This is a genomic window from Streptomyces sp. NPDC038200 (assembly GCF_055600785.1).
The window spans coordinates 57,672-113,310 of record NZ_JBVJYH010000003.1; the positions used below are offsets into that span (position 1 = coordinate 57,672).

The following is a 55,639-nucleotide window of genomic DNA, read 5'->3' on the forward strand; positions in this document are numbered from 1 at the left end:
GACGAAGGCGCCGGTGAGGCGGTGGACCAGCCAGGCGTCGGAGGTGGTGACGACGCCTTCGCGGGTGAGGTGGCGGCGGATCCAGGCCATCTTGGGCGCGGCGAAGTACGGATCGAGGGGCAGGCCGGTCAGCTGCCGCAACTCCTCGGCGTGGTCGGCGAGTCCGGCGCAGACGGTCTCGGCCCGCCGGTCCTGCCACACCAGGGCGTCGGTGAGCGGGCGGCCGGTGGCGGGGTCCCAGGCGAGGACCGTCTCGCCCTGGTTGGCGAGGCCGAGCGCGACGACGTCCTCGCCGGCCTCGGCGAGCGCGCGCCGGCCGGCGTCGACCACGGAGTCGTACAGCTCGGCCGGGTCCACCTCGACCAGTCCGCCGGCCGGATACCGGGGGCGCACCTCGGCGAATCCGGTGCCCAGGACGCCGCGTTCGGGGCAGACGACGAGCGCCTTGGTGCCGGACGTGCCCTGGTCGACGGCGAGCACCGGCCCCGTCATCGCGCGTCCTCCGCTCCGGACCTGAAGATCACCGCGCCAGCCTGCCGTCGCGCGGGGTCCGGCGTCAAGGTCTGCCCGCCGTCGGGCAACTGCCCGACAGGGTGGTTGACTTGGCAACAATGGTACGGCGCAACTCCCGCCTCTATAGTGACCGCCGACCACACGAGACATCTCCATCATCGCCCAGGGGAGGGCTGTTGCAACGTCACCCCGCCACCTCGCCCGTGCGCCAGTGGCCGGGAGCCGACGGCTGATGGCCAGAGACGTCGCCCGCCCCTCCTACGACCCCGCCGGCCCCGACCACGCGCTGCGCGCCGCGCTGCAGGACCTGCGGACCGGCCGGTGGATGGCCATGCGCACCCTGCTCGCGGAGACCGCCGAGTGGGGGCTGTGGACCCAGCGCACCCAGGTACTGGCCGCCGCAGCGGCCGGCACCGACGTGGTGCGTGCCTGGCTCGCCGAGGAGCCGGGCAGCACCCATGCGGCCGTGATGCACGCCCGGATCGGCGTGGAGCGGGCGCTGCGGGCCCGCCGGGAACAGCACCGTCGCACCCACGAGTTGTGGATCGAGGCGTGGGACGCCGCCCAGTCGGCCACCACGGCCGCCCCGCACGACCCGGTGCCCTGGGTGTGTCTGCTGGCACTGGCCCAGCTCGATCCGGAGCAGCGCTGGGAGGAGCACCGGGCCGGCGCGCCGGAGCCGATGCTGCCGCCCGGCCCCTGGGGGCTGCTGGCCGAGGCCGGCAAGCGCGATCCGTTCAACCGCGAGGCCCACCACCGGATGCTGCAGTTCCTCTACGTGCGCGGGGGTTCGGGCCGGCTCGCGGAGGCCGCCGGGTACGCGCAGTGGGCCGCCGGTCAGGCCCCGCCCGGTTCCGCGCTGCACCTGCTGCCGCTGTACGTGCGGGTCGAGCGGTACCGCCGGGACAGCGGGCACGACGCGGCGCTGGACCTGCACTGGGTGGCGGAGGAGGCGGCCCGGGAGGCGCGGCGCGCGCTGCACTCCTGGTTCGAGGCGACGCGGGCCGCCGAGCGCGCGCTGCCGGACCTCAACCACCTGGCCCACGCGCTGTGGGGCTCCCTCCAGTTCCCGGACGCCGCCCGGGTGTTCGAGGCGATCGGCCCGTACTTCACGCCCCCGCCCTGGATGTACCGCACCCCGGACCGGGACCGTGCCGTGGAGATCTTCGTGCAGGCCCGGGACCGCTGCCGGGCCGCGGCGGACGGCCCCCGCCCCTGAACCACCGGACACCGGCTCGGCGGGCCCCGCTCCCGCTCCTGAACGCTCCCGCGTACCGCTCCTGCACACGCACCACCCGTGAACGCTCCTCCGCACCACCCGTGAACGTCCCGTTCGACAACTGTTGATCTCCGGAGGTCTCCGCGTGTCCCCCACCCCCGATCCCTCGTCCGCGCCCTCCCCCGGGCTGCCGCAGCAGGACGAGGAGCAGCGTCTGCGCGAACTCGGCTACCGACCGGTGCTGGCCCGCCGCATGGGCGGCTTCGGCAACTTCGCGATCAGCTTCTCGGTGATCTCGATCCTGTCCGGCTGCATGACCCTGTACGGCTTCGGTCTGAACACCGGTGGTCCGGCCGTGATGCTGTGGGGCTGGGCGGGCGTCGGCCTGTTCGTGCTGTGCGTCGGGCTCGCGCTCGCCGAGGTCACCAGCGCCTACCCGACCTCCGGCGCCCTGTACTACATGGCCGACCGGCTCGGCGGCCGGCGCTGGGGCTGGTACACGGGCTGGCTGAACCTGCTGGGGCTGCTCGGGGCGATCGCCGGCATCGACTACGGCGCCGCCCTGTTCGCCGGCGCGTTCGCGAACCTCCAGTGGGGCTTCGAGCCGACGCCCGGCAAGACCATGCTGATCTTCTGCGTCATCCTGCTGCTGCACGCGGTGCTGAACCTGTTCGGCGTCCGCCTGGTGAGCCTGCTCAACTCGATCAGTGTGTGGTGGCATCTGGCGGGCGTCGCGCTGATCGTGGGCGCGCTGGCGATCGTCCCCGACCACCACCAGTCGCCGTCCTTCGTGTTCACGAAGTTCGTCAACGAGACCGGCTGGGACAACCCGCTGTACGTGGCCGCGATCGGTCTGCTCCTCGCGCAGTACACGTTCTCCGGCTACGACGCCTCCGCGCACCTGTCGGAGGAGACCTCGCACGCCTCGGTGGCCGCCTCCCGCGGTATCGTCCGCGCCATCTGGGTGTCCTGGCTGGCCGGTTTCGTGCTGCTGGCCGGTCTGACCTTCGCCATCCAGGACTACGACGCCACGCGCACCACGGACACCGGTGTGCCGCCCGCCCAGATCCTGCTCGACGGCCTCGGCACCGACGGCGCCAGCGCGCTGCTCCTCGTGGTCATCATCGCCCAGCTGTTCTGCGGCAACGCCGAGGTCGCCGCGGCCAGCCGGATGGTGTTCGCGTTCAGCCGGGACGGGGCGCTGCCCGGCTCGCACCTGTGGCGCAAGGTGAGCGGCCGCACCCAGACCCCGGTCGCCGCGGTCTGGCTGTCCGTGGTCGTCGCCTGCGTCCTCGCGCTGCCCTCGCTGTACTCGGCGACGGCGTACAACGCGGTGACCGCCATCAACGTCATCGGCATCACCCCGGCCTACGCCATCCCCGTGTTCCTGCGGCTGCGGGCGGGCGACCGCTTCGAGCCGGGCCCGTGGCATCTGGGGCGCTGGAGCAGGCCGATCGGCTGGATCGCGGTCGGCTGGGTGGCGTGTGTGACGGTCCTGTTCTGCCTGCCGCAGGCGTCTCCGGTCACGGTCGACACGATGAACTACGCCTCGGTCGCCCTCGCCGTGGTCCTGATCCTCGCCAGCGTCTGGTGGTACGTCGCCCGCCGGTCGTACGGCACGCCCACCACCGCCGCGTACGGCACCGACCGCGACCAGGCGGAACTCGCCGAGGGCATCGTCTGAGCCCCCTGTCCGCACAGCGCCGCTCCCGGTACGAACTGGTGCTCCGGATACGGCAGGATGAACGAGCGCGCCGGTCACCGGAGTTCCGGGGCCGGCGCGGTCGCACATCCCGGACATCGAGCAGGTGACAACGTGACGAGACTTCACAACCGGCCCTCCGCCGCGGCTTCGCGCCCCGGAGGTGACCGGTGAACCGCGCGCTGACCGTGGACGACCTCGTCCTCGCCGGTATCGCCCTGGCGGCCGGTCTGGTGCTCGCCTTCATGTCGCGCACCCTGCTGCGCTGGCTCGCGGGGCACGCCAAGCGGACCCGCTGGAGCGGTGACGACGTCATCGTGGACGCACTGCGCTCGGTGGTCCCGTGGGCGGCGATCGCGGGCGGCGCGTCGGCGGCAGCGGCCGTGCTGCCGCTCACCAGAAGCGTCCAGCACCATGTCAACCAGGTGCTGGAGGTCTGGCTGATCGTCGTGGTGACGTTCTCCGCGGCCCGGGTGATCGCCGGACTGGTCCGTTCGGTCACGCAGTCCCGCTCGGGCGTGGCGGGTTCGGCGACCATCTTCGTCAACATCACCCGTGTGCTGGTCCTGGCGATCGGCTTCCTGGTCGTCCTGCAGACCCTCGGCATCTCGATAGCGCCTCTGCTGACCGCCCTGGGCGTGGGCGGTCTGGCGGTCGCCCTGGCCCTGCAGGACACGCTCGCCAACCTCTTCGCGGGCATCCACATCCTCGCCTCCAAGACCGTCCAGCCGGGCGACTACATCCGGCTGAGCAGCGGCGAGGAGGGCTATGTCGTGGACATCAACTGGCGTCAGACGACGGTCCGCCAGCTCTCCAACAACCTGGTGGTCATCCCCAACGGCCAGCTCGCCAAGGCCAACATGACCAACTACACGCGCCCCGAGCAGGAGCTGACCGTCCTGGTGCAGGTGGGCGTGAGCTACGACTCCGACCTGGAGCACGTCGAGCGGGTGACCGCGGAGGTGGTCACGGAGGTCATGCGGGACGTCACGGGTGCCGTCTCCGACCACGAGCCCGCCATCCGGTTCCACACCTTCGGCGACTCCCGGATCGGTTTCACGGTGATCCTCGGGGTGGGCGAGTTCAGCGACCAGTACCGGATCAAGCACGAGTTCATCAAGCGCCTGCACCGCCGCTACCGCGCGGAGGGCATCCGCATCCCCGCCCCCACCCGTACCGTGGCTCTTCAGCAGGGGTCGCTGGTGATCCCGCAGCAGCGCAGCGGGGAGGGCGTCGTCACCGGCGACTCGGCCGTCGCCGACTAGGGCCCGGATCGGCGCGGGCCGCCGGGGGACGGCCCGCCCGACGGCGGTCACCGCGGCGGCGCCTGCGTCCCCGCCGGGAGAACTCCCGCCGTCTGCCGGGCGGAAGGCCGGGAGAACTCCCGCCGTTTGCGGGGCGGAAGGGGGAGAGCGATCGGCGATCTTGGGCATGCGTAGACGGAAAGATCTTCGTCGTCGCCGTCCAGGAGGTGGCCGCATGACCATACCCGTGCGCCGGGAGCTGCGGGGGGAGCGCGGCCGGCGCTTCGATCTGCGCACCACCGCGATGTTCTTCCTCCTGCTCGCGATCATCTGGTGCGTCCTGGCGTTCCTGGCGCGCACGGCGCTGGGGATCGTCGAACGCCGCCCGCTGTGGGCCGGTGTGCTGGCGATGCTCGGCCTGGCCGCCGCACTGCGCTGCCGGTCGAGGTGGCGCCGCTGGTCGGCCGGAAGGTCCGCGCGCCGGGCCGCGCGGGCGCTGGAGGAGGCGGCCGAGCAGGCGTCCGCCGGTCTCGGCACCCCGGCCGCGGACGGAACGGCCGCCCGCACCGCACGGCTCGGCGCGCCGGGCCGTCCGTCCGGCGAGGCCCTGCCGACGGGCCCCGGCTCCGGCTCCGGTGAGGACCTCCTCGCGCCGGAGTCGGCACGCCCCGCCCTCGTGCCGCCGGGACCGGGCGCGGAGGACACCCTGCCGCTGGGACCGAGCGGCGCCGAGGACACCGTGCTGCCGGAACCGAGCGACACGGAGGACACCCTGCCGACCGACGGCTGGGGCGGCTACGCCGAGCTGGACCCCGACGGTTTCGAGCAGGCCGTGGCGGAGCTGTGCGTCCGTGACGACTGCCGGGACGTGGAGGTGGTGGGCGGCGCCGGCGACCTGGGGGCGGACGTCGTCGCGGTCGCCCCGGACGGACGGCGCGTGGTGATCCAGTGCAAGCAGTACGGCGAGGCCAACAAGGTCGGCTCCCAGGACATGCAGCGCTTCGGGGGCACCTGCTTCACCATCCACGAGGCCGAGGTCGCCGCGGTCGTCACCACGAGCGACTTCACGGCGCCCGCTCTCGAGTACGCCCGTCAGTGCGGGATCGTCTGTGTGAACGGCGACGAACTGCGCGCCTGGCACCGGGGGACGGGGCCGAGCCCCTGGCAGCGGACGGACACCGAACCCTGCCCGGCGGAGGCCCCGTCCTGATCACGCGCCGTCCGTCCGAGGCGCCGTCGCGGCGGGGCAGTCGGCGAGGGCAGCGGCCAGGAGGGCAGCGATGTGGTCGGCCTCGGGGACCAGGGTGGCGGTGATCTCGTCGTCGGTGCGGCCGGCCAGGGTCAGTTCCTGGATCCGCCGGAAGAGCAGGCGGTCCGCGCCGGCGATCAGGGCGGCGGCGGCACGGGGCGCGACGGTCCGGGCGGAGTCGGGGGCGGCGGCCGCCAGGGCCGCGGCGAGTTCGTCCTCGCGCCGGTCGTGCAGTTCACGCAGTCGGGCGGTGAGCGTGGGGCTGTCGGCGACCATACGGGCGAACGCGGTGCCGGTGAAGCCGATGACCGGACTGTGCTCCAGCAGGGCCAGCCGGCAGGCACGCGTCAGTGCGGCGAGGGGCGTCTCGCCGGTCTCGCGGTCGGCGACCGTCCGGGCGAGGCCCCGGGTGAACGCCTCGTGGTGGTCCAGAGCCAGGTCTTCCTTGCGCGGGAAGTAGTTGGTGACGGTCTTCTTGGCGACGCGGGCGGCGGCGGCGATCTCGGCGATGGTGGTCCGCTCGAAGCCCTGCTCGATGAAGAGGGCCGTGGCGCGGTCGGAGATCAGCTGCCTGGTCTCCCGCTTCTTGGACTCGCGGAGCCCCGGTTCAGTGGTCACCCGAAAATCTTATACCGAACGTAAATTTCACCTTGACCGCGATCTCTGCCTAACCTAAAGTTACGTCGGTTATAAAATTAGCCTCATGGAATGCCGTCGGGAGCCCGCTTGAACGTCACCGCCACCACCCTGTCCCTCACCGTCGCCGACGTGGACGCCTCCCGTGACTTCCTCTGCACCCATCTCGGCTACCGGCAGGCCATGGCCGCCGACGGATTCGCGTCCCTGACCCGCGACGACGCGGCCTCGGACATCGTGCTGCTGCGCCGGGGCACGGAGGTGCTCCCGCCCGAGCAGCGCGACCGCCAGGCCACCGGCCTGATCCTCGCCCTCACGGTCACCGGCATCGAGGCCGAGGAGCGGCGCCTGCGGGAAGCCGGCGCGCCCATCACCATGCCCCTGCGCGAGGAACCCTGGGGCGAGCGGCTGTTCCAGCTGACCGACCCGAACGGTGTCGTCGTCCAGCTCGTCGAGTGGGCCGCCACCGACCACTCGCCCACGGACTAGGCTCGAAGGAGTATGACCACCTCCCCCGCCGGCCCGCCCGAGCAGCCGTCCACCGACCCGCGCACGCTCGACCGACGGCTCGACGCCCTCGCGCGGCAGCCGTTCCGGGCGAAGTTCCACCTGCGCGGGCGGGACCGGGCGACCGCCGGGCTGAAGGGTCCGGCGACGATCCGGTGGCACGCGTACGACCTGATCGCCAAGCGGCTGCTGCCGGCCCGGCCGCACAAGGACGGCAGACAGACCCCGTACCGCGGTCACCCGGTGTTCGTGGCCCAGCACGCGACCGCCACCTGCTGCCGGGGCTGTCTGCGGCGCTGGCACGGGATCCCCGAGGGGCGCGAGCTGACCCGCGCCGAACACGTGTACGTGGTGGACGTCATCTGCCGCTGGATCGCGCGCGAGATGACGGACGGCACGTTTTCCGGCCAGGACCCCTGTCGAGCCGACCCCCATCACGAGATATCTTGATGTCGAGCAATGTTGCAGACGTGGAGCGGAGCACCCGGTGACTGACTCGACCATCATCTACACCTACACAGACGAGGCCCCGGCCCTGGCCACGCACTCGTTCCTGCCGGTGATCCAGGCGTACGCCTCGCAGGCCGGTGTGTCCGTGGAGACCCGTGACATCTCGCTGGCCGGGCGCATCATCGCCGTCTTCCCGGAGTACCTGAGCGAGGACCAGCGCATCCCCGACGCGCTGACCGAGCTGGGCGAGCTGGCCAAGACCCCCGCGGCCAACATCATCAAGCTGCCGAACATCTCGGCGTCCATCCCGCAGCTCAAGGCCGCCGTGGCCGAGCTGCAGGGCAAGGGCTACGCGCTGCCGGACTACCCGGACGACCCGAAGACCGACGAGGAGCGCGAGATCCGCGCCCGCTACGACAAGATCAAGGGTTCCGCCGTGAACCCGGTGCTGCGCGAGGGCAACTCCGACCGCCGTGCCCCGGCCTCGGTGAAGAACTACGCCAAGACCCACCCCCACCGCATGGGCGCCTGGACCTCCGAGTCCAAGACCGACGTGGCCACGATGGGCGAGAACGACTTCCGCTCCACCGAGAAGTCCGTCATCATCGCCGAGGACGGCGCGCTGAAGATCGAGCTGGTCGGCGAGGACGGCACCACCACCGTTCTCAAGGAGTCCGTGCCGGTCCTGAAGGACGAGGTCGTGGACGCGTCCGTCCTGCGCGTCGCCGAGCTGAACACCTTCCTCGCCGCGCAGGTCGCCCGCGCCAAGGCGGAGGGCGTCCTGTTCTCCGTGCACCTGAAGGCCACGATGATGAAGGTCTCCGACCCGATCATCTTCGGTCACGTGGTGCGCGCCTTCTTCCCGAAGACGTTCGCGAAGTACGGCGAGACCCTCAAGACGGCCGGCCTCACCCCGAACGACGGCCTCGGCGGCATCCTCAAGGGCCTGGAGAACCTGCCCGAGGGCGCGGAGATCAAGGCCTCCTTCGACGCCGAGATCGCCGAGGGCCCGGCCCTCGCCATGGTCGACTCCGACAAGGGCATCACCAACCTGCACGTGCCCTCGGACGTCATCATCGACGCCTCCATGCCGGCGATGATCCGCACCTCCGGCCACATGTGGGGCCCGGACGGCCAGGAGGCCGACGCCCTCGCCGTCATCCCGGACTCCTCCTACGCCGGTGTCTACCAGGCCGTCATCGACGACTGCCGGGCCAACGGCGCCTACGACCCGTCCACCATGGGCTCGGTCCCGAACGTCGGCCTGATGGCGCAGAAGGCCGAGGAGTACGGCTCCCACGACAAGACCTTCGAGATCCCGGCCGCCGGCACCGTCCGCCTGGTCGACCAGGCCGGCAACGTCCTGATCGAGCAGCCGGTCGCGCAGGGCGACATCTTCCGCGCCTGCCAGACCAAGGACGCGCCGATCCGCGACTGGGTCAAGCTGGCCGTCACCCGCGCCCGCGCCACCGGCGACCCGGCCGTGTTCTGGCTGGACGAGGGCCGCGCCCACGACGCCAACCTGATCGCCAAGGTCCGGCAGTACCTGCCGGAGCACGACACCGAGGGCCTGGACATCAAGGTCCTGTCCCCGGTCGAGGCCACCAAGCTGTCGGTGGAGCGCATCCGCCGCGGCGAGAACACCATCTCCGTCACCGGCAACGTCCTGCGTGACTACCTGACCGACCTCTTCCCCATCCTGGAGCTGGGCACCAGCGCCAAGATGCTGTCGGTCGTCCCGCTGATGGCGGGCGGCGGCCTGTTCGAGACGGGCGCCGGCGGTTCCGCGCCCAAGCACGTCCAGCAGCTGGTCAAGGAGGACTACCTGCGCTGGGACTCGCTCGGCGAGTTCTTCGCCCTGGTGCCGTCCTTCGAGCAGTACGCGGCGGCCACCGGCAACACCCGCGCCAAGGTCCTCGCCGACACCCTGGACCGCGCCACGGCGACCTTCCTCAACGAGGACAAGTCCCCGACCCGTCGCGTCGGCGGCATCGACAACCGCGGCAGCCACTTCTTCCTCTCCCTGTACTGGGCGCAGGAGCTGGCCCGGCAGACCGACGACGCCGACCTGGCGAAGGCGTTCGCGCCGCTCGCCGAGACGCTCGCCGCGAACGAGCAGAAGATCGTGGACGAGCTGATCGCCGTCCAGGGCAAGCCGGCCGACATCGGCGGCTACTACCAGGTCGACACCGCCAAGGCGGACGCGGTCATGCGCCCGTCGGCCACCTGGAACGAGATCCTGGCGTCCCTGAGCTGACACCCGCGGTCCAGGCCCCCGCGGCCTGACGGTCCCTGACGGCTCCGCCCCGGTCGGCACTGCCCGGCCGGGGCGGAGCCGTACCCGGATCATTGCGGCGACATGTCGTATGTGACGTCCTCATGTCACCTTTCGTGCGGGCCTGTTGGCGGTGTCCGCCGCGTGCTTACCTCGTCGCACGTCAGCGCCCTCCCCCGCACGAGGAGCACCATGAGCACGCAGCCCGACACCGCCGACACCGCCGCCTGGTCCTTCGAGACGAAGCAGATCCACGCCGGGGCCGCCCCCGACCCCACGACCGGCGCCCGGGCCACGCCGGTCTACCAGACGACGTCGTTCGTCTTCCGGGACACCCGGCACGCTGCCGACCTGTTCTCGCTCGCCGAGCCCGGCAACATCTACACCCGCATCCACAACCCCACGACCGACGTGTTCGAGCAGCGCATCGCCGCGCTGGAAGGGGGTGTCGGGGCGGTCGCGGTGGCCTCCGGGCAGGCCGCGGAGACACTGGCGATCCTGACGCTGGCCGGGGCCGGCGACCACATCGTCTCCAGCACCTCCCTGTACGGCGGGACGTACAACCTGTTCCGGCACACGCTGCCCAGGCTGGGCATCGAGGTGTCCTTCGTGGACGACCCGGACGACGCGGCGGCCTGGCGGGCGGCGATCCGGCCGAACACCAAGGCGCTGTTCGCCGAGTCGCTCGGCAACCCCCGGGGCGACGTCCTCGACGTGCGGGCGGTGGCCGACGTGGCGCACGCGGCCGGAGTGCCGCTGATCGTGGACAACACCGTCCCGACGCCGTACCTGCTGCGGCCGATCGAGCACGGCGCGGACATCGTGGTGCACTCGGCGACCAAGTTCCTCGGCGGGCACGGCACCGCGATCGCCGGTGTCGTGGTGGACGGCGGCACCTTCGACTTCGGCGCGCACGCCGACCGCTTCCCCGACTTCACCGAGCCGGACCCCAGCTATCACGGACTGCGGTACTGGCCGGCGCTGGGCCCCGGCGCGTTCGGGGTGAAGCTGCGGGTGCAGCTGCTGCGCGACCTCGGCCCGGCGCTCGCGCCGCACTCGGCGTTCCTGCTGCTGCAGGGCGTGGAGACGCTGAGCCTGCGGCTGGAGCGGCACTCCGCGAACGCGCAGGCGCTCGCGGAGTGGCTGGAGCGGCGCGACGAGGTCGCCGCCGTCCACTACCCCGGCCTCGCCTCCAGCCCCTGGTACGAGGCGGGACAGCGGTACCTGCCGCGCGGTGCCGGTGCGATCGTCTCCTTCGAGCTGCGCGGCGGCGTGGAGGCGGGGAAGCGGTTCGTGGACGCCGTCGAACTGTTCAGCCATCTCGCCAACATCGGTGACGTACGCAGCCTGATCATCCATCCGGCGTCCACCACGCACAGCCAGCTCACCGAGGAGCAGGCCGCGGCGACCGGCACCACGCCGGGCCTGGTGCGGCTGTCGGTCGGCATCGAGAACCTGGCCGACCTCAAGGCGGACCTGGAGGCCGGATTCCGCGCGGCCAAAGGCGCGTAGGTGAGCGCGGCCGCCGGGGAACCACCGGTCAGCGGTGCCTGGCGGGAGGGGGACCCGCCGGGGCGGCGGCGGTGGTACGTCGCCGAGAAGCCGCTGCCCCTGGAGACGGGCGGTGAACTGCCCGGGGTGCGCCTGGCGTTCGAGTCCTGGGGACGGCTCGCGCCGGACGCCTCGAACGCCGTGCTGGTGCTGCACGCGCTCACCGGGGACAGCCACGCGGCCGGACCCGCCGGGCCCGGCCATCCGGCCCCCGGCTGGTGGGACGGCCTGATCGGTCCGGGCCGGGCGCTGGACACGGACCGCTGGTTCGTCGTCGCGCCGAACGTCCTCGGCGGCTGCCAGGGCAGCACCGGGCCGTCCTCCGCCCGGGTGGCCGGTGGACGGCCCTGGGGCGGTGCCTTCCCCTTCCTCACCCAGCGCGACCAGGTCACGGCGGAGGCCGGGCTCGCGGACGCGCTCGGGATCGAACGGTGGGCGCTGGTCGCCGGCGGCTCGATGGGCGGGATGCGGGCCGTGGAGTGGGCGGTGTCGCAGCCGCAGCGGACCGGTGCGCTGCTGCTGCTCGCGACGGCCGCGGCGGCGAGCGCGGAGCAGATCGCCTGGGCCACCATCCAGCTGCACGCCATCCGCAGTGATCCGCACTGGCAGGGCGGCGACTACCACGGCACCGGCCGCGGACCGCACACCGGTCTCGGCCTGGCCCGCCGCCTGGCACACGTGACCTACCGGAGCGAGCCGGAACTGCGGACCCGGTTCGGCCGGTCCGTCCAGGGCACCGAGGAGCCGTGGCGCGGTGGCCGCTACCAGGTGGAGTCCTATCTCGACCATCACGCCGCGAAGCTGGTGCGCCGGTTCGACGCGGGCAGCTACGTCGTGCTGACCGAGGCGATGAACGCCCACGACGTCGGCCGTGACCGGGGCGGCATCCGTGGCGCGCTGGCCCGGGTCGGCGCACCCACTGTGGTGGCCGGCGTCGACTCCGACCGTCTCTACCCGCTCGCCCAGCAGGCCGAACTGGCCGCGCACATCCCGGGCGCCGACCGGCTGCGCGTGGTGGAGTCGCCGTACGGGCACGACGGGTTCCTGATCGAGACGGAGCAGGTGGGTGCGCTGGTACGGGAGTTGCTCGGCTGACACTCCGGCATCACCGATGCCGCGGGGCGGCCGGTTCCCCTGTCCACCACCTCGCCGGGGAAGCAGCCGCTCCGTACAGCGCTTCCGGGAACGCGTGCCCGGCCGCCCCTGCGCCGGGCGATCGGCATGCCCCGCCCGCCCCTCCTCCGCTGTCGATGTGACACCTTGACCGTGCACCATGCCACTGACCACGCCTTCCGGAGCAGCCCGTGACCGAGCCCGCCGCCTCTTTCGAGCTTCTTCCCGGTGACCCCGAGTCGCCGGTGCTGTTGCACGTGCCGCACTCCTCGCGGGCCGTACCGCAGGACGTGCGCGCCGGCATCGTGCTGGGCGACGCGGAGCTGGAGCGGGAACTGGACCACATCACGGACGCGCACACCGCCGAGATCGCCGAACGGGCCGCCCTGCTCGCCGGGGTGACGCCCTGGCGGTTCGTGAACCGGCTGTCGCGGCTGGTCGTGGACCCCGAGCGGTTCCCGGACGAGCGGGAGGAGATGCTCGCGGCGGGCATGGGCGCCGTGTACACGCGGACCACGCACCGGGGCGAGCTGCGGCCCGCGGACACCGACCCGGAGCCGCTGCTCGCCCGTTACTTCCGGCCCTACGCCGCGGCCATGGCGGAGGCGGTGGCCGGACGGCTGGCCGCGACCGGGCGCGCCGTCGTCGTCGACGTGCACTCGTATCCGTCCCGGCCGCTCCCCTACGAGCTGCACGGGACCGGGCCGCGCCCGCCGGTGTGCCTGGGCACGGACGCCTTCCACACCGCGCCGGAGCTGACGAAGGCCGCCCGCGAGGCGTTCGCGGGGTGCGGGGAGACGGGGCTGGACAGCCCGTTCGCCGGGACGTACGTGCCGCTGGAGTTCTACGGCACGGACGCCCGGGTCGGCGCGCTGATGGTGGAGATCCGGCGGGACACCTACATGACCGAGCCGGGCGGTCCCGCCGGGCCGGGGCTGGAGCGGCTCGCCGCCGCGCTGGCCGCGCTCGTGGACGCCGTGTAGCGCACCGGCCCGGCGTCCGCGCCGGCCGCGCTCGTGGACGGCGTGCAACGCACCGGCCCGGCGTCACCCGAACGCGGCCTCGCGTGCGGGCTTCAGGCCCGCAGCCACTCGGTGACGATCACCTCCGCGCCGGTCCGCAGCCGCAGGGCGAACGGGCCGGCCGGTGGGGTCTCGCCGGTGAACCGGCCGAGGGTGTCGGCGGTGAGCGGGGAGGCCGTCTGCGGGCCGCCGAGGACCTCGATCCGCACCGACTGCGGCGGCAGCACCTGGCCGATCAGCCCGTCCGCGGTCACCTCCACGTCGACGGTCACCTCACCCGCGCGGAACGTCAGCATGCGCGGCGGATCCATGACGCCCCTGACCGGCAGCGCGTCCACCAGCGAGTCGAAGGTCAGCTCGGCGAGCCGGGCGTCCAGGTCGTGCAGCGCGAAGGCGTCCAGGGCGGTCTGGAGCAGCTCGGCCGGGACGGGGTCCAGGACGGCGGCGGCCTGGCGCAGCTCCTCCTCCAGCAGGGCGTCCGCGAACGCCTCCTCGTCCGGGCCCGTTCCCCCGGTCGTCCGGTTGTCGTCGTCGCCGTTCACACCGCACCCCGTGCGTCCATCCGGGCCCGCAGCCGGCGCAGGCAGCGCTGGCGCAGTGGGCCGATACTGCCGACCGCGATGCCGAGCGCGGCCGAGATCTCCCCGTAGCTGGGCGGCGGCGAGGCCATCAGCACGCGCAGCAACTGCCGGCAGCGCTCGCCCAGTCCGTCCAGCTCCTGCCACAGGCGGCGGACCCGCTCGGCACGGTCCGCCGCCTCCTCCGAATCGATCAGCGACTCCTCCGGCGTGCGGTCCTCGCTGGCCCGGTCCAGCACACGCGGATCGTCGGTCAGGGTCAGCCGCGCCATGCCTCTGAGCACCTTGAGGCACTCGTGGCGGGCCGTACTGGCCAGCCAGGCACCGGTCTTCTCGGGCTCCCGGATACCGCCCAGATGCTGGGCGAAGCGGAACCACACGGTCTGGAAGACCTCGTGCCCGTCGGCGTCCGACAGCCGGTGGGCGCGCACCACCGACCAGACCAGGGGACTCATCCCTTCCACCAGCGCCTTCCAGGCCGCGGCGTCCCCGTCGACGGCGGACTGGACCAACGCGCCGACCTCTGTTCGGTCCACGGCTCCACCCCTTGTGTACGGCACGTCATCGTACGCCGTGGAGCGGAGCGTTCCGGACCTCATGCGGGCAGAGCCGGGATCGCGGCCGGGACGGGGCGCCAGGTGGGCGGGCGGAGCGCCGGGACGCGCGCCCCTCGCACCTCGGCCTGTTCCGTGGTGGCCGCCAGCAGCCCGGCCCCGGCCGCGCGCGGGTCGCGCTCGCGGTACGCCGACATCCGGGCGGCCACGAGGCCCGCGACCAGCGGGGTGGCGAAGGAGGTGCCGCTCCACTGCGCGAGACCGTCGAACATCACCTGGTCCGGCTTGGCGCCGGTGCTCTCCCGGCCCTCGCTCAGCACGCCGGTGTGGCGCGGGAACTGGCAGGTGCAGGCGTAGTCGGCGTCGCCGAACCGGCAGGTGTCGAAGGTGGAGTGCTGGTAGATGTACGGCACGGGGGTGGTGAAGCCGGTGAGGGCGCTGGTGAGGCGCTCACCGGGGGCGTGCACACGCACCCAGGGGCCGTGATTGGTGAAGCAGGCCCCGGACTCGCCGTCCGCGCGCAGGGCGCCGACCGACAGCACGCTGTCGGCGTACTCGGGCAGGGCGGCGTAGGCGGCGGGCCAGAACGGGGTGTCGCTGCCGTTGTTGCCGGCGGCGGCCACCAGCAGGGTGCGCTGGTCGCGCAGTTCGCGCATGAACGCGTGCAGCCCGATCAGGCCGTCGGTGTCCTCGCTGGGCGTGCCTGCGGAGAGGCTGATGATGTCCGGCCAGCCGTCCCGGTCGACCGCTTCGAAGAGCAGGGCGCCGAACTCGGACTCCAGGACGGCGCCGGCGTCGTTGAGGGTGCCCCGGACGCTGATGTCGGTGTTGGGCGCGACGGCCGCGAGGATCCCGGCGATGAAGGTGCCGTGGCCGACGTACTGGCGGAGCACTCCGTCGCCGTCGGTCTCGGTGAGCTGGGCGTCGCCCGTGGTGTGGGCGAGCAGCGGGTAGGAGCGGTGGTCGTGCATCAGACCGGTGTCGATCACGAGGACCCCGACCGCCGTCGCCGGGTCGTACCGCTCCTCGGCGGCACCGGGGTTGACGCTCTCGGTGCGCGGGACGGGCACCGGCTCGTCACCGGGGCAGGCGTTGACCGGCGCGATGTGCACCACGTGGTTGCGGCCGGCCAGCCGGCGCCCCTGACGGGCCTCGGCCGCCCGCACGGCGCGCAGGGCGTGCGGCACGCTGTCCTCGCCCTCCGCCGGGTCGCCCACCCGGATGCGGGTCACCCCGGTGCGGCCGGCCTGCGGGCCGACGCGGCGCACATGGTCGGGGACGAGACCGGCGGTCTCGGTGAAGTGGGTGCGCACGGCGTCCTCGACGAACCCGGCCTCCGCGCCGTCCCGGACGAGGACGACACCCTTCTCGTAGAGCAGTCCGGCGGAGTCGTCCGGTCCCATGGTCAGCGGGACGTCCGGCAAGGAGCGCTGGATGTGGTGGAACTGCTCGTGGAATCGCTGTGGTGCCATGTGGTGTCCTCCCCCTGGAGACGGTGTCCGACAGTGAGAGTCGCGGACCCGCCGTCTGATACAGCAGGCCACTACCATGCGAGACGTGACGGCGGGAAGCGAGTCGATTCTCGAACTGCTGCCCTTGGTGTTCGCCGACCCGGGCGAGGCCCGGGCACGCGCGGAACACCTCCTGCGCGCCGGTCCGCCGCCGCTGCACGCCAGCGTCGCCCACCAGGTACTGGGCATCTGGCAGCGCGACTTCGGCGATCTGCGGATCGCGCTGCGGCATCTGCGGCGGGCCCGGGACCTGGCCGCGCGCGCCGAGTCGGCCGACCGCGAGGCCGATGTGCTGGCGACGCTGGGGGTCGCACTGGTGCACGCGGGGCGCACGCGGCAGGGGCTCGCGTCGTTCGAGCGGGGCGTGGCCCGGGGCAGCGGTCACACCCGGGCCCGGGTGCTGTACCGGCGGGCCTATGTCTGGTGGGTGCTGGGGCGGCACCGGGAGGCACTGGAGGACGTACGGCGGGCCCTGCCGGTGCTGCGGCAGCTCGCCGACGACATCTGGACCGCGCGGGCGCTGACCCTCAGGGCCACCGTGCATCTGGCGCTCGGCGCGGTGGACCGGGCCGTCGCGGACTTCACGGCGGCGGAGCGGCTGTGGGACACCACCGGCCAGGAGCACGACAAGGCGGACGCGGTGGAGAGCCGGGGGCTCGCCGCGTTCCGGTCCGGGGACATCCCGGCGGCGCTGCGGCTGCTGGACGAGGCCGAGGAGCGGTACGCCAAGCTGGGCACCCCCACGTACAACCTGTCGATCCGGCGCTGCGAGGTGCTGATGGCGGCGGGGCTGGCCCCGGAGGCGCTGGCCGAGGCGGACGTGGCGATCGGGGTGCTGGACCGGATCGGCGGTCAGTCCACCCGCAAGGCCGAGCTGCTGCTCGCCGCCTCGTGGGCCGCCCGCTCGGCGGGGGACGCGCACACCGCCGTGGCCCGCGCCGCGGTCGCCGTACGGCTGTTCGCGGCGCAGCGCCGGACCTGGTGGGAGACGCACGCCCGGCTGGTGCTGCTGGAGGCGCGGGTGGCGGCGGGGCGCCGGTCGGGGCGGATGGTGGCGGACGCGGCGGCGGTCGCCGAGCGGCTGGCCTCCTTCGGTTCGCCCGCCGCGGCGGAGGCCTCGCTGCTCGCGGGCCGGATGGCTCTGGCGCTGGGCTGGACGGCGGACGCGGAACGGCATCTTGCGGTGGCCGCCCGCAGCCGGCACGGCGGGCCGCCGTCGGCCCGGATGACCGGCTGGGCGGCACAGGCGCTGCGGGCGCGGGCGGCCGGATCCCGGCGGGGGGTGCTGGAGGCGTGCCGGCGCGGGCTGGACGTGCTGGACGACCACCGGATGACGCTGGGCGCCCCGGAGCTGCGCGCCCACGCGACCGCGCAGGGCGCCGAACTGGCCGCGCTGGCCCAGGAGGTGACCCTCGACCAGGGCAGCCCGCGGCGGCTGCTGGTGTGGAGCGAGCGGTGGCGGGCGACGGTGCTGTCCGCGCCGCCGGCCCGGCCGCCCGAGGAGCCGGCGCTGCTGAGCGGTCTGACCGCCTACCGGGAGATCGCCGCGCGTGCGGAGGCCGCCCGCATGGACGGGCGTCCGGTGCCGGCGCTGGAGCGCGAGCAGCGGCGTCTGGAGCGGGAGATCCGCTCCCGCACCCGCCATACGGGCGGTGCCGCCGCCGGCGCGGGCGACCGCTTCGACGTGGGCCGTCTGCTGGACCGGCTCGGTGACGGACTGCTGGTGGAGCTGGCCGTGGTCGACGGCCGGGTGCACGTCCTGCTGTGCGGGCAGGGGAAGGTGCGGCGGTTCGCCGGCGGGTCGTTGGCGGAGGCGGTGGCCGAGGCCGAGCATGTGCAGGCCGGGCTGCGGCGACTCGCCCACCCCGGGGCCGAGGCGCGGCTGCCCCTCGTGGAGGCGGCCGGCCGGCGGCTGCAGGAGCTGCTGCTGGCCGGGGCGGTGCCGCAGCTGGGCTCGGGCCCGGTGGTGATCGTGCCGCCGGGGGCGCTGCACCGGGTGCCGTGGGCGTTGCTGCCGGCGCTGCGGGAGCGGGTGCTCAGCGTGTCGCCGTCGGCGGGCAGCTGGCTGCGCGCCCGGGAGACGGCGCCGCCGCGGGAGGGCCGGTCGGTGCTGGTGCGCGGCCCCGGGCTGGCGACGGGGGGCGCGGAGGTGCCCGAACTGGCCGACCGGTACGGCACGGCGACGGTCCTGGAGGGCGATGCCGCCCAGGTGCCCCGGGTGCTGGCGGAACTGGACGGCGCGGGCCTCGCGCACCTCGCGGCGCACGGCACGTTCCGCGCCGACAGCCCCCTGTTCTCCGCGCTCCGGATGGCCGACGGCCCGCTGATCGTCCACGACTTCGAGCGCCTGGCCCGCAGCCCGTACCGGATCATCCTGTCCAGCTGCGACACGGCCCGTCTCGCCTCGGTGGGCGCGGACGAACTCCTCGGCGTGGTCACGGCGTTGCTGCCGCTGGGCACGGCCGGTGTGGTGGCGAGCAGCGCCCCGGTGAACGACGCGGCGGTGGTGCCTCTGATGCTCGCCCTGCACAAGGGCCTCGGCGCGGGCCTGTCCCTGGCCGAGGCCCTCCGCGACGCCCGCGCGGCCCTGCCGGGCGACGCGCTCCACCAGGCGACGGGCTGGGCGTTCGCGGCGTTCGGGGCGGCGTGAGGGCGGCGCCCGGGAGTGCCTAGGCCGTCTCCCTCTCGGGCCCGTCGACCAGCCAGGGCAGCTCCCCCCGGTCCCCCGTGCCGAGCCGCGTGTACGCGCTGTACAGGTGGTTGCCGACCGTCCGCACGGACAGCGTCAGCTTCTGGGCGATCTCCCGGTTGCTCAGCCCGGCCGCCGCCAGGGCGACGATCTGCCGCTGCCGGGCGGTGAGTTCACCGAGGACGAGCCCGGTCAGCGCCGGTGTGCGGGCCCCTTGGCAACGGCGCGCCAGCGCGACCGCCCGGGTACGGGACAACCGGGCGGCACGGGGGTCCCGGTGCGCCCGGACGGCCTGCGCGTGCGCCTCCGCCGCGTACAGCACGAAGCCCCGCTCGGCCAGCTCCTCCGCGGCCCCGTCCAGCGCTGCCCCGTCACCGCGGGCCAGCGCGTCCGCGTGCCGTGCGAACACGCTCCCGGCCGGCAGCCGCCCGACCGCCCGCTCGGGCTCGCCCAGGCGTACGGCGCCGTAGAGGGCGTGGACGCCGTCCGGTTCGGCGGCTTCGCCCACCGTGCCTTCGGCGAGCCCCAGTTCGGTTCGGCACCCGGTGTGCGCCGGGGTCGCCCGCAGCCCCTCCCGGGCCCACGCCGCCGCCTCCCGCAGCTCGCCCCGCAACCGCGCGAACCGGGCGCGGACCGCGGCGTATCCGGCCGGCAGCGGGATGCCCTCCGTCAGCAGCCACTCTCCCACCGGCGTCGGTACCGGCCGGACGTCGAGCTGTTCCATCCGCCGGGCCAGGAGGCGCTGTTCCGCCGCGAGCGCGGGGCCGTGCGCGTCGGCGGCGCGGGCCAGCCGACGGGCCCGCAGCCGGCCGGTGGTGGCGCGCAGCGCGGCACCGTGCAGCGGATGAGCGAGGGTGACGGCACCCTCGTCGTCGACGTGGATCAGACCGTCCGTCTCCAGGCCGTCGAGGACGTCCGGGTCGAGTCCGTCCAGCGGCAGCGGCAGGGGTTCGGCGAAGGCGAGGCGTTCGAGGGTGCCGCGTTCGCCGGGGGCGGACCGCTCCAGCGCGGCGGCGAGCCGCTCCCGGACGGCCGGGGTGACGGGCAGCGGGCCCCGCCAGGCCCGCTCGCCGGTGCCCGGTAGGGGTGTCAGCCGGCCGGATCCGGCGAGCGCGGTCACCAGGTCGCGCAGCAGCCGCAGATCGCCCCGGCACGCCTCGTGCAGCCGGCGCACGGTGAGCGCTTCCAGCCCGGCGCCGGCGAGCAGCCGGGCGGTGTCCTCTCGGGGCAGCGGGTCGAGGGCCAGCCGGGGCAGCAGGTCCCCCGTCCACAGCCGGGACACCGCGCCGGGCGCGGGCTCACCGTCCGCCGCGGCCACCACCAGGCGGGTGCGCCCGTGCACGGCCAGCTGGTGCACCAGGGCGGCGGAGGTCTCGTCCAGCAACTGGGCGTCGTCCACGACGAGGAGGCGTACGCCGGACAGCGTCCGTACCGCGCGGTGCAGCGAGACGGTGTCGGGGAGCAGGTGCGCGAAGGCCGCGAGGGGCAGGTCCCGGGCCTCGGGGGTACCGGTCACGCGGACGTGGTCGGTGCCCCGGACCGCCTCCGTGATCAGCCGGGTCTTGCCGTGACCCGCCGGGCCGGTGACCACGATGCCGGGCCGTCCGGCGGTCAGCGCACCGCGCACCAGTTCCAGTTCGTCCGCCCGGCCCGTGAACGGCCAGGGCAGCTCCAGCGTCTTCGCGTCCTGCTCGTAAGTCCTCACACCGTTCAGAGCGCGCGTACTCAGTTTTGATACAGGGTGACTTGAGTAGCCCCCGACTCAGGCGCCCGGCGGCGGCGGACGGCACGCTGGCCGCATGACCCGACGCCTCTGCTCGCTTCCGCGGCAGCCGGCCCCGCCCTTCGGTGCGGGGTTGACCGCCGAGCGGCTGGGCGCGCTGCTCGCCGGGCGGCGGATGTGGGTCGACGGCACGGTCCTGCACTACTGCTTCCTGGACGCCCGCTCCGACACCTCGGTGATCCCGGTCCCCGGGACCGGGGAGCTGCGCCGGGTGCCCTGGGACGGCGGCGAGGAGCAGCGGGACGTGGTCCGCGGGTGTTTCCGCGAGTGGCAGGACCTCGGCATCGGCGTCACCTTCGCCGAGGTCGGCGACCGCCACGAGGCGGAGCTGCGGATCGGGTTCCAGGCCGGTGCCGGGTCCTGGTCGGCGATCGGCCGGGACGCGCTGTCGGTCGGCCGGGGCGAACGCACCATGAACCTCGGCTGGGACGTGACCGCGCCCGCGGAGCGGGGCACGGTCCTGCACCAGATCGGGCACGCGCTCGGCATGGTGCACGAGCACCAGAGCCCGTTCGCCGGGCTGCACTGGGACGACGAGGCGGTGTACGCCGAGCTGGCGGGGCCGCCGAACTTCTGGAGCCGGGAGACGACGGACACGAACGTGCTGCGCCCGCTGGACGCCTGTGAGGCGGGCGGCTCGGTGTGGGATCCGCAGTCGGTCATGGCGCTGCCGTTCGGGCCGGGGCTGGTGCTGGAGCCGGAGCAGTACCGCGGGGGACTGTGTCCGCCCGGCACCCCCTCCCCGGCCGACAAGGAGTTCGTGCTCCGCTGGTACCCGCCGACCGGGCCGTCCGGGCCGGGCGCGCTGGTGCCGTTCCGGTCCGTACCGCTCGGTCTCGGGCCGGGCGAGCAGGCCGACTTCACCGTCGCGCCGCCGGAGACCCGCGAGTACACCGTGGGCACCTTCGGCGACGCCGACACCGTGCTGGTCGTCTTCGAGGAGCGCGACGGGGAACCGCGCTTCCTCGCGGGACACGACGACGGCGGTACGCCGGACAACGCCGCCGTCCGGGTCAGGCTGGTCAAGGGCCGCCGCTACGCCGTCCGGGTCCGCCTGTACTCGACGTGGGGATCGGGGGAGACAGCGGTCATGTGCTGGTGACGGCACACGGACCGCACAGAGCCACAGTCCGGCACCGGGGGAGCGGGCGCGGACGTCACCTACGGGGGAGGTGACGTCCGCGCCCACGCCGTTGTCCGGTACGCGACGCCGGTGTGTCCGCCCGCGAACGCCGTGTGTCCGCGCGCGACGTGCGTGTTTCCGTCGTGCGAACGGTCCCTCCGGTACGGCGACAGGGGCATGAGGGGCGTGTGAGCATGACCGCATGCTCCCGGGAGAGGATCGCGCCGCCCGGCGGGTGCTGACGGTCTGTCTGGCCGCCGGGGTGACCACCCTGCTGGACCAGTCGGTTCTCAACATCGCCGTGCCGGCCCTGCGTCAGTCGCTGTCGGCGGGCGCCACCGACGTGCAGTGGATCGTGGCGGGGTACTCGCTCTCCTTCGGCCTGGTTCTGGTGCCCGGCGGCGGCCTCGGTGATGTGCGCGGTCGCAAAGGGCTCTTTCTGCTCGGCCTTTCGGTGTTCGTGCTGTGCGGGCTGGTCGCCGCGACGGGTGTCACGCCCGGCACGGTGGTGGCGGCTCGGCTGGCGCAGGGGGCGGGCGCGGGACTGGTCAACTCCCAGGTGATCGGCACCCTCCAGGACGTCTTCCGGGGCCTGGACCGGGCCCGCGCGCTGGGCCTGTACGCGGTCACGGCCGGGGTGGCCGCGGCGCTGGGGCCGGCCCTGGGCGGCGTGCTGGTCGCGGTGTGCGGGCCGGACGGCGGCTGGCGGCTGTGTCTGCTGCTGAGCACGCCCTGCGGACTGCTCACCCTGTGGCTGGCGGCCCGGTGGCTGCCGCCGGGCCGACGGGTGGCCCCGCACGGCGGGCTCGATCTGTGGGGCATCGGGTGCGTGGCGGCACTGACACTGTCGCTGATGCTGCCGTTCATCCGCCCACCGGGCGGCGCCGGTACGGCAGCCCTGTGGGCGGTGGCCGCGGTCGGGGCCGCCGGTGCGCTGGTGCTGGGCCAGCGGTGGCGGGTACGGACGGGCCGGACACCGCTGGTGCATCCGTCCCTGGCCCGCTCGGTGCCCTACGCGCTGGGAACGGCCGTGGCGATGGCGCAGTTCGGTGCGACGCTGGCCGCCGGTCTCGTGCTCACCCTGTTCCTCCAGTCGGGCCTCGGGCTGTCCGCGCTCGCCGCGGCGGCGGTGACCCTGCCGTCGGCCGTGGCGATGGGTGTGGCGTCGGCGGTGGCGTGGCGGGTCGTACGGCGGCTCGGCGAGCGGACGGTGACCGTGGGTCTGGCCCTCGGCGTGCTCGCCCTGCTGGCCGGTGCGCTGGCGGCGGCCCTCGTCCCGGCCGCCGCCCTGCCGTTCGCGCTGGCCGCGGTCCAGCTGGCCGCGGGCGCCGCGTCCGGGCTGACCGTCTCCCCCAACCAGGCCCGGGTGCTGCAGCACGCGCCCGCCGCGGCGGCCGGGGTGGCGGGCGGCATCCTGCAGATGGCGCAGCGGGTGGCCGCCGCGGTGTGCCTGAGTGCCGTCTCCGGGATCTATCTGCGGGGCGCGGCCGGCCCGGCGGGTCCTCCGCGCGCCGCGTACGCGCAGGCGTCGCTGGTGTGCGCCGGTCTCCTCGCCACCGCCCTGGTGCTGTCACTGGCCCCGCGCCACCGTGCGCCGCGGAGCCCGAGCGGTGTGCGCCCGCCGGGGCGGAGCCGTCAGCGGTCCGGCTCCCTGGGCCGGCCGGGGCCCTTGGACCCCTCCTCCAGGGAGCCGTCGTAGAGCGAGGCGTTCTCGCGGGAGTGACGCGTTCGCCGGAGAACCCCCGGCTCGCGTACGAGTGCTGCGTCGGACACGCCGAGTGGTGCACCGGCGCGCGCGGCCGGGGGCTGCCGGGCCGGCTCAGGGAGCGGTGCGCAGCGGTTCCACGCCGATGACCTTGCGGTACACCCGGGCACCGTCGCCGTAGTCGTCCACGGCGTAGTGCCAGGTGGCCTGGTTGTCCCAGAGGACGAAGTCGCCGGGCCGCCAGCCGAAGCGGATCGTGTAGTCCGGCGAGGACGCGTGCCGCAGGAGATGGTCGAGCAGGGCCCGGCCCTCCTGCGGGGTGACACCGGTGAGCCGGAGGGCGGAGGAGCTGATGAAGAGCCCCTTACGGCCGGTGAGAGGGTGCTCCCGTACGACGGGGTGCTCGACCGTCGTCTCCCCCACCGCCGTCTTCCTGCTTCCCTGCGCGTAGTTCTGCGGGTTGCCGTCGTACACCGCCCGCACGTCGGCCAGCAGCGTCTTGAAGGGCTCGGACAGATCGTCGTAGGCGGCCTGCAGATCCGCCCACAGGGTGTGCCCGCCCAGGTCCGGCACCTCCTGGTAGGTCAGCGACTCGATGGCGAAGACCGGGGTGCGCCACAGGCCGCCGATGTGCCAGGTGCTGGCCTTGCCGGTCTGCCGCACGTTGTACGGGTAGACCAGCGGGCTGTCCGGGTGGCGTACGGCGGTGGGGTGGTCGAAGGCCTCCGCGAACAGGCGTACCGCCGCGACATGCTGTGCGGGCGTCAGCTGCTGGTCGCGGAAGACCAGCACCTTGTGGTCGCGGAAGGCCCGGCGCAGCGCGTCGGCCGTGGTCTCGTCCACGGGGCGGGTCAGGTCGACACCGGTCACCTCCGCTCCGAAGCGCGGGCCGGCCCGGTGGATGACGAGGTTCGTGTCGGGATGCGTGACAGTGGTCATGCCCATCTCCTTGGATCGCCGTGCGGACGGGGAACCCCGGGGCGGCACACGGAGGAGCTGCTGCTCGGGACTCCGTGCGGGGCCGGGGCGGTGGGAGAAGTCAGGCGTGTCGACAGGCCGACGCGCCGGTGCGCGCCAGGTCCAGGTGCAGTCTGCGGGACAACGCCGGGGTGGTCACTCCACCACGGTAGGCAGAGGCCCCCGCTCCGGGCCAGGGCCCACCATTGCACTCGCGTGAACTTTCGCCCGCGCCGCCCGCCCGCGGCCCGGCCGGGGGCACGATGACGCCATGCTCATCGTCCTCGGGGGCCTCCCGGCCACGGGCAAGACGACCTTGGCGCGTCTGCTCGCGGCCCGTACCGGCGCCGTGCATCTGCGGGTCGACACGATCGAACAGGCGCTGGTCCGCTCGGGCCTGGCCGCACATCCGGTGGGCCCGGCGGGCTATGTCGTGGGCTACGCGCTGGCCGAGGAGCACGTGCGGCAGGGCCTGCGGGTGATCGCCGAGTCGGTGAACCCGCTGGCCGTGACGCGGGACGCCTGGCGGGACGCGGCCGTCCGGGCGGGTGTGCCCGTGGTGGAGGTGGAGGTCGTCTGCTCGGACCGCGCCGAGCACCGGCGCCGGGTGGCCTCCCGGACGACGGATGTCGCGGGGCTGCCGCTGCCCGGCTGGCGGGAGGTGACCGGCCGGGAGTACGAGCCGTGGAACCGCGCGCACCTCGTGATCGACACCGCCGGGCGCAGTCCCGAGGAGTGCCTGCCCCCGCTGCTCGGGGCCGTGTCGGCGGCGGCGGACGACAGGCTTCCGCCGCTGCCCCCCGTCGGGAGCCCGCACTCCGTTCGGGCCCCGGCGCACCGGTCGGACCGGGAGGCGTGAGCCGGGGCCGCCCGCCCTATCCGCGCTGCCACTCCTTCGCCAGCAGCTCGTAGGAGCGGACCCGGGCCGAGTGGTCGTGGGTGATGGTCGTGACGAGGAGTTCGTCGGCGCCCGTCGCCTCCTGGAGCTGGGCGAGCCGGTCGGCGACGCGGCCCGGTGAGCCGACGAAACGGGTGTCGAGCCGGTCCTGGACCAGTGCCTGGTCCTCCTCCGTCCACGCGTGCGCGCGGGCCTGGGCCGGCGTCGGGTAGGCGATGGCGCCCTCCGCCGTGCGGATGCTGCGCACCCACAGGCCGTACCCGGCGGCGAGTTCCCGGGCGGTGTCGTCGTCCTCGGCGACCACGACGTCGGCGGAGACGCTGACGTACGGCTTGTCCAGGACGTCGGAGGGCCGGAAGCGGGCCCGGTAGCCGTCCACGGCCTCCAGGACCGTGCCGGGGCTGATGTGGTAGTTGGCGGCGAACCGCAGGCCCCGCTCGCCGGCGACCGCGGCGCTCACCCCGCCGCTGCTGCCCAGGATCCACACCTGCACCTCGGCGCCCTCGCCCGGTACGGCATGTGCCTCGATGCCGTCCGGGGAGCGGTAGGTGCCGGCGAGCAGGGCGAGGATGTCGTCGATCTGCTCGCCGTACTCCTGCGGCTCGGCGTTCGGCAGCTGGAGCAGTCTGCGCTGGAGGGCGACGAAGGGCGAGTCGAGGAGGTTCTCGAAGGAGAAGCGGGGCGGGATGAGCAGCCCGCCCGGCGCACGGCCGGCCACCACCGGGGTGGCCTGGGCGAGCGGAGGCCGCGCTCCCGGTGGCCCACCGCCCGCGGAGCGGCCGAGGCCCAGGTCGAGCCGGCCGGGGTGCAGGGCGTCGATCAGGCCGAACTCCTCGACCGTGGACAGCGCGGTGCGGTGGCCGAGCTGGACCGCCCCCGAGCCCAGCCGGATGGTGGAGGTCGCGGCGGCGGTCAGGGCCAGGACGACCGCGGGGGACGTGCCGGCCACGCCGGGGTTGAGGTGGTGCTCGGCGAACCAGTAGCGGGCGTAGCCGAACTGCTCGGCGTGCCGGGCGAGGTCGATGGAGTTGCGCAGCGCCTCGGGCGCGCTCGAACCGGACGCGATGGGCACCAGGTCGAGGACGCCCAGCGGTATGCCGGAGGACATGGGGTGACTCCTCAGCGGTCGGCGGGCACGGGATCGGCTTCGGGGCCGGGCACGGGTGCCGGCCGGGGCCGGACCGGCGCCCAGGGGAACGGCGGGTCGGGGATGTCCCGGCGCAGCACCGGTGCGACCGCGGACTGGAACAGCTCCAGCGAATCGCGGTGCCGGCCGACGGGCAGCCCGCCGGCGTCCGCGCTCACGTGCAGCACGGTGTGCCCGAACTGCTCGTGGTAGCGGTGGACCTTGTCGATGACCTGCTCGGGGCTGCCGATCAGGGCCGAGCTGCGCGCCACGAAGTCCTCCACGGTCTCGAAGACCACCGGCAGTCCGGCCTTGCGCTGGAAGGCCAGATTGCTCTCGAAGACCGGCCGGTAGGCGTCCACCGCCTCCTGCGAGGTCGGGGCGACGTGCAGGCCCGCCGAGCCGGCGCCCACCGCGATCGCCGCCGGGTCGTGCCCGTAGTGTTCCCAGCGCTCCCGGTAGTGGCGGATCAGCTCGGCGTACGGCTCCATCGGGTGGGTGACGTTCGCCGAGAACAGCGGGTCGCCGTAGCGGGCGGCGAGGTCGACCGACTCCTTGCTGGTGGCGCTGCCGTGCCAGACCCGGACCGGCTGCTGGTAGGGCCGCGGCCACACCTCGGCGTCCGTCAGCGGCGGCCGGAAGCGGGTGTCGGCGGTCACCCTGTCTTGCCGCCAGATCTGCCGGAACACCTCGTAGCTCTCCGCGTTGCGCTCCCACTGGTCCTCGGGGGTGACCTGGAACAGTTCGCGCTGCGCGGCGCCGTTGCCCTTGCCGATGATCAGGTCGAGGCGCCCGTCGGAGAGGTGGTCCAGGGTCGCGTAGTCCTCGTAGGCCCGGACCGGGTCGAGCAGGCTCAGCGTGGTGACGGCGGTGAAGAGCCGGATCCGGCGGGTGAGCGCGGCGACATGGCTGAGCACCACGGTCGGCGAGGAGGAGAGGAACGGCCGTTCGTGCCGCTCCCCCACGCCGAATCCGTCGAAGCCCAGTTCCTCCGCCAGCACCGCGTTGTCCAGGACCTCGCGGAACCGATCGTGCGTGGGCGTGCGGATGCCGGTGGCCGGGTCCGGCCGGTGCACGATCAGCGTGATGGCGAGGAACTTCACGACGCGGCCCGCTCGGGCGCGGCGCCGGTGTCCGCGTCGGGGTGGGCGAGGCCCAGGTGGTCGCGGAGGGTCGTGCCCTCGTACTCGGTGCGGAACACGCCTTGTTCCTGAAGCAGCGGGACCACCTGGTCGGCGAACGCGTCGAGTCCGCCGGGGGTGATGTGCGGGACGAGGATGAAGCCGTCGGAGGCGTCGGCCTGCACGAAGTCGTTGATGGTCTGCGCGACGGTGGCCGGGGAGCCGACGAAGGACTGCCGGTTGCCGGTGTTGATGACCAGGTCGCGGATGGACCACTTGTTGGCCTCGGCGAGCTGCCGCCACTCGCGGGCGATGGCGACCGGGTCGCGGTACATCCGCACCTGGGCGCGGCCCCGGGAGATGTGCTCCTCGGCGACCACCGGGTCGACGTCGGGCAGCGGGCCCTCGGGGTCGTATCCCGACAGGTCCCGGTTCCAGACGAACTCGAGGTGCTTGATGGCGGTGGCGCCGCTGACCTGCTGGCGGCGGACCTCGCGGGCGAGTTCGGCGGCGTCCTGGTCGGTGTCGCCGAGCACGAAGGTCGCGGCGGGCAGGATGAGCAGCTGGTCGGGGCGGCGGCCGTACGTGGCGAGGCGGGACTTGACGTCCGTGTAGAAGGCCTGGCCCTCCTTCAGCGTGGAGTAGCGGCTGAAGATCGCGTCGGCGCCGGAGGCGGCGAACTCGCGTCCCCCGTCGGAGTCGCCGGCCTGGAAGATGACCGGACGGCCCTGCGGGGAGCGCGGGACGTTGAAGCGGCCGTGGATGTCGAAGTGCTGCCCCTGGTGGACGAAGGCGCCGGCCTTGGCGTCCCGGAGGAACGTGCCGGTGGCCTGGTCGGCGAGGATCTCGTCGCCGCGCCAGGAGTCGAACAGCTCGTGCGCGGTGGCGAGGAACTCCTTGGCGCGGGAGTAGCGCTCGTCCTGCGGCAGGAAGCCGCCGCGGCGGAAGTTCTCACCCGTGAACGCGTCCCAGGAGGTGACGACGTTCCAGGCGGAGCGGCCGTCGGAGAGGTGGTCCAGGCTCGCGAACTGGCGGGCCACCTCGTACGGCTCGTTGAACGTGGAGTTGATGGTGCCGGTCAGGCCGAGCCGCTCGGTGACGGCGGCCAGCGCGGCCAGCACGGTGAAGGTGTCGGGCCGGCCGACCACGTCCAAATCGTAGATCTGGCCGCCCTGCTCGCGCAGCCGCAGTCCCTCCGCGAGGAACAGGAAGTCGAACTTGGCGCGCTCGGCGGTCTGCGCGAAGTGCACGAAGGAACTGAACTCGATGTGGCTGCCGGCGGCCGGGTCGCTCCACACGGTGGTGTTGTTGACGCCGGGGAAGTGGGCGGCCAGGTGGATCTGCTTCAACGGCTTGCTCATGGCGTGCGGTCGTCCTCTCCGGCTTTCAGGCTGCTGCGTAGCGGTTGGCGGGGCGGGCGAGGCCGAGGAGGCCGCGCAGGGTGCCGGACTCGTAGGCGTCCCGGAAGCGGTGGCGGCGCTGCAGCTCGGGCACCAGGTCCCGGGTGATCCGGGGCAGGTCGTGGCCGGCGACCGCGGGCCGCAGCCGGAAGCCGGTCAGCCCGCCGGCCGCCAGGTCCTCCAGCAGGTCGGCCAGCTCGGCGGCCGTACCGGTGAAGATCCGGGCGTCGCTGGTGTACGGCTCGCCGGCGAGCGTGTCGAGGCGGTCACGGCGGGCCTCCGCCTCGGCCCGGCTGTCGTCGAGGAGGACGACGAGGTCGCCGAAGACGTGCAGGGTCTCGTCGGCGCGGCCGGCCTCCGCCTGCCCGGCGCGGATCTCGGCGACGATCGCGCGGGCCTCCGCCCGGTCGTGCGGGGTGACGTAGCCGAGGTCGGTCTGGCGGGCCACCAGCCGGTACGGGACGGGCCGGTGGGCGAGGGCGGTGACCAGCGGCTGGCCCTGCGGCGGGCGGGGGGTGATGGAGGGGCCCTTGACGCTGAAGAAGCGGCCCTCGAAGTCGATGTAGTGGAGCTTGTCCCGGTCGATGAAGCGGCCCGTCGCCGCGTCCCGGATCTCGGCGTCGTCCTCCCAGCTGTCCCAGAGCCGGCGCACCACCTCCACGTAGTCGGCGGCCTCGTCGAACAGCTCGGTGATCACCTCCTGCGCGGCCGGGCCGTCGAAGGAGTCGATCCGGCGGATGGTGCGCCGGCCGAAGTGCGCGGCCTCGTCGGGGCGGGCGGTGACCCGCACGCGCACGCCCGCGCGGCCGGCGCTGACGTAGTCCAGGGTGGCGATCGCCTTGGAGATGTGGAACGGCTCGGTGTGTGTGGTCACCACGGTCGGGACCAGACCTATGTGCCGGGTGCGGGGGGCGACACGGGAGGCGATGAGGACCGCGTCGAGCCGGCCGCGGACCTGGTCGGTGCGTTCGTCGGGGGCCAGGATCCGGGAGGACTGCGGGCCGAGGCCGTCCTCGATGGTGACGAAGTCGAGCAGGCCGCGCTCGGCCTCGCTGATCAGATCGGTCCAGTATCCGGCGGTGAGCAGGTCCCGGGGGCGGGCGACCGGCTCGCGCCAGGACGCGGGGTGCCAGCCGGTGCCGTCCAGGGCCACGGCGAGATGCAGGTGCGCGGGGGAAGTCGAGGACACGGCGGTGCCTTCCTTGATGTCCGTACGAGGAACACCGGCTCGCGGGCGGGCGCCGGCCGGGGCAGGCGGCACCGGCCGGGGGCGAGCGCGGCGGGAGGAGACCCGGACCGGGGGCCGGGGAGAGGTCAGCGGCGACAGAGCGCGGCGGACACGCGCTGGAGATCTATGTGCGGCCGGGAGTGCAGACGGACGGAGCGGTACGGGTGCGGGACGCTTCGGGGGCGGGTCCGCGGGGGCACTCGGGTCACGGCCGTCACCTCCCTCCGTCGGGCACGGCGGGCCGGGTCGGCGTCCGCCTGGCGGATCTCGTCACGACACTCAACGTCCGTCCGGCGCCCGGTGTTCCCGGGCTGCGGAGTTCGGCGATGCGGTTGCGGCGGCGCAGGGTGAAGCCGATCGACTCGTACAGCCGGATCGCGGGCGCGTTGTCGGCGGCGGCGTGCAGGAACGGCGTGTCCCCGCGGTCCCGGACGCCCGCCGCGACGGCGCGCACCAGCCGGGTCGCCAGGCCCCTGCCGCGGTGTGCGGGGTCCGTGCACACGGCGCTGATCTCGGTCCAGCCGGGCAGCCGCAGCCGTTCCCCGGCCATGGCGACGAGCCGGCCCTCGTACCGGATGCCGAGGTAGGTGCCCATCTCGATGGTGCGGTTCAGGAACGGGCCGGGCCGGGTGCGGGCCACCAGGTCGAGGATCTCGGGGACGTCGTCGGGCCCCAGGCGCACCGCCTCCGGGGCCGGTTCGGCCCGCAGCGCGGTGTCGACGAGCTGGACGCCCTCGCCGCCGCCGAGGACGGTCCAGCCGTCCGGCGCCTCGTCGACGGGCTTGACCCGCACGCGGGCTCCGGGTCCGAGGAGCGTGTGCAGGTCGGCCCAGGCGGCCGGGTCCGCGGGGTCCGCCAGGGCGGCGAAGGCGTAGTGGTCCGCCCGGTAGCGGGCCGCGCGGCCGTGCCGCTCCGCGAGGTGGGCGTGCGGCCCGGTGAGGGCGGCCCAGACGGCGTTGTCGAGCACGGGGGCGTGGGGCAGGGACGGGGCTCCGCCGCCGCGGACGTCGGTCGGGTGTGCCACGGAGGCGGAGTCCTTTCCTGGTGCGACGTGCGTGGGGCAGGGGTTGCGGTGACGGCCGGTCAGGAGTTGTCGAGCGGCAGTCCGGGCGGGTTGATCTCCGACTTCGCCACGGCCTCGTTGGAGAGGTTGTAGGCGGCCAGCCACTTGGCGTACTGCCCGTTCTCGATCAGGTGGTTGATGGCGTCGGCGACCGGCTTGGCGAGGCCGCTGTCCTTCTTGGAAGTGGCGGCGATCAGGCCCTGGAGCGTCTCGCCGGCGCCGGAGAAGGTGCCCGCGTTGCGGGTCGGGTTGGGCGTGTTCGCGGTCTGCCGGGCGCGGTAGGCGACGGCGGGGTTGGGACCGAGGTAGGCGTCGACCTTGCCGCTGCTCAGCGCCAGGTTGATGGCGTTCTGGTCCGGGAAGTACTTGACGGTGAGCTTCTTGCCCTCCTTGGCCAGCTTGGCCTTCCACTCCAGGAGGATCTTCTCCTGGTTGGTGCCGGAGCCCACGGTGACCGTCTTGCCGGCGAGGTTCCGGTAGTTGCCGTCGAAGTTCCAGGTGCTCTTCTTCGGCACCTCGAAGGCCAGGTTGTCCTTGCGGTAGGAGGCGAACTCGTACTTCTTCTTGCGCTCCTCGGTGTCGGTGACGTTGGAGAAGGCCACGTCCACCTTGCCGCTGTCGACACCGACGAAGAGGTTCTCCCAGGTGGAGTTCCTGATCTCGGGCTTGAGGCCGAGCACCGCGGCCACGAGTCGGCCGAGGTCGGGCTCGGAGCCGGTGAGGGTCTTCTGGTCGCTGCCCACGAAGTTCAGCGGCGCGGATCCCGAGGGGAGGGCGCCGATGCCGATGACGAGCTTGCCGCTCTTGCGGACGGAGGCGGGCAGTTCCGCGCTGATGGACTTCACTTCGGAGACCTTCAGCTTCGTCTCCTGGGCGGCTCCGTTGGACAGCTGTCCCACGGTCACCGTGCCGGCCGACTCGGTGGTGGTGGCTGCGTCGGTGTCTCCGCCGCAGGCGGCGAGCCCGCCGGCGAGGGAGAGGGTCGCGGTCGCCGCGGTGAGTCCGCGTATCAGGCTGCGTCGGGAGAACTGGCTGGGCATGGCTGTCCTTGTCCTTCGGGAGTTCTACTGCGGGCGGGGCGGGCGGAAGCGGGCCGGGAGGGTCAGAGGACCTTGCTGAGGAAGTCCCGGGTCCGTTCGTGCCGGGGGTTGTCCAGCACCTGGCCGGGCGGGCCCTGTTCGACGATCCGGCCGGCGTCGATGAAGACGACCCGGTCGGCGACCTCTCGGGCGAAGCCGATCTCGTGGGTGACGATGACGAGCGTGGTGCCGCTGGTCGCGAGGTCCTTGATGACGGCCAGCACCTCGCCGACGAGTTCGGGGTCGAGCGCCGAGGTCGGCTCGTCGAAGAGGATGATGCCGGGCCGCAGGGCGAGCGCGCGGGCGATGGCCACGCGCTGCTGCTGACCGCCGGACAGCTGCCGCGGGTAGGCGCCGGTGCGGTCGCCGAGTCCGACGCGTTCGAGCAGTTCGCGGGCGAGTCCCTGGGCCGCCGGCCGGTTCAGCCTGCCGGTGGCGACGGGGGCGGCGGCGACGTTGTCGAGGACGGTCAGGTGCGGGAAGAGGTTGAAGTTCTGGAAGACGAAGCCGATGCGGCTGCGCTGGGCGAGGATGGCGCGCTCGCTGAGCTCCCTCAGGCGTCCTCCGTGCCGCTTCACCCCGATCAGCTCGCCGCCCACGCTGACGTGGCCGATCTCGGGCTTCTCCAGGTGGTTGACGACCCGGAGCAGGGTCGACTTGCCGGAGCCGGACGGGCCGAGGATCACCGTGACCTCGCCGGGGCGGACGGTCAGGTCGATGCCGTCGAGCACGCGGTGGGTGCCGTACCACTTGTGGACGTCGTGCACCTCGAGTGCGGCGGGAGCGGTCTTCTCCAGGATCCGGGCGGTGGTCATACGGCGGCCTCCCTGCGCAGCCGGGCCCGCAGCTCGGCCAGTCCGGCCCGGGCTTGTTGCAGCGGGGTCGGCGGCAGGGAGCGCGTGGCGCCCCGGGCGTAGTACCGCTCGACGTAGAACTGGACGACGGACACGGCGCTGGTGAGGATCAGGTACCAGACGGTGGCGACCATCAGCAGCGGCACGACGTCGCCGGGGTAGGTGTTGCCCATCGACTGCACCGACCCGAACAGGTCGAGCAGGGAGACGTAGAAGACCAGGGACGTGCTCTTGATCAGGCCGATCAGCTGGTTGACGTAGTTCGGGGTGATGGACCTGAGGGCCTGCGGGAAGACGATTCTGCGGAACTGGTAGCCCCGGGGCAGGCCGAGCGCGGCGGCCGCCTCGTGCTGTCCCTGGTCGACGGAGAGGACGCCGCCGCGGACCACTTCGGCCGCGTAGGCCGCCTCGTTGAGGCTGAGCCCGATGACGGCGATGGTCATGTCGGTGGCCAGCTTCGACTCGTCGAAGCTGACGAAGGCCGGTCCGAAGGGCACACCGAGGCTCAGCGTCTTGTACAGGGCGCTGAAGTTGTAGAGGAAGATCAGCACGACGATCAGCGGTATGGAGCGGAACAGCCAGGTGTACGTCCAGCTGACCGCGCGCAGCACCGGGCTTCCGGAGAGCCGGCCGAGTGCCAGCAGGATGCCGCCGAGGAGGCCCAGCACGGCGCTGAACGCGGCGACTTCGAGGGTGACGACGAGGCCGTCGAGGACGGTCGGGCGCAGGAACCAGTAGCGGAAGCGGTCCCACTGGTAGAAGGGGTTGGTGACCAGTCCGTGCAGGATCTGCGCGACGAGGACGAGGACGACGGCGGTGACGATCCACCGGCCGGGCCGGCGCAGCGGCTGAACCCGCTGGGCGGTCAGCTGTCTTGACGGGGTGTCGGTGGATGTCGGCGCCTCGGCGAGGGAGACGGCGGCGCCTGGGGGTTCACTCATGAGGGGCTCCGGCGGAATCGGACACCCCGGGGACGCGGACGGGCGGGCGGGCCGCGTCGGCACGGGGGCACGAGGCGGCGCACGGGCACGCGCGGAACCGGGGGCTGGGCGGACAACGGCACACCGGGCGGAGGGTGTGCGGCGGGAACGCGGGGGCTGGGAGGAGACGTCAGCCCTGACAGCGGGCAGAGCCCGATGCGGTACACAGTGCGCTGTTCACGCGGAGCAGATCGACGGCGCGGTCGGCGACGAGGAGAGCGGCGTACGACGGTACGCAGCCCTGGGGGCGGCTCACGGCCGTCCTGGGAGCTGCGTACATGGCGTCACCTGTCACTGTTCCGGCCCCGGGGGGCCTCGCGCTTACCGAAAACGTCGTCCGGTCCGGTCGTCACCTGGGGCACCCCACCGCGACGCGAGGGTTGCCGGTCAGCCAGCCAGGGCTTGGCGCTGACGCTCATGACCGTTCTGAGCCGTAAGTAAGGCAGTTGCCCGTTCGAATGTCAACGGCCGTCCACTCGATGGACGTCGATGACCCGCTCTCACCTGCGAGGAACGTCCGGGGCGTCCGTCGCATGGGCCGCCCAGTCCAGGATCTGGACGGCGGCTCCGGCGGCTTCCAGGCCCTGGCAACGGCCGTGGTGACGGCGGGCGATGCCGTCGAGATCGAGCCGGCGGCCGAAGGCCGGGTGGGCGGCCAGCCGGCGGGCGTAGGCCCACAGGGCGCGATGGCCGGCGATGCGGTGCACGGCGGAGGCGTCGAGATGGCAGCGGTGGACGGTGTCGAGCTGCACCAGGGCCGTCCACAGCTCGATGTCGGCGGCGGTGAGCCGGTCGTCGGCCAGATACTCGTCTCCGCTCAGCCGCCGCTCCAGCCGGCCCAGGGTGTCCAGCAGGACGTCGAGGGCGGCGGCCCGCTCGGCGGCGTCGGCTCCGGCCCGCCCGGCGCGCTGTGCGGCCTCCTCGATGCCCTCGGCGCACATCCGCTCGACGGCCTCGATCACGGACTCCAGCCCGGCGGGGTACAGGCGGGCACGGCCGTCGCCCCGGAACCGGTCGAGGTCGCGCAGGATGTCGGGGGCGTGGGTGCTGACGATGCGTCCGGACCAGTCGTCGCTGAGGACGGGCGCGAGGGCGGGGCCGGTGTAGTGGTGGGCGCTCGCCTCGTACAGCGGGCGCAGCGCGGCGTGGCCGCCGCCGGGGCCGTCGGGGACGGCGGGCAGCAGTGTGACCGGACAGCTGGTGTCCAGGCCGAGCAGGCTGTGCCCGATGGCGAGCCGCAGCCCGTCGGGACAGGCGGTGGACAGATGGAGCCGGTAGCGGTGCGGCACGGCGTAGTGGCCGCTGCGCGCGTCCCGGCCGATGCGGCCGCGGAAGACGGGGGTGGCGCGGCGGACGGACGGGACGGCGGCGAGCGGAGTGATGGACATGCGTCTCCCCGGGGCGTGGGTGTACGGACGGGCGGACCGGAGCGGGCGGGGCCGGCGGGCGGACGGGCGGGCCGAGCCGGAGGGGCCCGCTTCAGCGGTGGCGGCTGATCGCGCTGCAGACGCGCTGCAGGTCGATGTGGCGGCGGGAGGTGAGCAGGGGGGCGCGCAACGGCGTCCGGCCCGTGCGGCCGGTGCCCGTCTCGAGGCGCGTCATGGTTCCCTACCTGTTCACTAGGATTCCCTCCCTGGAGTGTCGATCGGGCTCCGTACGACGTCAAGGGGGCGTCCACGCCTGGGAATCGGGGGTCTCCTCAGCGACGGGAACATGTGACATAGTACTGCCGTGACGAAGCGACTGACCTGCGATGTCGTGGTCGTCGGAGCCGGAATGGTGGGCGCGGCCTGTGCGCTGTACGCGGCACGCGCCGGCCTCGACGTCCGGGTGGTGGACCGGGGCCCGGTGGCCGGCGGCACCACCGGCGCGGGCGAGGGCAACCTCCTCGTCTCCGACAAGGAGCCGGGCCCGGAACTCGAACTCGCCCTGCTGTCGGCCCGCTTGTGGGCCGGCCTGGCGAAGGAGCTGGGCCCCGCGATCGAGTACGAGCCCAAGGGCGGCCTCGTGGTCGCCCCGACGCCCGGCGCCCTGGCCGCGCTGCGGGACTTCGCCGCCGCCCAGCGGACCGCCGGCGTCACGGTCCAACCGGTCGAGGAGGACCGGCTCCACGACCTCGAACCCCAGCTGGCTCCCGGCATGGCGGGCGGGGTGCGCTATCCCCAGGACGCCCAGGTCATGCCCGCGCTGGCCGCCGCCCACCTGCTCCGCGCCTCCGGCGCCGCCCTGCACACCGGCCGGACCGTGACGGGGGTGCTGCGGACGGCGAAGGGCGCGGTGCGCGGGGTCCGCACCGACCGGGGCGACCTGCACGCGCCGGCGGTGGTGAACGCGGCCGGCACCTGGGGCGGCGCCCTCGCGGCGCTGGCCGGTGCCCGGCTGCCGGTACTCCCCCGGCGCGGCTTCGTCCTGGTCACCGAGCCGCTGCCGCGGAGGATCCGGCACAAGGTGTACGCCGCGGACTACGTGGCCGACGTCGCCAGCGACTCGGCCGCCCTGCGCACCTCGCCGGTCGTGGAGGGCACGGCCGCGGGACCGGTGCTGATCGGCGCCACCCGGGAGAGGGTGGGCTTCGACCGTTCGCTGTCGCTGCCCGCGGTACGGGCGCTCGCCGCCGGGGCGATCGGGCTGTTCCCGTTCCTGGAACGGGTCCGCGCGCTGCGGACGTACGCGGGCTTCCGGCCGTATCTGCCCGATCACCTGCCGGCGATCGGCCCGGACCCGCGGGTGCCCGGCCTGTTCCACGCCTGCGGGCACGAGGGTGCCGGCATCGGACTCGCCCCCGGCACCGGGCGGCTGATCGCGCGGGCACTCGCCGGAAAGGCGCCCGAACTGGATCTCACGCCGTTCCGGCCGGAGCGGTTCGACACCGAGAAAGGCGGCACGCCGTGAATCCGCTGGAGCTGGCCCGGGCCCGGCCGGGCGAGGCGTTCAGCCTCACCTTCGACGGCCGACCGCTGACGGCGCTGCCGGGCCAGACGGTCGCGGCGGCGCTGTGGGCGGCGGGTGTCCCGGCCTGGCGCAGCACGCGAGGCACCGGCCGCCCCCGCGGGGTGTTCTGCGGGATCGGGGTGTGCTTCGACTGCCTGGTGACCGTCAACGACCGCCCCGGGCAACGGGCCTGCCTGGTGCCGGTGCGGCCGGGGGACGCGATTCGTACGCAGGAAGGGACGGGCCGGGACGATGACTGAGCGACCGCACCTCGCCGTCGTCGGCGCGGGCCCGGCCGGCCTCGCCGCGGCCCTGGCGGCGGCCGCACGGGGTGTCCGGGTGACCCTCGTGGACGCGGCCGGCCAGGCGGGCGGACAGTTCTACCGGCAGCCCGCCGCCGCTCTCGGCGCGCGCCGGCCGCAGGCCCTGCACCACCAGTGGCGCACCTGGGAGCGGCTGCGCGACGGCCTCGACCGGCAGCGGACCGCCGGCCGGATCGAGCAGCTGACGGATCACCATGTGTGGTGCGTGGCACGGGACACCGGCTCCGGGGCCTTCGGTGTGCACGCGCTGCGCGGTCCCGCTCAGGAGGAGGGTGTCACCGTCCGCGCCGACGCCGTGCTGCTCGCCACCGGCGGGTACGAGCGGGTGCTGCCCTTCCCCGGCTGGACACTGCCCGGGGTCGTCACGGCGGGCGGCGCGCAGGCCATGCTCAAGGGCGGCCTGGTGCTGCCCGGCCGGACGGCCGTGGTGGCCGGGACCGGGCCGCTGCTGCTGCCCGTGGCCGACGGGCTCGCCGCGGCCGGTGCCCGGGTCGCCGCGCTGGTCGAGTCCGCCGGTCCCGCCGCGCTGCTGCGCCGGGCCCCCGCCCTGGCCGGTCAGCCCGGCAAACTCGCCGAGGGCGCCGGGTACGCGGCACGGCTGCTGCGGCACGGCGTACGGACCCTGACCCGGCACACCGTCGTGGCGGCGCACGGCACCGACCGGCTGACGGCGGTCACGGTGGCCGCGCTGGACCGGGCCGGGCGCGTCCGGCCCGGCAGCGCCCGCCGTGTCCGCTGCGACACCCTCGCCGTGGGCCACGGCATGCTGCCGCACACCGATCTCGCCGAGACCCTGGGCTGCACCCTGTCCGGCGTCGCCGTACGCGTCGACGCCGAGCAGCGCACCGACGTGCCCGGCGTGTGGGCCGCCGGGGAGGCCACCGGCGTCGGCGGAGCGGGGCTCGCGCTCGCCGAGGGGCACATCGCCGGGCGCTCGGCCGCCGCCCGGCTGCACGGCATCGCCCCCGACCCCCGCGGCTGGGCCGCCGCCGCCCGGACCAGGACCCGGCTGCGGACGTTCGCCGCGGCCCTGGACACCGTGTACGTCCCGCCGCCGGGCTGGGCGGACCGGGTCTCGGACGAGACGGTGGTGTGCCGTTGCGAGGAGGTCACCGCCGGGGAGGTGCGCGGGGCCGTCGACCCGCTCGGCGCCACGGACCTGCGCACCGTGAAGCTGCTCACCCGGGCCGGAATGGGCTGGTGCCAGGGCCGGATGTGCGCGCCCGGAGTGGCGGGTCTGACCGGATGCCCGCTCACCGCGGGCCGCAGGCCGTTCGCCCGGCCGGTGCCGCTCGGCGTGCTCGCCGCCCTGCCCGAAACGGACTGAGCGCATCACCGCGGCCCGCCGAACCGGTCAGCCGGCCCGGCCCGGCCCAGTCCAATCCAGTCCAGTCAGTCAGTCAGTCAGTCAGTCAGTGATATGTCACACTCCATTGATGGGGGCACCATGACCGACCCGCAGAACCGTCCCTGGCGCGGCATCCTCGTCGCCACCGCCCTCCCGCTGCGCGCGGACCTCTCCGTCGACCACGACCGCTACGCCGAACACTGCTCCTGGCTCGTCGCGAACGGCTGCGACGGCGTCGTGCCCAACGGCTCGCTCGGCGAGTACCAGGTGCTCACCCCCGAGGAGCGCGCCCGGGTGGTGGAGACCGCCGTGGCCGCGATCGGCGGGGCGCGGGTGATGCCGGGTGTCGCCGCGTACGGCTCCGCCGAGGCCCGCCGCTGGGCGGAGCAGGCGGCCGAGGCCGGCTGCGCGTCGGTGATGCTGCTGCCGCCCAACGCCTACCGCGCCGACGAACGGTCCGTCCTCGCCCACTACGCGGAGGTGGCGAAGGCGGGCCTGCCGGTGGTGGCGTACAACAACCCGATCGACACCAAGGTCGACCTGGTGCCCGAACTCCTCGCCCGGCTGCACGGCGAGGGGCTCGTGCACGCCGTGAAGGAGTTCTCCGGAGACGTCCGCCGCGCCTACCGCATCGCCGAACTCGCCCCGGAGCTGGACCTGCTGATCGGCGCCGACGACGTCCTGCTGGAGCTGGCGGTGGCCGGCGCCAAGGGCTGGGTGGCCGGCTACCCCAACGCGCTCCCCCGCGCCTCGGCGGAGCTGTACCGCGCCGCGGTGGCCGGTGACCTCGGCACCGCGCTCCCCCTGTACCGGCAGCTGCACCCGCTGCTGCGCTGGGACTCCCAGGTGGAGTTCGTCCAGGCGATCAAGCTCTCCATGGACGTCGTCGGCCGCTACGGCGGCCCGGTGCGCCCGCCGCGCGTCCCCCTGCCGCCGGAGCAGGAGGCCGCGGTCCGCGCGGCCACCGAGAAGGCCGTCGCCGCGGGCCTGGCGTAGGGAGCCGCACCATGCGCAGCAAGCTCGTCCTGCACGCCGTCGACTCGCACACCGAGGGCATGCCGACCCGGGTGATCACCGGCGGGGTCGGCACCGTCCCCGGCGCGACCATGAACGAGCGGCGGCTGCACTTCCGGGCGCACCGGGACCACGTCCGGGGGCTGCTGATGAACGAGCCGCGCGGCCACGCCGCGATGAGCGGCGCGATCCTCCAGCCGCCGACCCGCCCCGACTGCGACTGGGGGGTGCTCTACGTCGAGGTCTCCGGCTGTCTGCCGATGTGCGGGCACGGCACGATCGGTGTGGCCACCGTGCTGGTCGAGACCGGGATGGTGGAGGTCGTGGAGCCGGTGACCACCATCCGGCTCGACACCCCGGCGGGGGTGGTGGTCGCCGAGGTCGCGGTGGAGAACGGCGCCGCCCGGCACGTGACGCTGCGGAACGTCCCCTCGTTCGCCGTCGGCCTGGACCGCACGATCACCCTGCCCGACGGCCGGACCGTCACCTACGACCTCGCCTACGGCGGCAACTTCTACGCGATCCTGCCGCTCGACGCGTTCGGGCTGCCCTTCGACCGTGCCCGCAAGGACGACATCCTGGCGGCGGGCCTGTCGCTGATGCGCGCGATCAACGAGCAGGAGGAGCCGGTGCATCCCGAGGATCCGTCGATCCGCGGCTGCCACCACGTCCACCTCCACGCTCCCGGCGCCACGGCCCGGCGTTCCCGCCACGCGATGGTCATCCACCCGGGCTGGTTCGACCGCTCCCCGTGCGGTACGGGGACGTGCGCGCGCATGGCGCAGCTGCACGCGCGCGGTGAACTGCCGTTGCGCACCGAGTTCGTGAACGAGTCGTTCATCGGCACCCGCTTCTCCGGGCGGCTGCTGGGGACGGCGGAGGTCGCGGGGGTACCCGCCGTGCTGCCCAGCTTCACCGGCCGCGCGTGGATCACCGGGACGGCGCAGTATCTGCTGGACCCCACCGATCCGTTCCCGGAAGGATTCGTCCTCTAGACTCACCCCGGTGATGCGTGACATGGCACAGAACACGCCGGGGGCGGAGATGCCCGCGCTGCCCCGGCTCGGCGGCCGGCGCAGCAGCTACCGCGAGCGGGTCGCGGACGCCCTGCGCGCCGCCCTGATCGCGGGCGAGCTGCGACCGGGCGAGGTCTACTCGGCCCCCTCCCTGGCCGCCCGGTTCGGCGTCTCGGCGACGCCGGTGCGGGAGGCGATGCTCGACCTGGCCAAGGAGGGGCTGGTCGACACCGTGCCGAACAAGGGCTTCCGGGTCACCGCCGTCTCCGACAGGCAGCTGGACGAGTACACGCACGTCCGGGCGCTCATCGAGATACCCACGGTGGTGGACCTGGCCCGCACGGCCGACCGGGTCTCGCTGGAGGCGCTGCGCCCGGCGGCCCGGGAGATCGTCACCGCCGCGGTGGCGGGTGACCTGATCGCCTACGTCGAGGCCGACACCCGCTTCCACCTGGGTCTGCTGGCTCTCGCGGGCAATGCCCATCTGGTCGAGGTCGTGGCCGACCTGCGCAAACGCTCCCGTCTGTACGGCCTGACCGCGCTGGTGGAGGCGGGCCGGCTGCTGGCCTCCGCCGAGGAGCACCTGGAGCTGCTGGACGCCCTGCTGGAGCGGGACGGCAAGGCCGTGCACGCGATCATGACCCGGCATCTGGGGCATGTGCGCAGCCTGTGGGCGTCGCCGGACTGACCGCGTCCGGCACTGCGCGCCACCCCGGACAGCGCCGCACATCTGGCGGCACAGGGGTCGCGGGACGGGGCTTTTTGCGTGATCAAGGGCCTTGTACGGGACAACGAACGGCGATTTTGCGTCAGATCGACGCATCCCCGACCATGGGCCCCGTCCCGGTGATCCCGGGCACGTCAGTTCCATGAGAGGCGCACCACCCATGCACAGCACCGGAACCGTCCCGCAGCCGGCTCCGGCCCCCGCGGAGATCCCCGCGGAGACGCCCACCCCTCCTGTCGAGGACCCGCACGGCGACTCCGGCAGGCATGCCCGCCGGTTCGGCCTGCCCGTCGCCACCGCGCTGGTCATGGGCAACATCATCGGCGGCGGCATCTTCCTGCTCCCCGCCTCCATCGCCCCCTACGGCACGGTCAGCCTGGTCGCCTTCGGTGTGCTGACCGTCGGTGCCATCGCGCTCGCCCTGGTCTTCGGCCGGCTCGCCGCCCGGGACCCGCGCACCGGCGGCCCCTACGTCTACGCCCGCGAGGCGTTCGGCGACTTCGCCGGCTTCCTCGCGGCCTGGTCGTACTGGATCACCACCTGGGTGTCGAACGCCGCGCTCGCCGTCGCCGCCGTCGGGTACCTGGACGTGCTGATCCCGGTGAACGATCACCGCTGGTCCGCCTGTCTGGCCGCGCTGGCCCTGCAGTGGCTGCCCGCCCTGGCCAACTTCGCCGGCACCCGGTACGTGGGCGCCGTCCAGCTGGTGTCCACGGTGCTGAAGTTCGTACCGCTGCTGCTGGTCGCGGTCGGCGGGCTGTTCTTCTTCGACCCCGACCGGCTCGGACCGTTCAACGCCGGCGGCCACAGCGCGATCGGCGCGGTGTCCGCCTCCGCCGCCCTGCTGCTCTTCTCCTACCTCGGGGTGGAGTCCGCCGCCGTCAGCGCCGGCGAGGTCGAGAACGCCCGCCGCAACGTGGGACGGGCCACCGTCATCGGCACCGCCGGTGCCGCGCTGGTGTACCTGCTGGGCACGCTGTCCGTGTTCGGCACGGTCGCGCACGACCGGCTGGTGACCTCCACCGCGCCGTTCTCGGACGCCGTGAACACGATGTTCGGCGGTGCTTGGGGCGGTACGGCGGTGGCGCTCGCCGCTCTCGTGTCGATGACCGGCTGCCTCAACGGCTGGACCCTGCTGAGCGCCCAGACGCCGTACGCGGCGGCGCGCGACGGCCTGTTCCCGAGCGCCTTCGCGCGCCGCCGGCGGGGTGTGCCCACGGTCGGGGTCGGCGTGACGGTCGTCCTCGCCTCCCTGCTCACCGCCTACAACTACGTCTCGGGCTCGGGCAAGGTCTTCGAGGTCCTGGTCCTCGTGACCACGTTCACCGCCACCGTGCCGTACCTGCTGGCCGCCGCCGCGCAGATCTTCCACCTCGTGTCCGGCCGGGCCGAGACGGTCGACCGGGCACGCCTGGTGCGGGACTCCGTGATCACCGCGGTGGCCGCCGCCTTCTCGCTCTGGCTGATGGCCGGCGCCGGTTACGCGGCGGTCTACCAGGGCGTGCTGTTCCTCTTCGCCGGGATCATCGTCTACGCGGTGATGGCGGCGCGGCGGCAGCGGAAGCCGGCATCGGCGACCGACATGCCGTGATGCGGCGACCCGGGGCGCACGGGGTGTGACCCGCGTACGGCCCGGGGCGCACCGGGTGCGGCCCAGTCCGGCCGGTGCTGCCCGTCAAGGGCTCCCGGACGCCGTGCGCGGGGGCGTGCCGTGCACTCCGGGCCGGTACTTGGGGACACGGACGGTGATCTTCATGCCGGCCCCGACGCCGGTCTCGATCACCAGACCGTGGTCGTCGCCGTAGACCTGCCGCATCCGCTCGTCCACGTTGCGCAGCCCGATGCCCGTCGCGGGACCGTCCTCGCCGCGCAGGATCCGGCGGAGCCGGTCCGGCTCCATGCCGACCCCGTTGTCCTCGATGACGATACGGGCCGTCGCCCCCTCGTCCTGTGCGGCGATGGTGATACGGCTGCGCTCGACGCTCTCCTCCAGTCCGTGCTTGACCGCGTTCTCCACCAGCGGCTGAAGGCACAGGAAGGGAACCGCCACCGCCAGCACCTCGGGGGCGATCTGCAGCGTCACCTGCAGCCGCTGCCCGAACCGGGCGCGGACCAGCTCCAGGAACTGCTCGACGGACCGCAGTTCCTCGGCCAGGGTGGTGAACTCGCCGTGCCGGCGGAACGAGTACCGGGTGAAGTCGGCGAACTCCAGCAGCAGTTCCCGCGCCCGCTCGGGATCGGTGCGGACGAAGGAGGCGATCGCCGCCAGGCTGTTGTAGATGAAGTGCGGGGAGATCTGCGCGCGCAGCGCCCGGATCTCCGCCTCGATCAGTCCCGTGCGGGCCCGGTCGAGATCGGCGAGTTCGAGCTGCACGGAGACCCAGCGCGCCACCTCCTCGGTGGCCCGCACCGCGGACGCCGACTCCCGGACGCCGAGCACCACGAGGGCGCCGAGCACGCGCTCGTCGACGGTGAGCGGGGCGACGGCGCCCCAGCGCACGGGGCACTCCGGGTCCGGACAGCCCACGGCGAAGGTCCGGCTGCGGCCGGTGTCCAGCACCTGGCGGACCCGGTCGAGGGCCGCGTCCGCGTGGTGCCGGCCCGGCCCGTCCCAGGCCAGCAGCCGGTCCTCGGCGGTGAGGCCGAGCGCGGCCGTGCCGAACAGCGGCCGGAGCCGTCGTACCGCCTTGCGGGCCGCGTCCTCGGTGAGTCCGGCGCGCAGCGGGGGCGCGGCCACGGACGCGGTGTGCAGGGTGTGGAAGGTGGCGCGTTCCACGGGGGTGCCGGGGCCCGTTCCGAGCCGGGCGGCCCGGCGGAGCGGCAGCCGTCCCGCCGCGAGGCCCGCCGCGAACAGCACGGGGGCCGCCACGGCGAGGAGAGCGAGCCCGCTCATGCGCGGGCCGGGTCGGCGGCGGGCCGGCGGATCGTCATGGGGTCGTCACTCCTCGGCGGGTGGTGGGCGCGCCCCGGACTGCCGGACGTTCGGGCAGATGGAGGCGGGCCATGGCGGCCTCGGTGCCGGCCGGGATCCGATCCCGGGTGGCCAAGGAGACCAGGATCATGGTCAGGAAGCCGAGCGGTACGGTCCACACCGCCGGCCAGGCGAGCAGGGTGTGCGTCCAGCCGTCGCTCAGGGGTCCCGCGATGGTCAGCGCGACCGCGGTGAGGGCGCTGCCGCCGCCGGTGAGGAGCCCCGCGATCGCGCCGGGCGCGGTGAGTCCGCGCCACCAGATGCCGAGCACCAGCAGCGGGCAGAAGGAGGAGGCGGCCACCGCGAAGGCGAGTCCCACGGCGTTGGCGACGGGAAGTTTGCTGGCGGCCACGCCGACCGTGACGGGCACGGCGACCGCCAGGAGCGTGGCCAGCCGGAAGCGGCGGACGCCGAGCGTGGGCAGCACGTCCTGGCTGAGCACGCCCGCGACGGACAGGGTGAGCCCGGAGGCGGTGGACAGGAAGGCGGCACAGGCGCCGGCGGCGATCAGGGCGCCGAGGAGATCGCCGCCGGCGCCGCCGACGAGCCGTTCCGGCAGGACGAGGACGGCCGCGTCCGTGTTGCCGGTGAGCAGCAGGTCGGGGGCGTAGAGCCGGCCGAGCAGGCCGTAGAGGGGTGGCAGCAGGTAGAAGGCGCCGACCAGGGCGAGCACGATGACGGTGGTGCGCCGGGCGGCGCGGCCGTCCGGGTTGGTGTAGAAGCGGACGAGCACATGGGGCAGGCCCATGGTGCCGAGGAAGGTGGCGCAGATCAGCCCGTACGTCGTGTACAGCGGGTGATCGTCCTTGCCGCCCGAGAGGGGTGCCGCCCAGCTGGAGGCGCCGCGGCCGGCGTCGCTCTCGCGCACGGGCACCGGGGCGCGCGGCGGGAACCGGAGCGTCGTGCCGGCCCGGACCTCGTGCACTCCGGGGTCCAGCTCCAGCCGGCCGTTGTCGTAGCCCCTGCCGTCCACGGCACCGGTCGCGACGGCCCGCAGCGGCGCGTCGATCCTGATGCGTACGGTGCTCTCGACGGTGACCTGGGTGTGCCGGCGGAAGCTGGGCGGCTCGTCCAGGGCGTCGGCGGGACGCGGGTCTCCGTGCCAGGCGACGAGCAGGAAGACCGCGGGCACGAGGAGCGCGGTCAACTTCAGGCAGTACTGGAAGGCCTGGACGAAGGTGATGCTGCGCATGCCGCCGGCCGCGACCGCCAGGGCGACGACGACGGCGACGAGCACGCCGCCGAGCCAGCGCGGTGCGCCGGTGACCAGGCCGAGGGTGAGGCCCGCGCCCTGGAGCTGGGGCAGCAGATAGAGCCAGCCGACGCCGACGACGAGCACGCTGGCGACGCGCCGGGCGGCCCTCGACCGAAGCCGTGACTCGGCGAAGTCGGGCAGCGTGTAGGCCCCGGAGCGGCGCAGCGGGGCGGCGACGAACGCGAGCAGGACCAGATAGCCGGCGGCGTAGCCGACGGGGAACCAGAGCATCTCCACGCCCTGGGCGGCGACGAGTCCGGCGATGCCGAGGAAGGAGGCCGCCGAGAGGTACTCGCCGCTGATGGCCATGGCGTTGAGGTACGGCGGAACGGTGCGGGAGGCGACGTAGAAGTCGGAGGTGGTGCGGGAGATGCGCAGCCCCGTCGCACCGATCACCAGGGTCGTGACGACCGCCGCTGACACGGCCACGATGCCGTACGTCTGGTTCACCCGGCGGCCCCCGGGGCGCGGCCGGTTCCGCGCGGCCGAACGCCGGTCACCGTCAGGACCTTTCGGCGAGGTGCGCGGTGTCCCGCTCGATGCGTTCGGCGCGTACGACGTACCAGCGGCCGAGAACGACGAGCGCGGGGTACACGCCGACACCGAGGACGGCCCAGACGACGAGGGCGCTGCCCGGCCAGGTCGCCGGGTCGGGCAGCGCCGCGAAGACGAGGGGCAGCAGCCCGACGAGGGCGACGAGCAGGCCGAAGGTCGTCGCACTGAGCCTGAGTTGACGGCGCATCAGGGACCGGAGGGCGAGGGAGTCGGCCGGGGAGACGTTCTCGTGCGCCCGGGCGGTGCCGCGGGCCGCGCGGGAGGCCCGCGGAGTCCCCGTGACCACTTCACGTCGAGGAGTCCCAGGTGCACCCATACCGCGTCCTCCGGCCCGCGAAGATCACACTTCGCAGTGGAGTGTACGCATCAGTGAACCAAAGGGACAGCGTCCGGATCCGGGCGGCACGGCGCTCCGTTGCACAAGGTGAGGACGGTGCGGGGCGTCAGTCCCCCGTACACGGACCGCATCGGTCCTCGGCGGGTGAACCCCGGCCGGGGGAAGGAGCGGGCGAGGACCGGAAGACGCAGGTCGCCGCGGCCCCCAGCGAGAACGTGACCAGGAACTCGGCGGGACGGCGGTGGCCGGCCGCCGACTGCGACACCCCGCCGCTCCCCCTTTCCGGGCTCAGAGGTGCCGCTGCCTCCTCGGCAACAGCGGTTCGATCCGCTCCCACAGTTCATCCGACACGGCCCACGGCGACGCCCCCCGTGATCTGACCAACCGGTGAAGGTCGGGCTGGGAGACGATGATCGGTTCGGATACTGTCCGAGCGAGGAGACTCCACCAGGGGGATGGGATGGACGCGGAGACCGTCACCGCGATATGCGCGGTCGTGATTGCTGTCGCGTCGCTGGTCGTCTCGGTCTACCAGACGCACGCCATGCGACAACACAACCGCCACTCGGTGCGCCCGATACTCCAGCTACACCGCGGTTGGCCGCCGGGAGGCAGAGCGGGGATCCGGCTCATCAACTCCGGACTCGGACCGGCGGTCATCGTCGACAGCACGCTCACCGTCGACGACGAAGTGATCGGCTCCTGGAACGCACCCGGTGTCGACCGTGTCCGCGACCGCCTGTCGGTGCGCCCATCCGCTGTGACCTTCAACCAGGGAGAGGTCATCGCCACCGACTATGAACAGTACTTGTTGAGTGTCGCGAGCTACGACCCGCAGCATCACACCGACATCGAGGCCCTGATCAATCGGCGGCTCACCCTCGAGATCCGCTACGAGTCCCTGTATGGCGGCGAGAATTACACAGCCGTCCTACGCCCCACCCGTTGACAGAGGCACTCCGCGCGATGGCACCGGCCATCCTGTGGGAGGGTGTAGGCGCGCTGCGCGCTCTCCGCCATGGACGGCAGGGGCACGGGGCCGGGCGGCGCGAGACGCGGAAGACTGTCCATGCGGGTCATGGCGTGGCGTTCTGGCGCAGCGCCCCACAGCACCCGAAGGCCGGCGCGCCTGTCACATCGCGTACAGCGCCTGGTGCGTGGCATAGGCAAAACCGTCGTCCCCGCTGAGGATTCCGATGACTCTCTCGCAGCACATCGGCCGGGGCCTCCGGCGGATCACGCCACTCATTGAGCTGTGCTTGGCTCAGCATCGTGTAACAGGCTTCGAGATGCCTGACGTGTGACGGGGCGTTCACGACGTACATACTCGCCAACGGCCGTCCCGCTGCGCCCTCGAGCAGGTAACCCTCGTCCTCGCCGGTCACGGCGTCCGGTGTAAGAGCCTGGAATCGCCTGGGGAGCACCCTTCCCAGCTCGCCCCGACTGGCATAGGCAACCTGCACGGTCGTTGCCTGTGCTTCTGTCAGTCTGGCCCTGTAGGAGTAGTGAAGGGAGTGCAGGAGGGGTTCTTCGAGCGAGACGAAGTCCGCGGCGAGAACCGGACCGTTCAGAATGAGTAAGTGCACGACGCGTCCACCGGTGCCGTCCGGGACATCATGGCCGCATCCGCTCGGAGTCTTCGAAAGGGAAGGTCAGGAGGCGGAGTCTCCGGGATTCGGTGGCCAGGATGTGCACGATCCTGTTGTCGTATCTCATGTGTCGTAGTGAGCAGATGTGCCCGTCGAGGAGTGTTCCCTCTCGTGCGTTGTCGCTTCGCCTGGACAACGCGGCCGGATCGACCGCTTTCCGTCGGTGGAGGCCAGGTCGGCACGGCCCGGACGCTCTCCGACCCGCGCGCATCCCGGGTCACCCAGGACGACCAGCCACCCCCGAGGGGCCGAGATCATCCTTCATGTACTGCGCTTCGACCCACTCGAGGGCACTGGTTCCCAGGTGGTCACAGAAAAGAGTAAGAGGCTGTTTCGGATCGCTCCGATACAGCCTCTGACCTGCGACTTCGCAAAGTCGGGACGACAGGATTTGAACCTGCGACCCCTTGACCCCCAGTCAAGTGCGCTACCAAGCTGCGCCACGTCCCGCCGCGGTCTCACGCGCGGTGTTCCGCGTGATCACGCAGGTCAACCCTACCGCACCCGCGCGGGTGCCCGTGTCGTTCCCGGCACGGCGGCCGGTTCGGCGAGGTGGGCGGGGCGGCGGACCGGGACGAGGAGCGCGGCGCCCGCCGCGGCCAGGCAGAGCAGGGCGAGCAGGGCCCAGCCGTGGGTGTAGCCGGAGGCGTGGGGCAGGCCCGAGGGCTGGAGCCGCCCGGTGACCAGGACGCTGGTGAGAGCGGCGCCGATGGAGCCGCCGATGGTGCGGATGTTGGCGTTCATGCCGGTCGCGGCGCCGGTCTGCTCGGGCGGCACACTGCCCACGATGAGGTTGGCCATCGAGGCGAAGGCTAGCCCGATGCCGAGGCCGAACAGACCGGCGACGACGGCGATCTGCCACTGCGCGTCATGCCAGAGGGTGAGGAATCCGCAGGCCAGCGCCCCGAGGGCGGCGCCGGCGGTGAGCAGCGCCTTGGCCCCGACACGGGGTTCCAGACGGCCCGACAGGACGCCGGAGAGGAACATCGCGACGAGCATCGGCAGCATGAGCAGGCCGGAGGCGGTCACGCTGGCGCCGAAGCCGTAGCCGGCCGCGGACGGTGTCTGGACGAAGCCGGGCAGAAAGGACCAGATGGAGTACATGCCGGCGCCGAACAGCAGGGCGGCGGTGTTGGTCGTCCACACCGCGGGCAACCGGAGTACACGCAGGTCGATGAGCGGGCTGCGCGAGCGGGCCTCGGCCGTCAGCCACACCGCGAACAGCACGACGGCGGCGGCGAACAGACCGAGCACCTTCGCCGAGCCCCAGCCCCACTGCCCGGCCTGGCTCAGCGGCAGCAACAGGGCCACCAGCCAGCCGGAGAGCAGCACGGCTCCGCCCCAACTGACCGTGCCGGAGGCCCTCTTGGGCGACTCGGGGACGTAGCGCAGGGCGATCAGGACGGTCGCGGCGACGATCCCCACCGGGATCCAGAACAGCCAGCGGTAGTCGAGCGCGGACACGATCGGGCCGGCGGCCACCATGCCGACACCGCCACCGGCGGCGATGACGGCGGAGAGGTTGCTGATATTGCCGCTGACCTGGGCCGGGGCGAACTCGTCCCGGATGATGCCGAAGGAGAGCGGGAACAGGGCTCCGCCGACGCCCTGGATCACCCGGGCGACGATGAGCACGCCGATGTTCGGGGCCAGCGCGGCGACGAGGCAGCCCGCGAGGACGGTCAGCAGGACGGCGACGAGGGTCCGCTTCTTGCCGGCGAGATCGCCTACGCGACCGAGGATCGGGGTGAAGACCGAGGCGGACAGCAGATAGGCCGTCATCACCCAGGTCGCGGTGGACTGGGAGGTGTGCAGGGCGTGCTGGACGGTCGGCAGGGCCGGCGCGATCAGCGACTGCAGCATGGCGAACACGCCGGCACCGGTCGCGAGGACGGCGAACGTGAGGCGATTGGACGGGCGGGACATGAAGAAGCCTCTCCGGAATCAGGGAAGCGGAGGGTCGAATGTGAAGAGGGCACGGTCGTACGGGTCGTGCCACGGGAGCGCGGGGCCGGCGGCGCGGGCCGCGTCCGGCCACGGCGGAGCCACCCCGCACTGCTAAAGTGGAGGTACCCCTCCACTGTAGCGGAGGTACCCCTCCGGTTCAATCGACGCCCTCCCGGGAGGCAGCAGTGACGGCCACGCCGTTCCCCGTCAGCGAGATCGTGGCGACCCGCCGGCCGCACCGCAAGGACGCCGCCCGCAACTACGACGCCCTGCTCGCCGCCGCCCGCGAGGCGTTCGCCGAGCACGGCTCCGAGGCGTCCCTGGAAGACATCGCCCGCCGCGCCGGCGTGGGCATCGGCACGCTGTACCGGAACTTCCCGACCCGCCGCGACCTGTTCGAGACCGTCTACGCGGACGAGGTCAACGCCCTGTGCCGGGCGGCCGCGGAGGTCGCGGACCGGGAGCCGTGGGAGGCACTGACGTCCTGGCTCGACCGGTTCGCCGGATACATGGTCACCAAGCGCGCGGTGCGAGAGGCCCTGAACGGCGAGTCGGACATCTTCCGGGCCTGCCGCGAGTCCATGTACGCGGCCGGCGGCCCGCTGCTGGAGCGGGCGCAGCGGGCCGGCGCCGCCCGGGCGGACATGGACTTCGGGGACCTGCTGCGGTTGGTCGCCGGGATCACCGCGACGTCCTTCGAGGACACCGCCCAGCGGGACCGGGTCCTCGCCATCGCCCTGGACGGGGTCCGCGTGACCCGCTGAACCGGCCGGTCCGGGGGCCCGGTCCGGCCGCTACTTGATGAGGGCGTTCGCCACCACCACGATCAGCCCCAGCGTCGCGTCGCCCAGCCCCATGAGGACGGCGACCGGCCAGCGCCGCGCCGTCCAGCGGGCGGTGATGACGCCGAGCACGAAGAGGATCACGATGTTCAGCACGAACGCCGTGTACTCGACACCCTTCGCGGGCCACCACCCCCAGCGCGCGCCCGCGAGCAGGAAGGCGGTGGGCAGCACGGCCGTGACGAGCGGCCACTCGTTGCGCATCGCGAGGAGCACGTCCCACCGGCGGTGCGGTGCGCGCTCGGCGATGTAGTGGGCGTAGCCGTGGGCGAGCGCGGAGGCGCACGCGGTCACCAGCACCCAGGCGGCGTCGTAACCGCGGACCTCGGCGGACGTGTGCCCGTACTGGGTGAGGGCCGCGACCAAGGAGCTGGCGAGGACGGCGCCGTACACCCCGCCGAAGAGGACCATCTCGCGCGTGTCGTGGTGCCGGGGCGGCGCCGTGCCGACCGCCGTGGAGTCAGCCATGCCCCCACGATCACCCGGCCCGCGCGCCGCTGCCACTCCGTGCGCCCCCCGACGAAGTGTCCTTCGACCAGGCCCGACGCCCCACACACTGTCCACGGCGGCGCGGCGCGCGGGCCGACTAGGGTCGGCCGTATGACGCACAGCTTCGCGCTTCACATCCCCGACGCCGATCTCGAACCCGAGCCCCTGGACCCGGAGCAGATCGTCTCCGGGAACCCGGAGGTCACCGGAAAGGTGGTCTGGGAGTCGCCGGACGGGCGGCAGATCCGGGGGGTCTGGCAGATCACTCCGGGCGTGGTCACGGACACCGAGGCGGACGAGCTGTTCGTGGTGATCAGCGGGTCGGCGACGATCGAGGTGGCGGACGGGCCGACGCTGACCGTGGGGCCCGGCGACATGGCGGTGCTCCGCGCGGGCGACCGTACGACGTGGACGGTGCACGAGACGCTGCGCAAGGCCTACGCGATCAATCTGTGAGGCCGTCCCCGGGCGGCCCGGTCGTTCCGCGGATCTCCAGCGTCGGCGCGGCCAGCCGCACCCGCGCCTCGGCCTCCGGCCGCTCGAAGCGGTCCAGCAGACAGCGGGCGGCGCGCCGGCCCACCTCGTGCGGGGAGGTGTCGACGGTGGTCAGCCACACGTGCCGCAGCCGGGCGATGCTGGTGTTGTCGTACCCGGTCACCGACAGGTCGCGGGGCACCCGCAGGCCCAGTTCCGCCGCCGCCGAGAGCGCGCCCACCGCGGCCATGTCGTTGACGGCGAAGAGCGCGGTGGGCCGCTGGGCACGGCTGAGCAGCCGTACGGTGCCGCGGTAGCCGCCCTCCTCGGTCAGGTCCCCGGGTTCCACCAGCGGCTCGGCGCCGTGCTCGCGCATCGCCGCCTCGAAGCCCCGTCGGCGCAGTGCGCCGACGGCGCCCTGGCCCGCGAGGTGCCCGATCCGGCGGTGGCCGAGCCCCAGCAGGTGCTCGGTGGCGAGCCGGGCGCCCTGCTCGTCGTCCCCGGCGACGACGTCCACCCCCGGCGGCTGCGTCTCGCGGGCGCCCGCCACGACCACCGGCATCCGCCGGGCGAGCGCGCCGAGCCCGCCCGCGTCGGGGACCGTGCCGACCACCACCAGGCCGTCGGCGCCCAGGTCGAGGAAGGGTTCGGCGAGGTCGTGGCCCATCCGCCGGTTCAGCCGGGCGTCGGCCAGGAGCATGTGCAGTCCGGCCGCGTGCAGCGGGGAGTTGAGCCCGTCGAGCAGGTCCACGAACCAGGGGTTGCGCAGGTCGTCCAGGAGGACGCCGATGGTCCGGGTGCGCTGCTCGCTGAGGCTGCGGGCCGCCGCGTTCGGCCGGTAGCCCAGTTCACGCACGGCCCGCAGGACCGCCTCCCGCTTCTCCGGGCGCACCGGGCCGGAGTCGCGCAGCACCAGGGAGACCAGCGACTTCGACACTCCGGCCCGTTCGGCCACGTCGCGGATCGTCGGCGGTCTCATGGCATGGACCGTTCCATGCGGCGTGCCGTCCTGTCAAAGGCTTGACACCCTTGCCATGTCAGCACAAAGGTGACCCGGGACAGAAGATGGACCGGTCCAATGAGGGGCTGTCGTCATGGTGGATGCGCTGGGTGTCGCCGTCGTCGGGTTCGGCTGGATGGGCCGGGTGCACACCCGGGCGTACGCCCGGCTGCCGCACCACTATCCCCGGCTCCCCCTGCGGCCCCTGCTGGTCGCGGTCGCCGAGGAGGTGCCGGGGCGGGCGGAGGAGGCCGCCGAGCGGTTCGGGTTCGCCTCCGCGACCCGCGACTGGCGCGAGGTGGCAGCCGACCCGCGCGTCCGGGCGGTCAGCGTCACCGCGCCCAACTTCCTGCACCGGGAGATCGGTGTGGCGATGGCCGAGGCCGGCAAGCACCTCTGGATCGAGAAGCCGGTGGGCCTGACCGCCGGGGACGCCCGTGCGGTCGCCGACGCGGTCGCGAGGGCGGGGGTGCAGGGCACGGTCGGCTTCAACTACCGCAACGCGCCCGCGGTGGAGGCCGCCCGGGAGCTGATCTCCTCCGGCGGGATCGGCACGGTCACGCATGTGCGGATCCGCCTCTTCAGCGACTACGCCGCCCACCCGGACGGCGCGCTGACCTGGCGGTACGAGCGCGAGCGCGGCGGCAGCGGGGTGCTCGGCGACCTGGCCTCGCACGGTGCGGACCTGGCCCGTTTCCTGCTCGGCGACATCGCCTCGCTCACCGCCGACACCGCGATCTTCGTGCCGCGGCGCGCCCGCCCGGCCGGTGCGACGGCCGGCCACGCCCTGGCCTCGGGCGGCGCACCGGGCCCGGTCGAGAACGAGGACTACGTCAGCTGCCTGCTGCGCTTCGCCTCCGGTGCCCGCGGTGTCCTGGAGGCCTGCCGGGTCTCGGTCGGCGAACAGAACAACTACGGCTTCGAGGTGCACGGCACCCGGGGCGCGGTGTTCTGGGACTTCCGCCGGATGAACGAACTCGGGGTGAGCCGCGGCACGACGTACCAGGACCAGCCGGTGAGCACGGTGTACGTCGGTCCGGGCGCCGGGGAGTTCGCCGCGTTCCAGCCGGGCGCGGCCAACGCGATGGGCTACGACGACCTGAAGGTGATCGAGGCCCACCGCTTCGTACGGTCCATCGCCGAGGGCACGCCGTACGGCACCACTCTCGCGGACGCGGTGCACAGCGCACGCGTGCTCGACGCCATGGCGGAGTCGGCCCGGACCGGCGGATGGGTCAGCCCGTAGGCATGTTGTACGGGGTGACCACCTGGATGGCCGACGGCAGCAGCGGCCCGGCGGGCGGCAGCGCGCCGTGGCGGCGCATCACCTCCTGACATGCCTCGCGCACATCGTGCCGCAGGTCGTGGTGGAGCACGGCGGACAGCCGGTGTTCGCGCAGCAGACGGGTGTTGTCGTGGTCCAGGTCGTGCGCGACGAACACCGCGCAGTCGCGGCCGAGATCGGCGAACGCCCGCAGGGTGGCGTTGTTGCCGCCGCCGATGGAGTACACCGCGCGGATCTCCGGGTCGCGGCGCAGGGCGGCGAGGACCAGGTCGTACTGCGTGGCGTCCAGGCCCTGCCCCTCGGTGATCTCCACCAGCGCGCGCTCCGGATGCCGGGCTCGCATGGTGGCGCGGAACCCCATCTCGCGCTCCTCCTCGTTGCGGAAGAAGCCGCTGCTGAGGCTGGTGAGGACGTTGCCGGGCCGGTCGCCGAGCCATTGGCCCGTCAGATAGGCGGCGGTGGCGCCGGCCGCGCGGTTGTCGATGCCGACGTAGGCGACGCGCGCGCTCGCCGGCAGGTCGGTGACGAGGGTGACGACCGGGACACCGGCGGCGGTGAGCCGGCCGACGGCCGCGGTGATCTCGGGGACGTCCGGCGCCTTGAGGATGACGCCCTGCGAGCCGCGCCGGGCTATCCGGTCCAGCGTGCGGACCAGTTCCCCGACCGGTCCGGTCTCGCGGAAGTGGAAGCGGGAGCGGACGACCGCCGGACGCAGCGCGGGCAGTTCGGCCTCCAGGGCGGCCCGTACGGCGGTGGTGAACCGCTCGGGCGCCTGCGCCACGATGTCGACCATGAAGGTACGGCCGACCAGCCGGACCTGGGTGCGCTGCCGGTCGAGATCGGCGATGGCCCGGTGCACCTCCCGCGCGGTGTTCTCCCGCACCCCTCCCCTGCCGTTCAGCACCCGGTCCACGGTGGCCTCGCTGAGACCCGCCTGACGCGCGATCTCCCGGATCGGGAACGGGTGGCCCATGGACCGTCTCCTTGAGGGGTTTTTGATGGCTTGCTGCTGGTTGTTCGAGGGGTTTGTACTGACAAGAATGACAGGGCCGCGCCGCTTCCGTGACCGGGGGCCGCTCCCTGGATCCGGCGGGCCGCCCCCGCGCCGCGCCGATGGGGGACGAGGCGTGGCCGCCCGGGCGGTTGCGCACCGGACCGCGGGCGGCGGCGGAACGCCGGGAGAGCTGAGGAACGCATGGGACTTCTCGACGACAAGGTCGTCCTCGTCAACGGCGGCAGCCAGGGTCTGGGGGCCGCGATCGCGCGGGCCGCCGTCCGCGAGGGCGCCGCCGTGGCGGTGAGCGGGCGACGCCCGGAGCCGGGTGAGGCGCTGGTGGCGGAGCTGT

51 protein-coding genes, 1 tRNA gene and 1 riboswitch (2 of these 53 only partly in view) are annotated in these 55,639 nt (G+C 73.5%); of the genes, 26 read left to right on the forward strand and 26 right to left on the reverse strand.

Features of this window, described 5'->3' with window-relative positions; all coding sequences use genetic code 11:
• Window positions 1–492, reverse strand: partial view of an FGGY family carbohydrate kinase gene (locus ACZ7KF_RS07625; protein ID WP_471070078.1) — the beginning only. The gene continues 939 nt to the left of window position 1, outside the view; only the first 492 of its 1,431 coding nucleotides appear in the window; its start codon is at window positions 490–492; its stop codon lies off the left edge, out of view.
• A gap of 253 nt (window positions 493–745) precedes the next feature.
• Here ACZ7KF_RS07625 and ACZ7KF_RS07630 point away from each other — a divergent pair, with 253 nt between their 5' ends.
• The 4 genes from ACZ7KF_RS07630 to ACZ7KF_RS07645 all read left to right on the forward strand — a co-directional run bounded on the left by ACZ7KF_RS07630 (window position 746) and on the right by ACZ7KF_RS07645 (window position 5,888).
• A complete protein-coding gene (locus tag ACZ7KF_RS07630; protein WP_471070079.1) occupies window positions 746–1,732 on the forward strand; it encodes a hypothetical protein in 987 nt (328 codons plus the stop codon).
• Window positions 1,733–1,877: 145 nt separating this feature from the next.
• Window positions 1,878–3,416 carry an amino acid permease gene (locus ACZ7KF_RS07635; RefSeq protein ID WP_471070081.1) on the forward strand — a complete coding sequence of 513 codons (1,539 nt, stop codon included), beginning with the start codon at window positions 1,878–1,880 and terminating at the stop codon, window positions 3,414–3,416.
• A 188-nt stretch (window positions 3,417–3,604) separates the two neighbouring features.
• Window positions 3,605–4,699: a mechanosensitive ion channel family protein gene (locus ACZ7KF_RS07640; RefSeq protein WP_471070083.1), complete on the forward strand. Its 1,095-nt coding sequence runs from the start codon at window positions 3,605–3,607 to the stop codon at window positions 4,697–4,699.
• Between the two features lie 214 nt (window positions 4,700–4,913).
• Window positions 4,914–5,888 (forward strand): restriction endonuclease, encoded by a 975-nt coding sequence (locus tag ACZ7KF_RS07645; protein ID WP_471070085.1) that lies wholly within the window; start codon window positions 4,914–4,916, stop codon window positions 5,886–5,888.
• Here ACZ7KF_RS07645 and ACZ7KF_RS07650 read toward each other — a convergent pair whose 3' ends face one another.
• Window positions 5,889–6,545: a TetR/AcrR family transcriptional regulator gene (locus tag ACZ7KF_RS07650; RefSeq protein WP_471070087.1), complete on the reverse strand. Its 657-nt coding sequence runs from the start codon at window positions 6,543–6,545 to the stop codon at window positions 5,889–5,891.
• Window positions 6,546–6,635: 90 nt separating this feature from the next.
• On the opposite strand from ACZ7KF_RS07650, the gene ACZ7KF_RS07655 reads away from it, so the two are divergent.
• The 6 genes from ACZ7KF_RS07655 (at window position 6,636) to ACZ7KF_RS07680 (ending at window position 13,442) form a co-directional block, all read left to right on the forward strand.
• Window positions 6,636–7,052, forward strand: a complete 417-nt coding sequence (locus ACZ7KF_RS07655; RefSeq protein WP_471070089.1) for a VOC family protein — start codon at window positions 6,636–6,638, stop codon at window positions 7,050–7,052.
• A gap of 12 nt (window positions 7,053–7,064) precedes the next feature.
• Entirely contained in the window at window positions 7,065–7,520 is a 456-nt protein-coding gene (locus ACZ7KF_RS07660; RefSeq protein ID WP_471070091.1) for a DUF4186 domain-containing protein, read from the forward strand.
• A gap of 37 nt (window positions 7,521–7,557) precedes the next feature.
• Window positions 7,558–9,777: an NADP-dependent isocitrate dehydrogenase gene (locus tag ACZ7KF_RS07665; protein WP_471070093.1), complete on the forward strand. Its 2,220-nt coding sequence runs from the start codon at window positions 7,558–7,560 to the stop codon at window positions 9,775–9,777.
• A 210-nt stretch (window positions 9,778–9,987) separates the two neighbouring features.
• Window positions 9,988–11,307, forward strand: coding sequence for a bifunctional o-acetylhomoserine/o-acetylserine sulfhydrylase (locus ACZ7KF_RS07670; protein WP_471070095.1), 1,320 nt, complete (start codon window positions 9,988–9,990; stop codon window positions 11,305–11,307).
• Entirely contained in the window at window positions 11,308–12,441 is a 1,134-nt protein-coding gene (gene metX / locus ACZ7KF_RS07675) for a homoserine O-acetyltransferase MetX (protein ID WP_471070097.1), read from the forward strand.
• A 209-nt stretch (window positions 12,442–12,650) separates the two neighbouring features.
• Window positions 12,651–13,442 carry an N-formylglutamate amidohydrolase gene (locus tag ACZ7KF_RS07680; RefSeq protein ID WP_471070099.1) on the forward strand — a complete coding sequence of 264 codons (792 nt, stop codon included), beginning with the start codon at window positions 12,651–12,653 and terminating at the stop codon, window positions 13,440–13,442.
• Window positions 13,443–13,534: 92 nt separating this feature from the next.
• Here ACZ7KF_RS07680 and ACZ7KF_RS07685 read toward each other — a convergent pair whose 3' ends face one another.
• Genes ACZ7KF_RS07685 through ACZ7KF_RS07695 form a run of 3 tightly spaced genes read right to left on the reverse strand, consistent with a single transcriptional unit; the run spans window position 13,535 to window position 16,085 of the window.
• Window positions 13,535–14,023: a hypothetical protein gene (locus ACZ7KF_RS07685; protein ID WP_471070101.1), complete on the reverse strand. Its 489-nt coding sequence runs from the start codon at window positions 14,021–14,023 to the stop codon at window positions 13,535–13,537.
• Entirely contained in the window at window positions 14,020–14,658 is a 639-nt protein-coding gene (locus ACZ7KF_RS07690; protein ID WP_471070103.1) for an RNA polymerase sigma factor, read from the reverse strand. The genes ACZ7KF_RS07685 and ACZ7KF_RS07690 overlap by 4 nt, the downstream gene beginning before the upstream one ends.
• A complete protein-coding gene (locus ACZ7KF_RS07695; RefSeq protein WP_471070105.1) occupies window positions 14,655–16,085 on the reverse strand; it encodes a S8/S53 family peptidase in 1,431 nt (476 codons plus the stop codon). The genes ACZ7KF_RS07690 and ACZ7KF_RS07695 overlap by 4 nt, the downstream gene beginning before the upstream one ends.
• Window positions 16,086–16,170: 85 nt before the next feature.
• On the opposite strand from ACZ7KF_RS07695, the gene ACZ7KF_RS07700 reads away from it, so the two are divergent.
• Window positions 16,171–18,774, forward strand: coding sequence for a CHAT domain-containing protein (locus tag ACZ7KF_RS07700; protein ID WP_471070107.1), 2,604 nt, complete (start codon window positions 16,171–16,173; stop codon window positions 18,772–18,774).
• A gap of 19 nt (window positions 18,775–18,793) precedes the next feature.
• Here ACZ7KF_RS07700 and ACZ7KF_RS07705 read toward each other — a convergent pair whose 3' ends face one another.
• The gene (locus ACZ7KF_RS07705) at window positions 18,794–20,518 is read right to left on the reverse strand and encodes a LuxR family transcriptional regulator AbsR2 (protein WP_471070109.1); all 1,725 of its coding nucleotides are present in this window, start codon (window positions 20,516–20,518) and stop codon (window positions 18,794–18,796) included.
• 94 nt (window positions 20,519–20,612) lie between these two features.
• On the opposite strand from ACZ7KF_RS07705, the gene absR1 reads away from it, so the two are divergent.
• Together absR1 and ACZ7KF_RS07715 are read left to right on the forward strand one after the other, a co-directional pair.
• Window positions 20,613–21,698 carry a beta-glucuronidase AbsR1 gene (gene absR1, locus ACZ7KF_RS07710; protein WP_471070111.1) on the forward strand — a complete coding sequence of 362 codons (1,086 nt, stop codon included), beginning with the start codon at window positions 20,613–20,615 and terminating at the stop codon, window positions 21,696–21,698.
• A 223-nt stretch (window positions 21,699–21,921) separates the two neighbouring features.
• Window positions 21,922–23,418: an MFS transporter gene (locus tag ACZ7KF_RS07715; protein ID WP_471070113.1), complete on the forward strand. Its 1,497-nt coding sequence runs from the start codon at window positions 21,922–21,924 to the stop codon at window positions 23,416–23,418.
• Between the two features lie 120 nt (window positions 23,419–23,538).
• Here ACZ7KF_RS07715 and ACZ7KF_RS07720 read toward each other — a convergent pair whose 3' ends face one another.
• The gene (locus tag ACZ7KF_RS07720; protein WP_471070115.1) at window positions 23,539–24,363 is read right to left on the reverse strand and encodes a TauD/TfdA dioxygenase family protein; all 825 of its coding nucleotides are present in this window, start codon (window positions 24,361–24,363) and stop codon (window positions 23,539–23,541) included.
• Between the two features lie 289 nt (window positions 24,364–24,652).
• Here ACZ7KF_RS07720 and ACZ7KF_RS07725 point away from each other — a divergent pair, with 289 nt between their 5' ends.
• Window positions 24,653–25,240: a P-loop nucleotide/nucleoside kinase family protein gene (locus ACZ7KF_RS07725; RefSeq protein WP_471070117.1), complete on the forward strand. Its 588-nt coding sequence runs from the start codon at window positions 24,653–24,655 to the stop codon at window positions 25,238–25,240.
• Between the two features lie 16 nt (window positions 25,241–25,256).
• Here the strand turns inward: ACZ7KF_RS07725 and ACZ7KF_RS07730 are convergent, their stop codons facing one another.
• From ACZ7KF_RS07730 to ACZ7KF_RS07780, 11 genes are all read right to left on the reverse strand, one after another.
• Complete coding sequence (locus tag ACZ7KF_RS07730; protein ID WP_471070119.1) at window positions 25,257–26,387, reverse strand: LLM class flavin-dependent oxidoreductase; 1,131 nt, start codon at window positions 26,385–26,387, stop codon at window positions 25,257–25,259.
• 11 nt (window positions 26,388–26,398) lie between these two features.
• Window positions 26,399–27,508: an LLM class flavin-dependent oxidoreductase gene (locus tag ACZ7KF_RS07735; protein ID WP_471070121.1), complete on the reverse strand. Its 1,110-nt coding sequence runs from the start codon at window positions 27,506–27,508 to the stop codon at window positions 26,399–26,401.
• Window positions 27,505–28,887 carry an NtaA/DmoA family FMN-dependent monooxygenase gene (locus ACZ7KF_RS07740; protein WP_471070123.1) on the reverse strand — a complete coding sequence of 461 codons (1,383 nt, stop codon included), beginning with the start codon at window positions 28,885–28,887 and terminating at the stop codon, window positions 27,505–27,507. Before ACZ7KF_RS07740 ends, ACZ7KF_RS07735 begins: the two co-directional genes overlap by 4 nt.
• A gap of 25 nt (window positions 28,888–28,912) precedes the next feature.
• Window positions 28,913–30,115 carry an LLM class flavin-dependent oxidoreductase gene (locus ACZ7KF_RS07745; protein ID WP_471070125.1) on the reverse strand — a complete coding sequence of 401 codons (1,203 nt, stop codon included), beginning with the start codon at window positions 30,113–30,115 and terminating at the stop codon, window positions 28,913–28,915.
• Between the two features lie 125 nt (window positions 30,116–30,240).
• On the reverse strand, window positions 30,241–30,372 hold the full coding sequence (locus ACZ7KF_RS07750) for a putative leader peptide (RefSeq protein ID WP_471070127.1): 132 nt from the start codon (window positions 30,370–30,372) through the stop codon (window positions 30,241–30,243).
• Complete coding sequence (locus ACZ7KF_RS07755; protein WP_471070129.1) at window positions 30,369–31,178, reverse strand: GNAT family N-acetyltransferase; 810 nt, start codon at window positions 31,176–31,178, stop codon at window positions 30,369–30,371. The genes ACZ7KF_RS07750 and ACZ7KF_RS07755 overlap by 4 nt, the downstream gene beginning before the upstream one ends.
• 59 nt (window positions 31,179–31,237) lie before the next feature.
• Window positions 31,238–32,257: an ABC transporter substrate-binding protein gene (locus ACZ7KF_RS07760; protein ID WP_471070131.1), complete on the reverse strand. Its 1,020-nt coding sequence runs from the start codon at window positions 32,255–32,257 to the stop codon at window positions 31,238–31,240.
• Window positions 32,258–32,319: 62 nt separating this feature from the next.
• The gene (locus ACZ7KF_RS07765; RefSeq protein ID WP_471070133.1) at window positions 32,320–33,111 is read right to left on the reverse strand and encodes an amino acid ABC transporter ATP-binding protein; all 792 of its coding nucleotides are present in this window, start codon (window positions 33,109–33,111) and stop codon (window positions 32,320–32,322) included.
• Window positions 33,108–34,091: an amino acid ABC transporter permease gene (locus ACZ7KF_RS07770; RefSeq protein WP_471070135.1), complete on the reverse strand. Its 984-nt coding sequence runs from the start codon at window positions 34,089–34,091 to the stop codon at window positions 33,108–33,110. Before ACZ7KF_RS07770 ends, ACZ7KF_RS07765 begins: the two co-directional genes overlap by 4 nt.
• 351 nt (window positions 34,092–34,442) lie before the next feature.
• Window positions 34,443–34,553: riboswitch (SAM riboswitch) on the reverse strand.
• A 77-nt stretch (window positions 34,554–34,630) separates the two neighbouring features.
• Entirely contained in the window at window positions 34,631–35,518 is an 888-nt protein-coding gene (locus ACZ7KF_RS07775) for a glutathione S-transferase C-terminal domain-containing protein (RefSeq protein ID WP_471070136.1), read from the reverse strand.
• 91 nt (window positions 35,519–35,609) lie between these two features.
• On the reverse strand, window positions 35,610–35,732 hold the full coding sequence (locus ACZ7KF_RS07780; RefSeq protein WP_471070138.1) for a putative leader peptide: 123 nt from the start codon (window positions 35,730–35,732) through the stop codon (window positions 35,610–35,612).
• A 129-nt stretch (window positions 35,733–35,861) separates the two neighbouring features.
• Between ACZ7KF_RS07780 and ACZ7KF_RS07785 the strand changes: the two genes are divergently transcribed.
• The 7 genes from ACZ7KF_RS07785 to ACZ7KF_RS07815 all read left to right on the forward strand — a co-directional run bounded on the left by ACZ7KF_RS07785 (window position 35,862) and on the right by ACZ7KF_RS07815 (window position 43,080).
• Window positions 35,862–37,022: an NAD(P)/FAD-dependent oxidoreductase gene (locus ACZ7KF_RS07785; protein ID WP_471070140.1), complete on the forward strand. Its 1,161-nt coding sequence runs from the start codon at window positions 35,862–35,864 to the stop codon at window positions 37,020–37,022.
• Entirely contained in the window at window positions 37,019–37,321 is a 303-nt protein-coding gene (locus ACZ7KF_RS07790; protein WP_471070142.1) for a (2Fe-2S)-binding protein, read from the forward strand. Before ACZ7KF_RS07785 ends, ACZ7KF_RS07790 begins: the two co-directional genes overlap by 4 nt.
• Window positions 37,314–38,711: an FAD-dependent oxidoreductase gene (locus ACZ7KF_RS07795; RefSeq protein WP_471070144.1), complete on the forward strand. Its 1,398-nt coding sequence runs from the start codon at window positions 37,314–37,316 to the stop codon at window positions 38,709–38,711. Before ACZ7KF_RS07790 ends, ACZ7KF_RS07795 begins: the two co-directional genes overlap by 8 nt.
• A gap of 120 nt (window positions 38,712–38,831) precedes the next feature.
• Window positions 38,832–39,728 (forward strand): dihydrodipicolinate synthase family protein, encoded by an 897-nt coding sequence (locus ACZ7KF_RS07800; RefSeq protein WP_471070146.1) that lies wholly within the window; start codon window positions 38,832–38,834, stop codon window positions 39,726–39,728.
• Window positions 39,729–39,739: 11 nt separating this feature from the next.
• Window positions 39,740–40,741 carry a proline racemase family protein gene (locus ACZ7KF_RS07805; protein ID WP_471070148.1) on the forward strand — a complete coding sequence of 334 codons (1,002 nt, stop codon included), beginning with the start codon at window positions 39,740–39,742 and terminating at the stop codon, window positions 40,739–40,741.
• A 13-nt stretch (window positions 40,742–40,754) separates the two neighbouring features.
• Window positions 40,755–41,450: a GntR family transcriptional regulator gene (locus ACZ7KF_RS07810; protein ID WP_471070150.1), complete on the forward strand. Its 696-nt coding sequence runs from the start codon at window positions 40,755–40,757 to the stop codon at window positions 41,448–41,450.
• Window positions 41,451–41,649: 199 nt separating this feature from the next.
• Window positions 41,650–43,080 carry an amino acid permease gene (locus ACZ7KF_RS07815; RefSeq protein WP_471070152.1) on the forward strand — a complete coding sequence of 477 codons (1,431 nt, stop codon included), beginning with the start codon at window positions 41,650–41,652 and terminating at the stop codon, window positions 43,078–43,080.
• 84 nt (window positions 43,081–43,164) lie between these two features.
• Here the strand turns inward: ACZ7KF_RS07815 and ACZ7KF_RS07820 are convergent, their stop codons facing one another.
• From ACZ7KF_RS07820 to ACZ7KF_RS07830, 3 genes are read right to left on the reverse strand one after another with little or no spacing between them, the layout of a single operon-like run.
• A complete protein-coding gene (locus ACZ7KF_RS07820) occupies window positions 43,165–44,382 on the reverse strand; it encodes a sensor histidine kinase (protein WP_471070153.1) in 1,218 nt (405 codons plus the stop codon).
• 34 nt (window positions 44,383–44,416) lie between these two features.
• Window positions 44,417–46,165, reverse strand: coding sequence for a sodium/solute symporter (locus ACZ7KF_RS07825; RefSeq protein WP_471070154.1), 1,749 nt, complete (start codon window positions 46,163–46,165; stop codon window positions 44,417–44,419).
• Window positions 46,166–46,217: 52 nt separating this feature from the next.
• Complete coding sequence (locus tag ACZ7KF_RS07830; protein ID WP_471070156.1) at window positions 46,218–46,586, reverse strand: hypothetical protein; 369 nt, start codon at window positions 46,584–46,586, stop codon at window positions 46,218–46,220.
• 481 nt (window positions 46,587–47,067) lie between these two features.
• Here ACZ7KF_RS07830 and ACZ7KF_RS07835 point away from each other — a divergent pair, with 481 nt between their 5' ends.
• Window positions 47,068–47,556, forward strand: a complete 489-nt coding sequence (locus ACZ7KF_RS07835; RefSeq protein ID WP_471070158.1) for a hypothetical protein — start codon at window positions 47,068–47,070, stop codon at window positions 47,554–47,556.
• A gap of 1,076 nt (window positions 47,557–48,632) precedes the next feature.
• Here ACZ7KF_RS07835 and ACZ7KF_RS07840 read toward each other — a convergent pair.
• Window positions 48,633–48,706, reverse strand: a tRNA-Pro gene (locus ACZ7KF_RS07840).
• A 45-nt stretch (window positions 48,707–48,751) separates the two neighbouring features.
• Window positions 48,752–50,182 carry an MFS transporter gene (locus tag ACZ7KF_RS07845; RefSeq protein WP_471070160.1) on the reverse strand — a complete coding sequence of 477 codons (1,431 nt, stop codon included), beginning with the start codon at window positions 50,180–50,182 and terminating at the stop codon, window positions 48,752–48,754.
• A gap of 206 nt (window positions 50,183–50,388) precedes the next feature.
• Here ACZ7KF_RS07845 and ACZ7KF_RS07850 point away from each other — a divergent pair, with 206 nt between their 5' ends.
• The gene (locus ACZ7KF_RS07850) at window positions 50,389–50,967 is read left to right on the forward strand and encodes a TetR/AcrR family transcriptional regulator (RefSeq protein ID WP_471070162.1); all 579 of its coding nucleotides are present in this window, start codon (window positions 50,389–50,391) and stop codon (window positions 50,965–50,967) included.
• Window positions 50,968–50,997: 30 nt separating this feature from the next.
• Here ACZ7KF_RS07850 and ACZ7KF_RS07855 read toward each other — a convergent pair whose 3' ends face one another.
• The gene (locus ACZ7KF_RS07855; RefSeq protein ID WP_471070163.1) at window positions 50,998–51,513 is read right to left on the reverse strand and encodes a hypothetical protein; all 516 of its coding nucleotides are present in this window, start codon (window positions 51,511–51,513) and stop codon (window positions 50,998–51,000) included.
• Window positions 51,514–51,645: 132 nt separating this feature from the next.
• Here ACZ7KF_RS07855 and ACZ7KF_RS07860 point away from each other — a divergent pair, with 132 nt between their 5' ends.
• On the forward strand, window positions 51,646–51,990 hold the full coding sequence (locus ACZ7KF_RS07860) for a cupin domain-containing protein (RefSeq protein WP_471070165.1): 345 nt from the start codon (window positions 51,646–51,648) through the stop codon (window positions 51,988–51,990).
• Here ACZ7KF_RS07860 and ACZ7KF_RS07865 read toward each other — a convergent pair.
• Window positions 51,980–52,987: a LacI family DNA-binding transcriptional regulator gene (locus tag ACZ7KF_RS07865; protein WP_471070167.1), complete on the reverse strand. Its 1,008-nt coding sequence runs from the start codon at window positions 52,985–52,987 to the stop codon at window positions 51,980–51,982. The two genes, ACZ7KF_RS07860 and ACZ7KF_RS07865, sit on opposite strands and share 11 nt — an antisense overlap.
• Window positions 52,988–53,102: 115 nt before the next feature.
• On the opposite strand from ACZ7KF_RS07865, the gene ACZ7KF_RS07870 reads away from it, so the two are divergent.
• Window positions 53,103–54,254 carry a Gfo/Idh/MocA family protein gene (locus ACZ7KF_RS07870; RefSeq protein ID WP_471070168.1) on the forward strand — a complete coding sequence of 384 codons (1,152 nt, stop codon included), beginning with the start codon at window positions 53,103–53,105 and terminating at the stop codon, window positions 54,252–54,254.
• Here ACZ7KF_RS07870 and ACZ7KF_RS07875 read toward each other — a convergent pair.
• Window positions 54,244–55,266 (reverse strand): LacI family DNA-binding transcriptional regulator, encoded by a 1,023-nt coding sequence (locus tag ACZ7KF_RS07875; RefSeq protein WP_471070169.1) that lies wholly within the window; start codon window positions 55,264–55,266, stop codon window positions 54,244–54,246. The two genes, ACZ7KF_RS07870 and ACZ7KF_RS07875, sit on opposite strands and share 11 nt — an antisense overlap.
• Window positions 55,267–55,488: 222 nt before the next feature.
• Here ACZ7KF_RS07875 and ACZ7KF_RS07880 point away from each other — a divergent pair, with 222 nt between their 5' ends.
• Window positions 55,489–55,639: the 5' end (the start) of an SDR family oxidoreductase gene (locus tag ACZ7KF_RS07880; protein WP_471070171.1), read on the forward strand. The gene runs 626 nt beyond the window's last position; the window shows 151 of its 777 coding nt (coding positions 1–151); the start codon lies at window positions 55,489–55,491; its stop codon lies beyond the right edge, outside the window.

What these genes read in the sequence shown, in the direction of transcription:
- ACZ7KF_RS07630 (WP_471070079.1), top strand. Translation starts at nt 746, where the DNA reads ATGGCCAGAGACGTCGCCCGCCCCTCCTACGACCCCGCCGGCCCCGAC.
- ACZ7KF_RS07645 (WP_471070085.1), top strand. Translation starts at nt 4,914, where the DNA reads ATGACCATACCCGTGCGCCGGGAGCTGCGGGGGGAGCGCGGCCGGCGC.
- ACZ7KF_RS07655 (WP_471070089.1), top strand. Translation starts at nt 6,636, where the DNA reads ATGCCGTCGGGAGCCCGCTTGAACGTCACCGCCACCACCCTGTCCCTC.
- ACZ7KF_RS07660 (WP_471070091.1), top strand. Translation starts at nt 7,065, where the DNA reads ATGACCACCTCCCCCGCCGGCCCGCCCGAGCAGCCGTCCACCGACCCG.
- ACZ7KF_RS07670 (WP_471070095.1), top strand. Translation starts at nt 9,988, where the DNA reads ATGAGCACGCAGCCCGACACCGCCGACACCGCCGCCTGGTCCTTCGAG.
- ACZ7KF_RS07690 (WP_471070103.1), bottom strand. Translation starts at nt 14,658, where the DNA reads ATGAGGTCCGGAACGCTCCGCTCCACGGCGTACGATGACGTGCCGTAC.
- ACZ7KF_RS07695 (WP_471070105.1), bottom strand. Translation starts at nt 16,085, where the DNA reads ATGGCACCACAGCGATTCCACGAGCAGTTCCACCACATCCAGCGCTCC.
- absR1 (WP_471070111.1), top strand. Translation starts at nt 20,613, where the DNA reads ATGACCCGACGCCTCTGCTCGCTTCCGCGGCAGCCGGCCCCGCCCTTC.
- ACZ7KF_RS07715 (WP_471070113.1), top strand. Translation starts at nt 21,922, where the DNA reads ATGCTCCCGGGAGAGGATCGCGCCGCCCGGCGGGTGCTGACGGTCTGT.
- ACZ7KF_RS07720 (WP_471070115.1), bottom strand. Translation starts at nt 24,363, where the DNA reads ATGACCACTGTCACGCATCCCGACACGAACCTCGTCATCCACCGGGCC.
- ACZ7KF_RS07725 (WP_471070117.1), top strand. Translation starts at nt 24,653, where the DNA reads ATGCTCATCGTCCTCGGGGGCCTCCCGGCCACGGGCAAGACGACCTTG.
- ACZ7KF_RS07730 (WP_471070119.1), bottom strand. Translation starts at nt 26,387, where the DNA reads ATGTCCTCCGGCATACCGCTGGGCGTCCTCGACCTGGTGCCCATCGCG.
- ACZ7KF_RS07740 (WP_471070123.1), bottom strand. Translation starts at nt 28,887, where the DNA reads ATGAGCAAGCCGTTGAAGCAGATCCACCTGGCCGCCCACTTCCCCGGC.
- ACZ7KF_RS07760 (WP_471070131.1), bottom strand. Translation starts at nt 32,257, where the DNA reads ATGCCCAGCCAGTTCTCCCGACGCAGCCTGATACGCGGACTCACCGCG.
- ACZ7KF_RS07765 (WP_471070133.1), bottom strand. Translation starts at nt 33,111, where the DNA reads ATGACCACCGCCCGGATCCTGGAGAAGACCGCTCCCGCCGCACTCGAG.
- ACZ7KF_RS07770 (WP_471070135.1), bottom strand. Translation starts at nt 34,091, where the DNA reads ATGAGTGAACCCCCAGGCGCCGCCGTCTCCCTCGCCGAGGCGCCGACA.
- ACZ7KF_RS07775 (WP_471070136.1), bottom strand. Translation starts at nt 35,518, where the DNA reads ATGTCCATCACTCCGCTCGCCGCCGTCCCGTCCGTCCGCCGCGCCACC.
- ACZ7KF_RS07780 (WP_471070138.1), bottom strand. Translation starts at nt 35,732, where the DNA reads ATGACGCGCCTCGAGACGGGCACCGGCCGCACGGGCCGGACGCCGTTG.
- ACZ7KF_RS07795 (WP_471070144.1), top strand. Translation starts at nt 37,314, where the DNA reads ATGACTGAGCGACCGCACCTCGCCGTCGTCGGCGCGGGCCCGGCCGGC.
- ACZ7KF_RS07800 (WP_471070146.1), top strand. Translation starts at nt 38,832, where the DNA reads ATGACCGACCCGCAGAACCGTCCCTGGCGCGGCATCCTCGTCGCCACC.
- ACZ7KF_RS07805 (WP_471070148.1), top strand. Translation starts at nt 39,740, where the DNA reads ATGCGCAGCAAGCTCGTCCTGCACGCCGTCGACTCGCACACCGAGGGC.
- ACZ7KF_RS07810 (WP_471070150.1), top strand. Translation starts at nt 40,755, where the DNA reads ATGCGTGACATGGCACAGAACACGCCGGGGGCGGAGATGCCCGCGCTG.
- ACZ7KF_RS07815 (WP_471070152.1), top strand. Translation starts at nt 41,650, where the DNA reads ATGCACAGCACCGGAACCGTCCCGCAGCCGGCTCCGGCCCCCGCGGAG.
- ACZ7KF_RS07820 (WP_471070153.1), bottom strand. Translation starts at nt 44,382, where the DNA reads ATGAGCGGGCTCGCTCTCCTCGCCGTGGCGGCCCCCGTGCTGTTCGCG.
- ACZ7KF_RS07830 (WP_471070156.1), bottom strand. Translation starts at nt 46,586, where the DNA reads ATGGGTGCACCTGGGACTCCTCGACGTGAAGTGGTCACGGGGACTCCG.
- ACZ7KF_RS07835 (WP_471070158.1), top strand. Translation starts at nt 47,068, where the DNA reads ATGGACGCGGAGACCGTCACCGCGATATGCGCGGTCGTGATTGCTGTC.
- ACZ7KF_RS07845 (WP_471070160.1), bottom strand. Translation starts at nt 50,182, where the DNA reads ATGTCCCGCCCGTCCAATCGCCTCACGTTCGCCGTCCTCGCGACCGGT.
- ACZ7KF_RS07855 (WP_471070163.1), bottom strand. Translation starts at nt 51,513, where the DNA reads ATGGCTGACTCCACGGCGGTCGGCACGGCGCCGCCCCGGCACCACGAC.
- ACZ7KF_RS07860 (WP_471070165.1), top strand. Translation starts at nt 51,646, where the DNA reads ATGACGCACAGCTTCGCGCTTCACATCCCCGACGCCGATCTCGAACCC.
- ACZ7KF_RS07865 (WP_471070167.1), bottom strand. Translation starts at nt 52,987, where the DNA reads ATGAGACCGCCGACGATCCGCGACGTGGCCGAACGGGCCGGAGTGTCG.
- ACZ7KF_RS07870 (WP_471070168.1), top strand. Translation starts at nt 53,103, where the DNA reads ATGGTGGATGCGCTGGGTGTCGCCGTCGTCGGGTTCGGCTGGATGGGC.
- ACZ7KF_RS07875 (WP_471070169.1), bottom strand. Translation starts at nt 55,266, where the DNA reads ATGGGCCACCCGTTCCCGATCCGGGAGATCGCGCGTCAGGCGGGTCTC.